This window comes from Agathobacter sp. (assembly GCF_977054825.1).
This window is the reverse complement of the sequence record NZ_CDRTEH010000017.1, coordinates 1-53,501: the sequence shown is the minus strand read 5'-3', so window position 1 is coordinate 53,501 and position 53,501 is coordinate 1. Positions and strand designations below refer to the sequence as shown.

General features: G+C 40.3%; 45 protein-coding genes, 1 pseudogene and 1 riboswitch. Of the genes and pseudogenes, 1 reads left to right on the top strand and 45 read right to left on the bottom strand.

What is annotated here, in order from left to right; all coding sequences use genetic code 11:
* From ACW6PM_RS11390 to ACW6PM_RS11255, 28 genes and pseudogenes are all read right to left on the bottom strand, one after another.
* Positions 1-288, bottom strand: a 288-nt coding sequence (locus ACW6PM_RS11390; protein ID WP_456057232.1) for a multicopper oxidase domain-containing protein, incomplete at its 3' end; no start/stop codon positions are given.
* 85 nt (positions 289-373) lie between these two features.
* Positions 374-1,666: an adenylyltransferase/cytidyltransferase family protein gene (locus tag ACW6PM_RS11385; RefSeq protein WP_448754880.1), complete on the bottom strand. Its 1,293-nt coding sequence runs from the start codon at positions 1,664-1,666 to the stop codon at positions 374-376.
* 27 nt (positions 1,667-1,693) lie between these two features.
* Positions 1,694-2,752, bottom strand: coding sequence for a pyridoxal phosphate-dependent aminotransferase (locus tag ACW6PM_RS11380; protein ID WP_448754881.1), 1,059 nt, complete (start codon positions 2,750-2,752; stop codon positions 1,694-1,696).
* Positions 2,753-2,754: 2 nt separating this feature from the next.
* Positions 2,755-3,852, bottom strand: coding sequence for an NAD/NADP octopine/nopaline dehydrogenase family protein (locus ACW6PM_RS11375; protein ID WP_448754882.1), 1,098 nt, complete (start codon positions 3,850-3,852; stop codon positions 2,755-2,757).
* Between the two features lie 27 nt (positions 3,853-3,879).
* A complete protein-coding gene (locus tag ACW6PM_RS11370) occupies positions 3,880-5,118 on the bottom strand; it encodes a CDP-glycerol glycerophosphotransferase family protein (protein WP_448754883.1) in 1,239 nt (412 codons plus the stop codon).
* Between the two features lie 6 nt (positions 5,119-5,124).
* Complete coding sequence (locus tag ACW6PM_RS11365) at positions 5,125-6,522, bottom strand: oligosaccharide flippase family protein (RefSeq protein WP_456057231.1); 1,398 nt, start codon at positions 6,520-6,522, stop codon at positions 5,125-5,127.
* A gap of 134 nt (positions 6,523-6,656) precedes the next feature.
* The gene (locus ACW6PM_RS11360) at positions 6,657-7,463 is read right to left on the bottom strand and encodes a glycosyltransferase family 32 protein (RefSeq protein WP_448754885.1); all 807 of its coding nucleotides are present in this window, start codon (positions 7,461-7,463) and stop codon (positions 6,657-6,659) included.
* On the bottom strand, positions 7,453-8,601 hold the full coding sequence (locus ACW6PM_RS11355) for a hypothetical protein (protein ID WP_456057230.1): 1,149 nt from the start codon (positions 8,599-8,601) through the stop codon (positions 7,453-7,455). Before ACW6PM_RS11355 ends, ACW6PM_RS11360 begins: the two co-directional genes overlap by 11 nt.
* Positions 8,602-8,628: 27 nt before the next feature.
* Positions 8,629-9,645: a glycosyltransferase family 2 protein gene (locus ACW6PM_RS11350; protein WP_448754887.1), complete on the bottom strand. Its 1,017-nt coding sequence runs from the start codon at positions 9,643-9,645 to the stop codon at positions 8,629-8,631.
* A 26-nt stretch (positions 9,646-9,671) separates the two neighbouring features.
* Entirely contained in the window at positions 9,672-10,643 is a 972-nt protein-coding gene (locus ACW6PM_RS11345; RefSeq protein WP_448754888.1) for a hypothetical protein, read from the bottom strand.
* A 115-nt stretch (positions 10,644-10,758) separates the two neighbouring features.
* Positions 10,759-11,253, bottom strand: a complete 495-nt coding sequence (locus ACW6PM_RS11340) for a glycosyltransferase (RefSeq protein ID WP_456057229.1) — start codon at positions 11,251-11,253, stop codon at positions 10,759-10,761.
* Between the two features lie 11 nt (positions 11,254-11,264).
* Positions 11,265-11,714 carry a PssD/Cps14F family polysaccharide biosynthesis glycosyltransferase gene (gene pssD, locus ACW6PM_RS11335; RefSeq protein WP_117997787.1) on the bottom strand — a complete coding sequence of 150 codons (450 nt, stop codon included), beginning with the start codon at positions 11,712-11,714 and terminating at the stop codon, positions 11,265-11,267.
* Positions 11,715-11,743: 29 nt separating this feature from the next.
* Positions 11,744-13,192, bottom strand: coding sequence for a sugar transferase (locus tag ACW6PM_RS11330; RefSeq protein WP_456057228.1), 1,449 nt, complete (start codon positions 13,190-13,192; stop codon positions 11,744-11,746).
* Positions 13,193-13,225: 33 nt separating this feature from the next.
* Positions 13,226-15,286: a Helicase associated domain protein gene (locus ACW6PM_RS11325; RefSeq protein ID WP_456057227.1), complete on the bottom strand. Its 2,061-nt coding sequence runs from the start codon at positions 15,284-15,286 to the stop codon at positions 13,226-13,228.
* A 132-nt stretch (positions 15,287-15,418) separates the two neighbouring features.
* On the bottom strand, positions 15,419-16,552 hold the full coding sequence (locus ACW6PM_RS11320) for a tyrosine-type recombinase/integrase (protein ID WP_456057226.1): 1,134 nt from the start codon (positions 16,550-16,552) through the stop codon (positions 15,419-15,421).
* Positions 16,553-16,899: 347 nt separating this feature from the next.
* The gene (locus ACW6PM_RS11315) at positions 16,900-17,157 is read right to left on the bottom strand and encodes a hypothetical protein (RefSeq protein ID WP_456057225.1); all 258 of its coding nucleotides are present in this window, start codon (positions 17,155-17,157) and stop codon (positions 16,900-16,902) included.
* Positions 17,158-17,380: 223 nt separating this feature from the next.
* On the bottom strand, positions 17,381-17,812 hold the full coding sequence (locus ACW6PM_RS11310; RefSeq protein WP_308669134.1) for a flavodoxin: 432 nt from the start codon (positions 17,810-17,812) through the stop codon (positions 17,381-17,383).
* A gap of 11 nt (positions 17,813-17,823) precedes the next feature.
* Positions 17,824-18,441 (bottom strand): DUF3793 family protein, encoded by a 618-nt coding sequence (locus ACW6PM_RS11305; protein ID WP_456057224.1) that lies wholly within the window; start codon positions 18,439-18,441, stop codon positions 17,824-17,826.
* 137 nt (positions 18,442-18,578) lie between these two features.
* On the bottom strand, positions 18,579-18,995 hold the full coding sequence (locus ACW6PM_RS11300; protein WP_308500127.1) for a type II toxin-antitoxin system VapC family toxin: 417 nt from the start codon (positions 18,993-18,995) through the stop codon (positions 18,579-18,581).
* The gene (locus ACW6PM_RS11295; protein ID WP_306791468.1) at positions 18,985-19,209 is read right to left on the bottom strand and encodes a UDP-N-acetylenolpyruvoylglucosamine reductase; all 225 of its coding nucleotides are present in this window, start codon (positions 19,207-19,209) and stop codon (positions 18,985-18,987) included. The genes ACW6PM_RS11300 and ACW6PM_RS11295 overlap by 11 nt, the downstream gene beginning before the upstream one ends.
* 174 nt (positions 19,210-19,383) lie before the next feature.
* A pseudogene (locus tag ACW6PM_RS11290) lies at positions 19,384-19,629 on the bottom strand (transcriptional repressor); the annotation flags it as partial.
* Between the two features lie 56 nt (positions 19,630-19,685).
* Positions 19,686-19,823, bottom strand: coding sequence for a FeoB-associated Cys-rich membrane protein (locus ACW6PM_RS11285; protein ID WP_012742427.1), 138 nt, complete (start codon positions 19,821-19,823; stop codon positions 19,686-19,688).
* Positions 19,824-19,995: 172 nt separating this feature from the next.
* Complete coding sequence (feoB, locus tag ACW6PM_RS11280; protein WP_456057223.1) at positions 19,996-22,146, bottom strand: ferrous iron transport protein B; 2,151 nt, start codon at positions 22,144-22,146, stop codon at positions 19,996-19,998.
* 73 nt (positions 22,147-22,219) lie between these two features.
* A complete protein-coding gene (locus ACW6PM_RS11275; RefSeq protein ID WP_012742425.1) occupies positions 22,220-22,441 on the bottom strand; it encodes a FeoA family protein in 222 nt (73 codons plus the stop codon).
* Between the two features lie 185 nt (positions 22,442-22,626).
* Positions 22,627-22,839, bottom strand: coding sequence for a FeoA family protein (locus tag ACW6PM_RS11270; RefSeq protein ID WP_055062597.1), 213 nt, complete (start codon positions 22,837-22,839; stop codon positions 22,627-22,629).
* A 465-nt stretch (positions 22,840-23,304) separates the two neighbouring features.
* Complete coding sequence (epsC, locus tag ACW6PM_RS11265) at positions 23,305-24,261, bottom strand: serine O-acetyltransferase EpsC (protein ID WP_308655716.1); 957 nt, start codon at positions 24,259-24,261, stop codon at positions 23,305-23,307.
* Positions 24,262-24,283: 22 nt separating this feature from the next.
* A complete protein-coding gene (locus ACW6PM_RS11260) occupies positions 24,284-25,291 on the bottom strand; it encodes a YihY/virulence factor BrkB family protein (RefSeq protein WP_456057222.1) in 1,008 nt (335 codons plus the stop codon).
* Positions 25,275-25,661: a thioesterase family protein gene (locus tag ACW6PM_RS11255; protein WP_015516775.1), complete on the bottom strand. Its 387-nt coding sequence runs from the start codon at positions 25,659-25,661 to the stop codon at positions 25,275-25,277. The genes ACW6PM_RS11260 and ACW6PM_RS11255 overlap by 17 nt, the downstream gene beginning before the upstream one ends.
* Before the next feature lie 481 nt (positions 25,662-26,142).
* Between ACW6PM_RS11255 and htpG the strand changes: the two genes are divergently transcribed.
* A complete protein-coding gene (htpG, locus tag ACW6PM_RS11250) occupies positions 26,143-28,248 on the top strand; it encodes a molecular chaperone HtpG (RefSeq protein ID WP_456057221.1) in 2,106 nt (701 codons plus the stop codon).
* 148 nt (positions 28,249-28,396) lie between these two features.
* Here htpG and ACW6PM_RS11245 read toward each other — a convergent pair whose 3' ends face one another.
* From ACW6PM_RS11245 to ACW6PM_RS11165, 17 genes are all read right to left on the bottom strand, one after another.
* The gene (locus tag ACW6PM_RS11245; protein WP_456057220.1) at positions 28,397-28,924 is read right to left on the bottom strand and encodes a phosphatase PAP2 family protein; all 528 of its coding nucleotides are present in this window, start codon (positions 28,922-28,924) and stop codon (positions 28,397-28,399) included.
* A 36-nt stretch (positions 28,925-28,960) separates the two neighbouring features.
* A complete protein-coding gene (locus ACW6PM_RS11240; RefSeq protein WP_456057219.1) occupies positions 28,961-29,950 on the bottom strand; it encodes a peptidyl-prolyl cis-trans isomerase in 990 nt (329 codons plus the stop codon).
* Positions 29,951-29,955: 5 nt separating this feature from the next.
* Positions 29,956-30,234 (bottom strand): glyoxalase, encoded by a 279-nt coding sequence (locus tag ACW6PM_RS11235; RefSeq protein ID WP_448754901.1) that lies wholly within the window; start codon positions 30,232-30,234, stop codon positions 29,956-29,958.
* Between the two features lie 82 nt (positions 30,235-30,316).
* Complete coding sequence (addA, locus tag ACW6PM_RS11230; RefSeq protein WP_456057218.1) at positions 30,317-33,997, bottom strand: helicase-exonuclease AddAB subunit AddA; 3,681 nt, start codon at positions 33,995-33,997, stop codon at positions 30,317-30,319.
* 14 nt (positions 33,998-34,011) lie between these two features.
* Positions 34,012-37,500: a PD-(D/E)XK nuclease family protein gene (locus ACW6PM_RS11225; protein WP_456057217.1), complete on the bottom strand. Its 3,489-nt coding sequence runs from the start codon at positions 37,498-37,500 to the stop codon at positions 34,012-34,014.
* Positions 37,501-37,572: 72 nt separating this feature from the next.
* Positions 37,573-39,246: a methyl-accepting chemotaxis protein gene (locus ACW6PM_RS11220; protein ID WP_456057216.1), complete on the bottom strand. Its 1,674-nt coding sequence runs from the start codon at positions 39,244-39,246 to the stop codon at positions 37,573-37,575.
* Between the two features lie 3 nt (positions 39,247-39,249).
* Positions 39,250-40,593 carry an ABC transporter substrate-binding protein gene (locus tag ACW6PM_RS11215; protein ID WP_456057215.1) on the bottom strand — a complete coding sequence of 448 codons (1,344 nt, stop codon included), beginning with the start codon at positions 40,591-40,593 and terminating at the stop codon, positions 39,250-39,252.
* 233 nt (positions 40,594-40,826) lie between these two features.
* Positions 40,827-42,005, bottom strand: coding sequence for a phosphoribosylaminoimidazolecarboxamide formyltransferase (locus ACW6PM_RS11210; RefSeq protein ID WP_308651271.1), 1,179 nt, complete (start codon positions 42,003-42,005; stop codon positions 40,827-40,829).
* Positions 42,006-42,068: 63 nt separating this feature from the next.
* Complete coding sequence (locus ACW6PM_RS11205) at positions 42,069-42,782, bottom strand: IMP cyclohydrolase (protein ID WP_109257032.1); 714 nt, start codon at positions 42,780-42,782, stop codon at positions 42,069-42,071.
* A gap of 121 nt (positions 42,783-42,903) precedes the next feature.
* A riboswitch (ZMP/ZTP riboswitch) is annotated at positions 42,904-42,980 on the bottom strand.
* A gap of 134 nt (positions 42,981-43,114) precedes the next feature.
* On the bottom strand, positions 43,115-44,479 hold the full coding sequence (locus ACW6PM_RS11200; protein WP_117714270.1) for a PFL family protein: 1,365 nt from the start codon (positions 44,477-44,479) through the stop codon (positions 43,115-43,117).
* Positions 44,480-44,522: 43 nt separating this feature from the next.
* Entirely contained in the window at positions 44,523-44,807 is a 285-nt protein-coding gene (locus ACW6PM_RS11195) for an ACT domain-containing protein (protein ID WP_308651272.1), read from the bottom strand.
* 22 nt (positions 44,808-44,829) lie between these two features.
* The gene (locus ACW6PM_RS11190; protein WP_443596331.1) at positions 44,830-45,633 is read right to left on the bottom strand and encodes an MBL fold metallo-hydrolase; all 804 of its coding nucleotides are present in this window, start codon (positions 45,631-45,633) and stop codon (positions 44,830-44,832) included.
* A 1-nt stretch (position 45,634) separates the two neighbouring features.
* On the bottom strand, positions 45,635-47,878 hold the full coding sequence (locus tag ACW6PM_RS11185) for a cell division protein FtsA (protein WP_456057214.1): 2,244 nt from the start codon (positions 47,876-47,878) through the stop codon (positions 45,635-45,637).
* A 5-nt stretch (positions 47,879-47,883) separates the two neighbouring features.
* Positions 47,884-48,525 (bottom strand): dephospho-CoA kinase, encoded by a 642-nt coding sequence (gene coaE / locus ACW6PM_RS11180; RefSeq protein ID WP_456057237.1) that lies wholly within the window; start codon positions 48,523-48,525, stop codon positions 47,884-47,886.
* On the bottom strand, positions 48,503-51,214 hold the full coding sequence (gene polA, locus ACW6PM_RS11175) for a DNA polymerase I (protein ID WP_456057213.1): 2,712 nt from the start codon (positions 51,212-51,214) through the stop codon (positions 48,503-48,505). Before polA ends, coaE begins: the two co-directional genes overlap by 23 nt.
* 69 nt (positions 51,215-51,283) lie before the next feature.
* Positions 51,284-53,074 carry an aminopeptidase P family protein gene (locus ACW6PM_RS11170; RefSeq protein WP_456057212.1) on the bottom strand — a complete coding sequence of 597 codons (1,791 nt, stop codon included), beginning with the start codon at positions 53,072-53,074 and terminating at the stop codon, positions 51,284-51,286.
* Positions 53,075-53,078: 4 nt separating this feature from the next.
* Positions 53,079-53,501: acyl-CoA thioesterase (locus ACW6PM_RS11165; protein ID WP_456057211.1), on the bottom strand; the 423-nt coding region annotated here is incomplete at its 5' end.

Here is a 53,501-nt window from a genome sequence, read left to right as displayed (position 1 = left end):
TCCAATATCATTTTTTGATACTGTAAAACTATACGTTGCTGTTTTTGCACTCGCTATTCCTGAATTTCTCCAGGTCTTTCCGCCATCATTACTGTACTGCCACTGGTATGTAAGTCCGTTTCCACTCACACTCACATTTGCTGCACATTTATCTCCTACATTAGCTGTTATATTTTGTGGTTGTTTATTAATAACTAAAACATTATCGGCATAAACATTGTTAAATCCCATACATACACAAAAAAGCAAACAAAACGCTATAAAAATTTTTTTACATATTTTCTTCATAATTCTTTCTCCTAAAATTTATTCTTGTCTTATTAATTTAAAATATAAAAGTGTTCTTATCATGGATTTTTACAACATTAAAAAATTAACTAATCTCAATAAAATCTTTTTTTTCATAGAAATCTTCTATTACATTACAAATCGCATCTGAAATATTCTTATCAAATAAACAATTTGCCTTAGCTGTTTCAATTGTCCTCACAAATGCTAGTAACTCATATCTTATACCTTCACCATCTAATTGATAAAAGAACCTTTTATTTTCTTTTGGATTTTCATACCTAACTTCAAAATAATCCATCTTCCACCATGGTGCTGGAACATAAATATAACCTTTAGTTCCAGAAATAATTAGTTCTCCCTCAGATTTAACCCCCTTTCCTACTTTAACATTTGCAACAGCATTATCATATACAAAATAAATACTTGTAAACAAATCAAAACTATCATTCAACATCTTTGAAACCATTATTTTTTTCTTAAAAGCAGTTCCTAAAAGTTGAAACACTGGAAGCATCACGGTTGGCCCCCATGCATTTATGCTGTTCCAAGTATTATTTATATTATTTTTTTTAATTTCTTTAATTTCTAATTGACTAGTTGCAGTAACATCAATTGAAACAATTTCACCAATTATCCCTCCTTTAACCATCAGAAGCATTCTAGAATAGGCTGTAGAATAAGCAGTCTTAATTCCATCCATTAAAACACAGTTTTTTTTAGTTGCTAATCTATGTAAATATTCACTTTCATCACTTGTTAACGAAATTGGAGTCTCACATAAAACATGTTTTCCCATATTTAAAGCAATTTTAATCTGTTCAAAATGATTATTTGGTTTTGTAACCAAATAAACAGCATCTACACCATCCAATTGTTCTGCATAATCGAGGTCAAGATCAAATAGCACTGCTTCTAATCCATTTACATATTTGCTTTCGTTCAAAAACTTATTCGTAACTCTGTGCTCTCCCATTAAACCTAACACAATTTTATCTTTTTCATTTCTAATCTCGGTACTAGAAACTCCATCTGTCCTATCTAAATAAACAACCTCACAATATTCTTTAAGATAATCAAATTTACCTTTCCAATCAGATCCAACGGTAAAAATATTTATATCATATTTGATAATATCATCAATTTTTTGACCTTCGTATTCTTCAATTATAATTTCATCTGCAATACCTGTTGAACGCACTGCCTCAACACGTTCCATCAATGACTGCCTCACATTAATTTTTCCTCGTTTTTTGTCAAAATCATCTGCTGTCACTCCTACAATAAGATAATCGCCTAACGCTTTTGCTCTTTCGAGTAATTTTATGTGACCATAATGAAGCAAATCATATGTTCCATATGTAATTACTTTTACCATTATATCTTTAATCCTCCAAGTAATTTTCTATTTATCCAAGTCCAACAAAGCATCAATAAAAGTTTGCATGTACTGTTTTTCTCCTATAGAAACCCTTAAGCAATCACCAAAATCCCCAACACTCTGATATTTTTTTATTAAAATTTTCTTCTTATTTTTCATCTTGTCAACAATATCTTGTGCATTTGTCTTAGGCTCAATAAAAATGAAATTACCTGCCTCACCCTTATGTCTATATCCATTTTCATCTAACGTAGAAATCAAATATTTTCTTCCTTCATAAAACTTTTCAATTAAAGAATTCAACATTCCTGGAGTTGTAAGGATTCTTTCCGCAAAGAGCATTGCAAAAGCATTTGTATTATGTGGAGTGCAGAATTTCTGAACATATTTTATATCTTCTGGATTTCCGCATACATACCCTAATCTACACCCTGCCATTGAAAACAATTTAGAAAACGTGCGTGTAACTAATACTCTACGATTATTTAATGCATAATTAATAAAAGTTTTTGGATAAAAATAATGATATGCTTCATCAATCAATAAAGTAATCTGTTTATCTTGACATATTTTAAAAAGAAGTTCAAATTCCTCGTCAGAATAAACATTTCCCATAGGGTTATTCGGATTTAATAAAATCAATAATTGTGTTTCATCTGTTAATTCTTTAATTATATTATTGATATCCATCGTTAAATCTTCATTATATGGAACTTGTATAAAATTTCTTCCGTACATTTCAGAATACACCTGAAACATAAAATATGACGGAACAACACCAACAATTCTTCCATTAACAGATGTAAAAGCCTGAATCACATAACGTATTGCTTCAGCCGACCCATTTGTAATACATATGTTTGATATATCTCCTCCTATATGTTCTGCTAAAATCTTTGAAAAATGTAATGTTTCCGGATATTGTGAAATAAATTGAGGAGTAATATTTTTTAGCGTTTCATCTATAAATTTTTTCGGTAAACCACCTGGATTTTCATTTAAATCCAGTCTCAAATATTCTTTTCGCTCATTCTGATCAAAAATTCTCACTAAATCTTTAATATTCTCATCTAAATAATACATTATTATTTTCCTCCATGATAAAATTCAATCAATTGATTCTTGGTTTTTATTCCATATATTCCCGGAACACCAGTCTCACAAATCTCATCTGTATATGAACCATCCTTGTTAAAATAAGTATGTCCTGATATCTTCGCATAAAATTCCAACAACATATCAATAACAGGTGTATTTACTTGGACCATCTGAGCAATATCTTTAATTACGCAGACTCCAAATGGATAGTCTTCTATAAACATACGTGAATTCAAATCTGGTTTATTGCCAATAAGTGGCACTTTAACAACTTTAAAACTCTCAATACTCTTAAGTTTTTTAGTTAACTTTTCTGGCGTATCAGACTCATAGTAAATGGGCAATGGAACTACATCTCTCATATCTAGTGGAAATAAGGATCTACAAATATTTTGAAGCTCATTATCATAAGCAAATAGCAATTTTGACGTTTCGTCATCCCACTGCTCATAAAACTTAACTTTTCCATCATAACCAACATTTTCATCATATTTTTTAAATGCTCCATACAAACCTGAAACATGTATTAACGGATTTGATGGTGATAGCGTAATAGAAAGATATTCTTTTAAAGCAACCGTTTTTATATTTAGTAATCTCTGTATGTCTTTAACAACATCATCTACAGCTCCTAATGGAATTGTTGAAACAAATAAATTTTTCTTTTTAGAAAGAATATTAGCTACATTTCCTTCTGCTCTCGCAACATACGGTACTCTCTGTAACCCAAATATAATTACACCATTTTCTATTAATTTTTTACAGAAAAACTCTGCTCCTCCATAACCAGGCACAAACCCCAATTTTGTACCTGATTTAATAAAGCCACTATATTTCTCTATCATTTGTTTTCTCAAAAATGCTGGATATGTACAAAAAATATAATCAGCATCCTTCAAAACTTCTGCTTTATTAGAAACATAGAAATTTGTAGTTTGACTTCTAATATTTTCTTCAACATCATTCATAACTAAATTATCAAAATTTTTTTCAGTAAACAAAACAACTGAGTTATTCTTTTGTACTGCAATATACGATGCCATTGCAAGTCCTATATTTCCAGCACCTATAATTACAACTTTCATTTTTTCCTCTTTCTTTCATTACAAAATCTATTTTTTTATATCAAACATATCAAGTATTCTCTTACTTGAATTTCCGTCTTTATATGTATGATAATTATTCATAACAAATTTTCTATCATCTGAATATCTATCAATCCCTTTTCTAATTTCAATTATAGAATTATTTAATTCTTCAGCAGTATATACATGATATCCCGGCATATAATCTATAGCATTATGCGGAAATAATCCTCTTGATTTATCATATTGTTCGTAGTCATCTAAGGTATAAATTATCGGTCTATCCAACAACAAATAATCAATTGATATTGATGAATAATCACTTATTAAAGCATCAGCACATTTAATTAATTGATATAATTGTATATTATTACTTCTTAATTCCTCATCATTAATAAAAATAATATTATTAAATTTATTATGAAACACAGGCAATTCAAGTTGTAAATGATGGATTTTGAATACTAACAATACATTAATAGTGCTTAATAGACCATCTAACTTTTTTAACATATCCTTGTTTTCCAGAATAGGTAACCCCGTTTCACTTTTAATATAGTTTTCTGTAAGGGCTTGATTGGTACTTTGTCTAAATGTCGGCATCCAGAAAAATACTTTAGTATATTTATCAAACTTCCATATGTTATTAATATGATTTAATACAGAGCTATCCTCTCCAAAAAAATAATCTAATCTAGGATATCCTGTCACAATTGTATTTTTAATATCAGAATTCCAATATTTCGACAATCCTTCCGCTGAAACAGGTCCCGTTGCAGTCATATAATCAAATTTTGATTTACAATTTTCAAGTGAGCCGCCTTTAGAAGCTTTATATCCCCATCCATGAGATAAGTATATAAATATCTGATTATCTCTTTTTTTATAATTAGACATTATGTTACAATGATCATATATATACCAATGACATGTCCTAAGTCTAAATATTGTCTTAAATGAAACATAATTATATATGTTTTTCTGAACATAATTCACTTTTTTTTCTTCTTGAAAATTTTCCGGGTGTTCCACTAGCCAAGTAATTTTATATTTTTCTAAATAACCATTTTTTTTCATATAATTATATAAAGCATATGCATTATCACAGCAGTCTCCCTCTGATTCCAAAACAATACTATATTCATCTCTTTTAAATAATAAACAAAATGTAAACGCTAAAGTATTAATACACTTAATAAAGCAATACTTTATATAATTTACGCATCCAATAAAACCTTTTTTTCTAATTTTATTAATATAATGCATATAAACTCATCTCCTAATTATTTTTTTTATACAAACCTTTATATCTCTGAAATACAATACTAATAAAAAAATAAATAATCCATTTACTACGACGTACAATCTATAATTATCCAAGAATAACATAGATAAACTCTGCAAAACTAAGATAAAATATGTCAATATATCTCTTATTAAATTCACCTTAATTTTTATATATTTTCTTGACTGATAAAATCTAAACAACCAAACAACGAAATAACATACAGCAGTTGCAACAGCTGCACCTAAAGCACCATAAACTGGAGTAAAAATAAAATTTAATACTAAGTTTGTTACTGCTCCAAGAATTGTTGAAGTCGCAAATATTTTAGAATCTTTAACTGCAGAAAAAAAACCTCCTATATATCCTGACAAAGCTCCAAATAAAATAGCAATAGTAAGCCAAGGAACATACTTCCAAGCTATATAAAAATCCTTAGCATATAAAAAATGTGCTAAAGTTTTATCAAAAACTATTATTAATGAACAAATTATTGTCAGCATACAATTGTATGCTTTATATGTATTAGAAAAAAATCCATTTTTATCTTCTGGGTCAAAATCTTTTACTGCAGATAATGTCCATGCAGAATTAAAAATACTTTGGAAAATATTCAATATACTTGGTATTTTTCCAGCGACAGAGTAAATACCATTTTCTGCAAGCCCACAAAAGAAAATAACAACATATCTGTCTGATACATTATTAACCCACCAAGCAATACTATTAGCTATAAGCGGTCTGCTATACTTCAACATTTCTTTTTCTTGCGAAGAATATTTTTTTATTTTTATATGTCTATAAAAATCTGACCTTATGATTAAATACAAACATTGAATAAATGGACCAATAATATTTGCTAGAAAATATCCAACCAATTTCCACCTAAAAACTACTAAGAATAAAATATTACATGTAATTGTAATAATTGACGCTATTACACTTGAAACAGACAACTCAGCAATTCTATCTATTCCTCTAATATATGTCACAATTATTCCTGATAATGACTGGACAAAAAACATTAGAAAAAATAATACTCCATAATCACTAATTACATTACTTAATCCCCAAATACCATTAATAACAAGTCCAATCAAGACTATAAAATTACTTATTAACAGATATTTAAAACTTATCGTTACAATTGCATTTCTACTTGTTTTTTTATCTATAGCAAAACGTAATACAGCTTCTTGAATATTAAGGGTCAATACAGGAAGTATCACTCCAATTGATGCATTAAATAAATCGTATGTTCCATATTCGGTTGTAGTAAGAATATTTGTATATAAGGGTACAAGAAAAAAAGATAATAACTTAGTCGCAAAACTACTTAATGTAAGTAACCCTATATTTTTCAGTAAATACTTATAGCTATTCATTAAAAATCCTTCAAAAATTTAATTAAACACTTTATTTTTTACAAATAAAAATGTTCTTTTCAGACCCAGCTTTTCAAATTTAGCAACAACTCTAAAAGAAAAATTAAACATTCTCCCATACTTTTTCTCTTTTTCTATTTAAATAATTTTCCTTTACTTTGTAATTTTTGCTTGATAATCGACCATTTTCCTGTAGTAATCCATTCCCAATAATATGATCCTGTCATATAAATCTTACTCAAACGAATACCAATTTTTCCATCAATAGTATTTCTTATTTTTACGTTCCTAGCTCTTCTTCTTTTCATGCGTTCATCAAGCCATGATGCATCATACCAATGTATAGTATAACTATTCTCTGTAACATTCAATTTTCCTGTCTCATATTCCATGGGACAAAAATATTCTGATGGATATATCATAATATCCGCAATTTTTTGAATAGTATTACAATCCTCAAAACCATGTTCCTTCAAAATATTTGTTATACGATCCACAACTGTTTCGTAATTATTACTTCCATCACTATTCAAGAAATGAGACTTATGATAATTCTCCAAAATTTCTTTGTATAAGCCAAGACCAGGCTCTGCCCCAAGTCCTAAACCAGAATTACATTTATCAGCTCTTTCACATCCCATAAATGCACCATTCTTTATAATATCAGACATATCTTTTATCACTTCTACATCAGTATCAAAGTAAATTCCTCCATAAGTATATAAAATCCAAAAACGAGCATAGTCACTAACAAATGCCCATTTTTTTGCTTCATACGCTTCCTTAACATAGGTACAACAATTCAAATCAAAGTTACTTTCGTTCCATTCTTTTATTTTATAGTCGGGTAAATACATCTTCCATGATTCTATGCACTTTTGTGCTAATTCTGGCAAAGGATTCCCCCCAAACCAACAATAATGTATTATCTTAGGAATCATACTTTTTCTCCTTTTTTAAATTCACTACCATACTATTTTTATTAAGTCCCAAGAAAAGAAAAACAAAATTTTTTCCAATAAAGTACATAGTTCCTTCATACATAGACCAAATCATAAATACAATTATTATAATTCCCCAAACTACTTCTTCTTCCTTTTTTACTTCTTTTAATATTGTTTGAATTATATAAAAATAAGTTAAAAAGCCAACAATACCATACTCTAGAAGTATCATAACCTGACCATTATCTAAGGAATAATATTGGTACTGATTCCAAATACTAGTATCTATTGCCTTTCCAAATATCGTAATCGGATAAACCAATAAACTTCTATATGCAAGACCGATTCTGCCATTAAAAAAGCCATCATTAATGAGTCCCGATATAGCTGATGTTCCATTATCCCTAGCATAAATAAACATGCAAAAAATCAGTGCTCCCAAAATTGCCCAATATGCAAAAGGAAGAAATTTCAATATTATTTTCTTGATAATATTCATTTTTGACATTCCAATAAGAATGATTGCAAAAATCCCCAAAAAAAACGATGTTCTTCCTTTTGAAAGAACAAAAAGTAAAATCTCACACATCAACGAAACTATATAATGTCTAGTCTTTAACTTATCTTTATTCAAACATAAATAGAGCAGAATAATTGATGTTCCTTGTGCCGCCAACATATTAGGATGAGTAAAGCCTAGCGAAACTCCATCCGTAATATATGAACCCTTATTAATTTTCACCCCACCCATATCCAATACTCCTAACAAAGAGAAAATCACAATGATTCCAAACAGTATTGTCTCTTCTTTTAGTATCATTTTTAATATTATTTCCAGATAATTATTTGGCATAATAATTATCGCTAACACTGTCATCAATAAACCTGAAAATCCGCTAGATACATAACATAAAATACCTATTAAAACTAAAAAACTGTTTCTTATCAACTCTTTATTCGAATATTTTCTGATAACGATATATATTATTGCCACAAGTAACGCACTATATTGAATTACATCATGAAATAGACTATTATTAACATTCGGAATTGATGTTGCCTCTAACATATACATTGCAATCAATAAAAAAATAAATATTTTATATAATGATTCTATATTAAATTTCACTCTCAAAATATTCCTCCATATTTATTCAGCAATTTATATTATATTTCTTATTTTCAATACCAAAATAATTAAATTGAATAATCTTGCCTTTAAAAGTTTTAATAATATATAATGATCAATTTGCAATTTTTCTTTTACATCTAAAAGATACTTCAAATTATCCTCTAACATAGAATCATCTCGTATTTTTTTTAAATACTGCCTTTGTTCATTAATTGATTTCCATTTATTATACCGTGACTGTGTAATTGCCCTTCCAGATGTTTGCAATACTTTTATTGCAAACAGTTCATCAAAATCATCCAAATCCCATTTGTTCTTTTCTATCTCTATCTGATCAAATATACTTTTGAATGTAAAATAGTAATTGCTATCAAACTTAGCAGTCATTCCAGAACCACATCTATAGTCATATAATGGTTTATTTAAATAAACAAATGTATTCGCATTAGAATAAAATTCCAACGATTGTAATGTATCTTCCCCTGTACTCAATCTACCATATTCACTATAATCTTGCTTTATATCAATACAAATTCGTTTAACTATTTTCCCACACATACTAACCACACTATGTCCCATTAAATATTCACGAAGGACTTTTTCCTTTGATATCAAGCAATCTTTCTTATCCGAAAAAATATTCTCATATGCTATAGTTTTATTCTTTCCATCATAGCTATAATGATTAAAAATAATTACATCTGGATTTTCATATTTATTTATTATTCCTTGTACAGAAGTAAGCATACCTTCCTCTAATAAATCATCTGAGTCACAATTAACAATAAACTCACCTGATGCCCTTTGAAATCCATATCGTCTTGTGGCTAACAGCCCCTGGTTTTCTTTATGAAAAACCTTAACCAATGTTGGAAATTTAATCATATATTCATCGCATATTTTACCGCTATTATCTGTAGAGCCATCATCTATTAATAGTATTTCACAGTCATTATTAATAGAATCTACTTGTTGTAATATAGACTGCATGCATTCATCCAAATATTTTTCTACATTATATACAGGAATCACTATACTGAATAACATATAACTTCACCTAAAATCTTTCTCTTTTAATCATAAAGGCCCAAATTAAAGATATATTCATCTAAATATTTTCCGCCATTCAATGCATAGCTAAATTTAGAACCTTGTGTTATTGAACTTATTAAATACTTACACTTAGAAAGCAAAATCATCTTTACCAAATATCTTTGCCCACGTAATTTTTTGTTATCCTCCAACACATTTGATTTACTAAGGACATCCTTTCCATCATAATTGTATATGAACGAATCATATGAAACCGTCCTTATAGATTTTCCAAATTTACTTACTAATGAATCATAGATTTCTCCATCTTCAGTAACTAAAAAAATCGGTGCATTATATTTATTAACAAACTTAATTATCTGTTCTTCCACCTGCCTAACGTTTGGTTGAATATACTCACCCGAAGGTTTCAGCCTAACATAGTCAGTCCCTCTAACATATACTCCTATACATTTATCAACATCTATGTTTTGTGCCTCAGCTTCAACAGCCTTTAAAACATCATTACTAAATCTAAGATTATTAAATAAAAGATCATAACTCTTTTTTTCAATTTCTTTGTTAAAGAAAATATCTTTTTCAAATAATCCTAATGGATTAATATTATTAAATGTCCATCCTGACAAATAAACATTCTTGCACGAATAAACCTCTTCTTCAGTAATCTCTGATGGTTGCATAAAAAAATATTCCCACACATTATCTGTCCCATTGTAATATTGAGTTATATAATTTTTCCAATCTACATATGGGATATAACCTTTTTGTTTTGCATAATCTATATATATCACCTGTTTATGAATTAAAGAAAGTAAACCCTCCACTCCATCCTGGTAATCAGGTTTTATTAAATATATAATTTTATTCTCATTATATTCTCCAAAACTCTTTTTCTTTTGTAGGACATCCCTTCTAGCTATACAATAATATAAATATTTAAGTTTATATCCCCAAAATCTATGTTTACGTTGAAATTTTAATCCATTCGGCATAATCTAATTTCTTCCATTTTTCTTTTTTATACTTAAACAACATTTTAATTTCTAAATTATTACCAGTTATATGATTAACTACTAAAAAGCAATATTTCTATACTCCTCTCTATAATTAAAGAATATAGTGAATTATGTCCTCTAATTCAGAACAAAACTTCTCATTATTACCACTCATCCCATGTCCCATTCCTGTAGCAATCTGGTCGTAATCCATAATAATCTCTTCTAATTTTCCAATATCTTCCACCGGAATAATTGTTCCCATTCTCTCAGCAACATTTCTCGCAAATTCTACTTGATGATCATTCACATGCTCATCAAACTTATGCTGTCTCGGAACCACAATTGGCACCTTTCCAATCTGAAGTGGCATAATAAAACTAGCCGGTCCACCATGTGTGATTACAATTCTTGCATCCTCAACATTTTTTATCATCTGCTGATAAGGAATGAGCTTACTCCACTCACAATACTTAGGTTCATAAGTACTGAAGCCTGTCTGCATAATTACATCTTCCTGAATTACACCATCTCTTTTTAGTTCATCTACTTTCTTAATCAGCCTGTTAAAAGGCTGCTCATGAGTTCCAACTGTTACAAAAATCATTATTCTTTCCTCTAAAAGATACTTCCCAAGTTAATAGCTTTCGGATAAACTTGTTTTTGTTCTTCCCACTGCACAATAAACTTATCAACTATTGGATATACCATTTTTCCAGTCATTGTTGGTTTATCTATACGGTCAAACACTTCTATATAAACCAGTTTCGCTCCGAATAATTTCCCTAAGTAGAAAAATGGAACAGCCACAGCCGCACCGCTTGAGATAATTACATCCGGTCGTTCTTTTCTTAAGACCTTCCAAGCTATTTTTGTATTTTTGATTAATGCCTTCAAACTTCTATTTGTCGGATAATAGCACGGATACATCTTCTCACCTTCAAGAATGCTACGTGCATCTTCTTTGTCAAAAGTTACCCAAAATCTGTCTTTATCTTTCCAAAATGGCTTGAGCATATATAGATGTGTAAGATGTCCTCCTGATGAACCCACAAGACATATTTTCATTTTTTCCTTATTAGCTTTTCTTTTCATCTTTATACTGCTCCCTCATTCTTCATCACTCTTATAATAGTATGAAAAATAATCTTAATATCCCCCTTCACACTCCACTCCCCAATATACTGGGTATCCAATCTCACAACTTCCTCAAAGTCCGTGATATTGCTCCTGCCACTCACCTGCCACAGCCCGGTCAGTCCCGGTCTGAATGACATTCTGGCTCTGTGGTGTGGTTCATATTTTTCCCACTCATCGAGTGTTGGTGGTCGTGTTCCTACCAGACTCATATCTCCTTTGAGGATGTTCCAAAACTGCGGCAGCTCATCTATTGATGTCTTCCTGATAAACTGTCCTATGCCGGTTTTCTTTGTTCCATCCGGCAGTATCTTGTTGCCTATGATTCTCGGGTCAAAGTCCATCTTGAACATCATTCCGTCGCTCACCTTGTTTTGTGCCATGAGCTCCTTCTTTCGCTCCTCGGCATCCATGTACATGCTTCTGAATTTGTACATCTTGAACTTTCTGCCGTTTCTGCCGATTCGATCCTGTGCGAAGAAAATCGGTCCCGGTGATGCTATATAGATTGCCGGTCCCACAAATATCGTCATTATCAAGGTGATGATGCATCCGACCAGTCCTCCGAGTATGTCCATGCCTCTTTTTGCAAGAAGCTGTGTGGTGCTCGCATAGTTCATACTGGCTGTGATGACTGTGTAGTCACCGATTTTTTCTATCTGATTAAAGCTGCCTGCCATGACCTTGTTTTTGGTGATGCCTCTGTGAACAGCTATTCCCATCTCAAGAAATATGTCTGCCATTTCATAGGGATATTCGCTCTCCGCACATGGTGGGATAAGCACCTCGTCCACCCATTCCTCACAGGCGTAGTCCACTATCCCGTCGTGGTTTGCAACGATTGGTATTTCACATATTGTTTTGCCCTTCAGGTCGGCATTTGTTGCCGCTGCCACTATCTGTGTGTATCCAAAGCTATTATCCTTTAGTCCCTGAAGTGTCTCCTCAAGGATTTTTTCCGGTGCTATAACAAAGAGTGATTTTTTTGATGAAGCAAAGCTTCTTTTTTTGATAATTTTCTTTAACACCACTCTGCCAGAGTACGACACAAGAATATATATTGGAATCATGATGTAGTAAGACATTCGCGAATATATCTCGCCCATCTGTGTGGTAAACAGGAAGAAGGTTGTTATTATTTCTACAAGTGCCACATGCTTACATGCAGCTATGAGCTCATCAAGATAGCCGCGCTTCAATACATTTTTGAAGGCATCGGATACTATTTCCACGAAGAAATCTATGAGCAGAAATGCTGCTGCCAGTATTTTGTAATCTTTGTCCACATATGGATTGCCTACTCCAAAGCGCCATATATATGAGACTATGAATGCTATCTGCATGCACAGGACATCTAAGAGCATAAAATCTATATGCTTTGTCCAGCCTCTTCCTTTCTTTCTGTACATTTTTTCTGTGTCTCCCTGTATTTCTTGATTACCCTATTTCCAGTTCATCCCTATACTGTCAAGCCTTGCTATGCGCTCTGTGTCGAGCACCATGCCGCTGGCCTTCGGGTTTTTTCTTTTGCATCTGATATTTGATATCCAGCGTCCCAGCTTCACTCCGTCTGTGGAGTATGATACCGGTACGTCCAGATTGCCGTTTTTCTCGTAATATGTTTTTGCAAGCTCAAACTTTCTGTTCCACTGTATGGCGGTCTTGCTTTCTGACCTATAGCCTATGCTCTGCAGGCGCTTTAGCTGCTCGTCTGTCATTGAGCGGCTATTGGTCTGGTTGGACAGCCACCGTCCAAGCGGTATGCCGTCCGCTGTGACATACTTTGCAGGTACTTCGAGGTTACCATGCTCCTTGTAGTAGGCCTTGGCTGCGCTGTAGTACTCTTCCCACTTCTGCTTGTTGTGGTCCCATATCATGCCAAGCTTCTCTAAAGCTTTTCTCTGCTCATCGGTGAGCGCCTGCTCTATGCCATACTTTTTTACCTTGAAGCGCATGTTGTTAATCCATGAGCCGAGCCTAAAGCCTGTAGGTGATACGTATTTGGCCTTTATATCCAGATCGCCGTAGGTATTGCGGTAGCTTTTAAGCTCCTCAAGTACCTCCTGCCAGCTTGAGTCAGTGACATCCCATATCATGCCTATGTCGTTTAGCTTTTGTATCTTTTCCCAGGTGAGGTTTCCGGATATGTTGCCTGACTTCACACGCCTCTGGGTGTTTATCCATGCTCCCAGTGTGAGGCCTGCCTCAGTGACATAGCTCTTTGGTATCTTGAGATTTCCATTTTCCTCATACCACTGCTTTGCTGCCTCATAGTATGTGTCCCAGGCACTTCCCAGATTTTCCTGCAGGCGCATGAATATCTCCCTGCTGTCCTTTGTCTCGTCTATGATGCGGAATCTGTCGTCAAAGTGCTCTCTTGGCGAATGAGTGTCCGGATACAGTAAAAATGCTTCCTGCATCTCGTTTTTCAGACAGTCTATGCAGTAGAGGCTGTCGAAGTTGTTGACCAGGTCAAAGATGATTGGCTGGTTTTTGCTTCCTGCTGACAGGGCTCTGCCTATCTGCTGCAGATAGATGATTGGTGACACCGTAGGGCGAAGCAGTATTACTCCGTCCACATCGTCCACATGTATGCCCTCATTTAGCATATCTATGCAGTAGAGGAGCTTTAGGTGGCTTCCTGTGTCCTTTTTGAATTCGGCAAAGGCTTTGCTGGTCGACGCATCGTTGTAGTACGCTGTGTATATGTGTGGCTTTTTGTCCACCTTGCTAAACCAGTCGGCAGCCTGCTCCTTCATCTCATCCATGTGCTCTCTGCCTGAGCAGAATACTATGTATTTGCCATCTGTCTTTGTCATCTGTCTGGCAAAGACCTCTGTGAGACCGTCTGCCTGCTCGAGTGCACGCTTTAGCTGCTCTAGGAGCTTTTCGTTTTCCGATACAAGTCCAGGATTTGATAAGCCTTCGATTCGCTTTTTCAGCTGTTCGAGCTCTTTCTTGTATGAATACATGGCTATGACATATTTGGGCTCCGGAAGTATTTCCCTCACGATTGCTTCTCCGAGCGTCATCTCTGAGGCTATGTTGCCCTCAAAGAGCTCCTCTGCCATATTGCGCTGGTTGTCCAGATAACGTATGTTTGTCGCTGAGAGCCCCAGGCGCTTTGCCTTCGGATATGCTTCCAGAAGCTTTTTTACACTCTTGCCCCACTCTGCGGCTCCACAGCGGTGGAACTCATCGAGTATGATATAGTCAGGGCGCAGGGTGTCTATGCTGTCCTCATGCTTCATGAGCCTGCTGTATGACATGTATTCTATGTTTGAGAACTGTGTGTCTATGTTCTCAAGCTGTGTCTTGTAGATGTACTCACTTGGCGATAGCCATAGAAAGTGATTGTGCGGATGCTGCTCCACGAGCTTGAAGGCAATCATTGACTTGCCTGTGCCGGTCGGATGTATGACGGCTGCCATCTGCTTTTCCTCCAGCATGGTTTCGACTGCTCTGTATGCATCTTCGTTGTGCTTGTAAAGATGTATGCTCATTTGCTGCCTCCGGGTGAAACACTACATTAAAAGGGAGGTTGGATTTCGCAGATTATTACAATCTGCGAATTCCAACCTCCCCTATGTATAAAATAAGCATTTTTATATAAATATGACCATTTTTATGACCACTTATGGGATAACTATAGAATTGATTGCGGAGCGCTTGGTCTCCAGATTTGGATGCACATAGCGGTTCAATGTAATATTCACATTGGAATGTCCTAGAATCTCACTTACACTCTTAGCGTCGGCACCGTTGCTGATACAGTTTGTGGCAAAGGTATGGCGCAGAGCATGAAAGTGAGTATCACCGATACCTGCCTCTCTTAAATAGATATGAAATTTATTCTGATAAGTACGGGGATCCATAGGCTGATTTTTCTTTAGAAAATAAGAGTCACTTCTCATTGAAGTGTTATAATAATCTGACAGCTTGTCATATATAAAGTTCGGGATAGGAATCTCACGAAGTGAATTTGAAGTCTTGGGTGAATCTATATATAAAGAAGTCTTTCTTGTGGCAGTGTGGTTATTTTGCAATGAACCGGATGTGTTTACTGTGTCTACCGGAAGCCTCTGCACTGTGCGATTGACATGCAGAGTGCGACCAATCATGTCGATATCTTCCCATTTCAGGGCACAAATTTCCCCCAAACGAAGCCCCATAAAAAGGCACAATAAAATACCGAGCTTATAGATATCAAGCTCGGTAAGAAGATACTTGGTTAGCTTTTGCTGGTCTGTTGTATTGATTGTATTTATGCTGTTTGAGGATGTGACGGATGAACTCCTTACCCGGTACGACAGATGGATTTCCCCGATGCCATATGTGGCAGCTCCATATGCAAGGATAGAATTGAATATACAAAATATGCTCTTTATAACGCTCTCACCGGCTGTTTCAGGCAGTACCTTGAGTATTTCATTCTGATTTAACTCGTCTATGATACGTTCTCCCCAGTTCGGTTTGATGTATTTATTGTATATAGTAGAATACTTTTGAATGGTGGAGAGTTTCCGGCTGGCTGCTATGCTTTCAAGCCATTTCTCAGCGACTTCTTTTACGGTGATAGTGGACTGCTTTGGGGCTGCCGTTTGATTAAGTGAAGCTGCTTTTGCTGTAAGCAGCCTTTCTGTCACTTCCTTATAGCTGTGGCCGTATACCGATTTGCACTTTTTACTGCCGGCTGTGTCTACTATGTAGTAGCGGCCCTCCCAGCGTCCGTCGGCTCTCTTTCTGATGTTGGTTCCTCTTCTTGACATGTCTGTTTCCTCCTTAAAATATATATGTATATATATAATTTATAGGAAGAAGAATATTAACTCCATATAATATCTTCTGTTTTATTTCTGACCACAATTTTGACCACCTAAAACTAAAAAATATATAAAATACATCCCAATAATCCCTTAAAAATGTAAAAAGATACAAAAAAAGATACAGCAGTTGACATAAATTGACTAAAGTTTTATTATATATCTAGTGTTTTTTAACAGAGGTGAAGTTCGCAGATTGTAATAATCTGCGAATTTTTTATTACATTCTTTCTGATTAGGCAATAGCAAAAAACACCTCCATTGCACTGCAATAGAGGTGTTTTCTTGCATCTTTACTCTTCAATCATCGAAAGACGTTCCTTAGCAATCTTAATGTCTTCATCTGATGAATTAAGCATTTGTTTTGCTGCAGCTACAGTACCATCATTTTTGAAGAAGGTCACCAATGTAGAAATTCGCTCTTCTCTACGTCCTTGTTCGATTCCTTGTTCGATTCCTCGTTCTTTAATTCCTTGACTTAGATTACACATAGATTTCAACAACTCCTTTCTGTCACCTTCCATTTTGATATCAAACTCATTCTCCAGCATATCATTTTTTTCCTCAGCACTTAGTTCTGGCAGAAATAATTATATAATAATAACTCTATCCAATGCAATAGCCCAAATGTCATTAAAAAAGAGAGCGGGCCGGCGAATGGGAAGTTCGCCGGCCCAGATTTACACTAGGAGCAAAGTTTATACTTTGCGGAGATAAAATATATTTTTTTCGTGGCCATTCCTGTTGTCGCGGCCACGCTATAGTCTGATTTGCTTATACCGCTGCAAGCTTCTTTCCAAGCTCCTCGCAGGCTGTCTTTGCATCATCGTCCGGCGCATCCTGGCAGATAACACCCTCACCGCCTACTACTGTGGCTCCGGCTGCTGTCATTCGCTCTACCCAGTCGCGCATCCACTCGCCATCGCCCCATCCGTATGAACCGAACAGACCGATTGTCTTGCCTGCCACACTGCCCTCGAGCTCTGTGACAAATGGCTCCATCTCGCCCTCCTCGAGTACCTCTGCACCCATTGCAGGGCATCCGAGTGCGAATGCTGTCTCTGATTTAAGCTCATCTATTGAAGCACTGCTTACGAATACGATTTCTGCTTCCTTTCCGGCGTCTGTGACACCCTTTGCCACTGCCTCTGCCATTGCTGCTGTATTGCCTGACTGTGACCAATAAACTACACTGATTTTGCTCATTTTGATTCCTCCTATACCGCTATCTGCTGCGGTTCTTCTTTATATATTTCCAGTATCAGCCTCATATCTATATCTTCGGCCAATAGCTGTATGACACTTTCCTTCGCCTTTTCAAAATCCTCAAACATCTTCTTTTTGAGTGGTACGTTGCGGTATACCTTCCAGTACCCTGAATACAGGCAGCTGCATCCATTGTGCTCTATAAAGCCTCTCACATCCTCTATCGGATATCCAAGCAATAGTCCCATCTCATGCGGAAACTGCTTGTGTTCATCATTCAGATACGCTTCATAGCGTTTTTTGAATCTAAGTAATATCTTGCCGAATGAAAAATCCTCATATCCCGCTTTCTTTAGTATGTCCAAAGCGGCTGAATTATTCAGATATGCTTCTAAGCGGCTCCTGCGGAATAAGAGGAAGGCGGTTTTCTCATTCCTTGCTGCGAGTCTGAAATGCGATATACCGGAAGCTCTCAGAATCACTCTCATGGCGCTCTCATCAGCGCTGTCAATCATGAGCATATTTGAGATTCTCGCTCCTGTAATTAGTGGGGCACACTGGAGGGCAAGCTGCATTTCCACGCTCTTTAAATTCATGCTCATAGCAATCTGAAAAACTTCCTGACACATTTGGGCTCCTTTCATGTTAGTTGTCTCTAACCTGAGTTAACTATATCTTACTTGTACCTATATGTCAAGAGTTTTTTTATATTTTGGGGTATAAAAAAACACACTAAGATTTTTTATTTCTTAGTGTGCCTCTATATTTATAATAATTTTAAATATTCGCTTGGTAGCACTGCTTCTATCTCTGATGATGTGAAATCTGCAATATTTCTTGTTACAATATAATCTACTCCGCATCTCTTTGCACATTCCATTTGTAGGCAATCTTCAAAATCACTAAATTTTTCATTTGAAAGAGCTAATATCAGCTTGGATTTATCTATCCCTTCAACTTCAAATATAGTACATAAATTGGACAATATTTCTCTACGCTCTTTTATCGTAAAGTCCTTCCTTAATATAAAAAACATATTCGAAATAGAATGTGCTGCAATATAACCTTTAACACTCCCATCAATACATGAAAAAATAACTCTCATTGCATCATCAAAAAATGGTTCTCTTTCAAGAATATAATCAATTAATACATTTGTATCAATCAAAATTTTATTTACCATACTTTTCTTCCCTATAAGTTGCTAATTCAGCAGCATCATCAACAACGGTTCCTTTTTTTCGCAATTTTTCAAGTCTTGCAAATGCAGCCTTCTTTTCCCTATTTGAATCATCATATAATCCATTTACACCCTGCATAATCTGTATCACAAATGATAATTTATCTTCCGGTATTTTTTCAAGTTCCATTATGGCGCTCTGTCTAAGTGCTGTCATTATATATCCCCTCTTTCCAATTAATTAATCGATTATATCTTTTTTATAGTATAGCGGATTTTTCTAAAAAATGCAATTACTGTAACATAATACTCAAAAACGCCCCACCAGCAATAGGTGGGGCGAAATATTATTCACCATAAACAGTATATAAAACCAGGCTTATGATACCTGCACTCTATACATATTTTTGCGGTCAATCGCTCCAATCTCTTCGAGCGTATTGATCATCCGATACACCGTAGCAGTCCCGATAGAGTGGTCTATCTTCGATGCCCGGTAATAAATCTCTTTACAGCTTCCGCACTCGCCCTCGAGGATTACATCAAGCAAAATAAGTCTCTGCTTTGTAATCCTGCACCCGCTGTCCTTTAGCTTGCCAACGATTACCTCTTTTTGCTCTATTGCTTCTTTCGACATACATCCTCCGATCGTTACCAATGCCGGCAGATGCCGCTTAAACACCCCGCCGGGGATTAATGACAGCCCTTGCAATGGCTGCAGTCCATTCCACACTGCAGGCTCTTGCCTGCTTTCTTTGATTTGATTATTGTCCTGATTACAAGTGCAACTATCACTACGAGAATTGCAATTACAATGATATCAGCCAGCATGTCATCATCTCCTATTCACTACAAATGCTACTAAATATGCTACTGCATTATTTCTTTTCTTTGAAAAATCCTATTATTATCTTTACGGCAAGCCCCAGCAGGCATAGAAGAACTATGACTGCTATGAGGTCTGCTGTGTTAAATTCCAGGTTGATTCTCATTTAAACACCTGCTACACATTTGATGCCGCAAATGAAGCGTTCTTAACTGTTGCCTTATTAGGGTCTTTTCTGAACAATAAGTATAATACACCTGCAAGGAGTACAAATGCAACTACTGTCCAGAAGTTGAAGGCAACCTCCCCTATGCAAAGTCCCACAATCTGGTAGAACATAAGTGTTACACAGTAAGCTGATACGTTCTGGAATATGATTGTAAACCAGAAGAACTTACGGTTGTTAAGCTCTTTTGCTGTTGTTGAGATAGCTGCAAGACATGGTGAGTCAAACAGGTTGAACAACAGGAATGATACTGCTACCATTGTTGTTGGGAAGAATGCTGCAAACTGATCATGCATGCTTACTGCATACTCTTCTACCTCTCCAAGTCCTGAGAGCACACCCATTGTTGAAACGATACCCTCTTTTGCTACAAAGCCTGAGAGTGATGATGCAACTGCCTGCCATGTATCGAATCCGAGTGGTGCAAAGATAACTGCGATTGCAGATCCGATTACTGCAAGTAAACTGTTTTCTTTGTCAACAAGTCCGAATGCGCCATCCTGAATGCCGAAGCTTGAAAGGAACCACATAACTGCACAGCAGAGGAAGAGGATTGTTCCAGCTTTCTTAAGGAATGCCCATACTCTCTCCCATACATGTAACAGCACACCCTTTACTGAAGGGATATGATACTGTGGGAGCTCCATTACGAACGGTGCAGGCTCTCCTGCAAATGCTCTTGTTTTCTTTAAAATGATACAGTAGATGATTGTGAGGCCGATTCCTGCAAAGTACATAAGAGGTGCCATCCACCAGCAGCCGTCACCCATGATAAAGCCTGCGATAAGTGCGATAACCGGAAGCTTTGCTCCACATGGGATATTTGTTACTGTCATCATTGTCATACGACGGTCTTTTTCGTTCTCGATAGTACGTGTTGCCATGATTCCCGGAACACCACATCCTGATCCGATAAGGAATGGGATGAAGGACTTTCCTGAAAGACCGAATCTACGGAAGATTCTGTCCATGATGAAGGCTACTCGTGCCATGTATCCACAGTCCTCAAGGATTGAGAGGAATAAGAATACGATAGCCATCTGTGGTGCAAATCCGATAGGTGCACCAAGACCTCCGATGATACCTTCAACTACAAGTGATACGAGCCAATCAGAGCAGCCTACATTCTCCATAAATGTCTGTACTGCCGGCTGAATCCACTCACCAAAGAGTGTGTCGTTTGTCCAGTCTGTTACAATTCCACCGAGTGATGATACTGCTACATAATATACACCCCACATGATGAGTGCGAAAATAGGCAGTGCCAAAAATCTGTTTGTAACAATCTTATCAATTTTGTCTGATACTGTCTCTTTTCCGGCGCGTGCCTTCTTTACGCATGAGCCGATGATTGAAGATATGTACTGATATCTCTCGTTTGTGATGATACTCTCTGTGTCATCATCGTATTTGTCCTCGAGAGCTTTAATCTCTGCATCTACGTTTGGAGCACTCTTTAATACCTCAGAAATCTTTGAGTCACGCTCTAAAAGCTTGATTGCAAAGAATCTCTTCTGGTTCTCTGCTACTGCAAGACCAAGCTTATCCTCGATGCCTGCGATTGTGCTCTCCACATCATCTGCAAAGTGATGTACCCTCTGAACGGATTTGCCTGACTTTGCTATCTCGATAGCCTTCTCTGCTGTCTCCTTGATTCCTGTCTTCTTTAAAGCTGAAATCTCAACAACCTCACAGCCTAGCTTCTCGCCGAGTGCCTTGATATTGATCTTGTCTCCGTTCTTTCTTACGATGTCCATCATATTTACAGCCATAAGCACCGGAATACCAAGCTCGATAATCTGTGTTGTCAGATATAAATTACGCTCGATATTGGTTCCGTCCACGATATTGATAATCGCATCAGGCTGCTCTCCGATAAGGTAATTTCTTGCAACAACCTCCTCGAGAGTGTATGGAGAAAGTGAGTAGATACCCGGTAAATCCACCAGATCTACATCCTTGTGACCGATAAGCTTTCCCTCTTTTTTCTCAACTGTAACACCAGGCCAGTTACCAACATACTGGTTGGCACCTGTTAAGGCATTGAACAGTGTTGTTTTTCCGCAGTTCGGGTTTCCTGCGAGAGCAATTTTTACTGCCATGTTTTAATCTCCTTATTTTTGTTTGCTCATTCTGCCTATAGTTCGTGTTTGCTAACCTATAGTCAAAAAAAATTTACTCTACTTCTATCATAGAGGCATCGTCCTTACGAAGTGATAGCTCATAGCCTCTCACTGTCACCTCTACCGGATCGCCAAGCGGTGCCACCTTGCGGATAAATATTTCAACACCCTTAGTAATTCCCATGTCCATGATACGTCTCTTGACTGCACCCTGGCCTGTGAGCTTGACAACCTTGACTGTCTCGCCTACTTTGGCTTGCTTTAATGTCTTCATGCTGACTACTCCTTTTTTAATTTTTTATAGTTTAAATAATTTATATAAACGATTCCATAATATCATAACAAAATCGTTTAAATCTAAAGTAATTACAGCCTATACACAGTGCGTTGCTGCATGTGTTATATATGTTATATATGCTATATCTATTATATCAATCTATGTCTGTTACATATGTTGTATCAGACCATGATTTTATTAGCCATGTCCTTGCCGATTGCTACTCTGGCGCCCTTTACATTGACTATCATATTGCCGGCTATCTCTGAGATGACAGTCACCTCTCCTCCTACAACAAAGCCCAGCTTCTCAAGGAAGGATCTCACTTCTTCCTTTCCGCCGATTTTCTTGATTATCTGTGCCTCCCCGGCACCACTCATTGATAATGGCATCATATTTACCTCTTTTCAACACTTTAATGATAAAAAACATCATTTGGTTTCTCTTACGGCTGTTAGTATACTCTAACGTTACTTAGATGTCAATAATATTTTTTAGATTTTTCTTACTTTTTTCAGTTATGGCTAATATGACCTTATAATCATTTCGCCACAACGTAAGGTACGCGCGCCCCGGGCACCGGTGGCGCACATGTACTCTCCTGCAGGCGCATAGCGAAGCAGTTTAGATACTGTTAGAATTATGCCCATAAAATGCAGAAACGCTCCTGCACGGACGCAGGAGCGAGGAGAACCGCGCCACGGACGGCGCGTTTCGACGGTTTCGTCAAGCATAGAAACCCTAAAAATCATAATTCATACAGTATCTTAACTGTAAAGCGTAGCCTGCAGGAAAGTACATGTGCGACACCCAGTGTCCGGGGCGCGCGTACCGACCTCAGAAAAAAGTATATTATAATATTATATTACATAGAACCAGCTCGAATCAGTCTCCATCTCGCTGGCCACAAGCTCCTTTCGCTCTCCAGTTCTGATGGAAAGCTCCTGGTTTTTGATGCTGACACGAGCCCCCGGCTCGATAGATGAAGTAATAAATGCATTACTTCCAATGACAGCACCTCTTCCGATAACAGTCTCACCACCAAGTATAGAAGCTCCGGCATAGATGATGACATTGTCCTCGATAGTCGGATGTCTCTTCACACCCTTAAGCTTCTGTCCACCTCTGGTAGAGAGAGCTCCGATAGTCACACCCTGATATACCTTGACATTGTCACCGATAATAGTGGTCTCACCGACCACGATACCTGTTCCGTGGTCAATAAAGAAATTCTTGCCAATGGTGGCACCAGGATGGATGTCAATTCCTGTCTTGCTGTGTGCGTACTCTGTCATCATACGTGGGATGAGCGGCACTCCAAGCAGATGCAGCTCATGTGCTATACGGTTTGTAGTGATTGCAAGCAGTCCCGGATAGCAAAGGATAATCTCATTGTAATTGTAGGCTGCAGGGTCTCCGTCAAAAAACGCAGCCACATCAGTCTCCACCAAAGCCCTGATTTTTGGAATCCTTTTAAAGAAATCATTGCTGATTTTCTCAGACATATTGACAAGCTCGTGATGAGATAAGCTCCTGTATTTAGGATTCTGCGGCAGGGCAAGCACCACCTGCTTACGCAGATTATACATGATATCCTCTAAAAGCACCGCAATCTGGCTGTCCAGGTTGTAATATCTGAAGCTTGTGCCCTTGAAATAGCCGGGATACATTATCTTAATGAGCTTTGAGAGCAGGTCACACACAGCATCCTTGTCAGGCTGTGAAAAAAGTGCCTGCTGATTTATGATTTTGTCATCATGATAGTCGTCAAGTATCTGTGATACGAGCTCCTCTATCATTTCTTTATTATTATCCATATATTCGAAGCCTCCGAATTTACTATTTATAATATTTTTTTGCATCCATACGCTCCTCCCATGTGCGGTTTATTATACCGCCTATGAAAAGCACATACATGCAACCATATAACCATACCATTATAAGCGCAATTGTGGTCATTGTGCCATAAAATGAAGAATAATTATTGTATTTATCCACGTACACAGAAAAGATTCCCGAAAAAATCATCCATGCAGCCGCCGCAAATACAGCCCCCGGGAGCTGGTACTTTACTCTCTGCTTCTTGTTTGGCAAAAACACATAAATCACCCAGAAAAATAAAATAAGCACCGGCAGGCAGATTACCAGACGATAATCAACCACACTGCCTATTATACTTCCAATTATATGATGAACATTCGAAAAATAAAGCTTCCTAAGCTTATTTCCGAACACCATGACACCCAGTAAAAAAATAAGCGCCAGCGCAAAAACGATACTGTAAAGCACCGAATATAAGCGCCGCAAAATAAAATTTCTGTTTTCCTTCACATGGTACATATCATCAAGCCCAAGCTGAAACGAAATAAACGCCTTTGAGCTTAAGTACACGGCGGTAATCATAGTGATAGAAAGCCTGCCCGTGCCACTGGCATACACCTCACTTGCCAGATCCTTCATAATGTCGCTGAACGATTCCGGAATAAATGAGCTCGCCCACATCAGAAAATCAGCCTCAGTAAGCGGTGTCCAGCTCAGCAGCGAAAAGAAAAACAATAAAAACGGGAAAAACGACAGCATCAAAAAGAATGCCGCCTGCCCTGCATATGCAGAAATAGAGCTCTCTGAAAAATTGGTCACAAAATCAAAGGCTGTCACAATGATATCCCATCTTCTGCTGTATTTCCTCGCACTTTTTTCTTTGATGTCAGATTTTTTACAATCACCACCTACGGCCTTACTTTTCTCCGTTTTGCTTTCCGGTGTTTTACTTTTTTCTGTGTTTATTTTTTCAGCCGCTTTATTATGTGTTTCACTATCTAAATCCGGTCTATTTTGCTTTGTCATCTGCCTTCTTCTGGAATTTCTCCTCAAATACTATAAAACGCTCATGAGTACCCTCACCGATGAGTCCGGCCTCATCAAAAGCCTTCACGCTAAAAGTAAGCGCTCTGCCATCCACCTTCACAAGCTCAGACTCACAGGTCACCTTCATGCCAACCGGTGTAGCCGAAACATGCTTGATATCAAGCGCAGTACCGACAGTACCACTTCCCTCCTCAAGCTCAGATGCAACACTCTCAAAAGCTGTATTTTCCATCAGCGCAATCATAGCCGGAGTAGCAAACACATCCATCGTGCCGCTTCCCATAGCCTTCGCTGTCTTATCCAAAGTCACTGTAATCTCTTTCTTACCTTTAATACCTGCCTGTAACATATCAGTCTCCTTATAATTTATATTATGAAATAAATCCTAGCATTTTTACGCCACAATGTCCAGTAAAAAATAAGTTTATAAACTTTTCACAATTCCAAAAAAGCCCAATTCATGCGGTTCGCCGTCGTTTTGTTAGCACTCACTAATTTTGAGTGCTAATTTTCTATTGACTTTTCCGATATTGCGAACTATTATTTTATTATGCTTATAAAACAAGCTAATTTACTGCAAATATTAAATGACCTACCCTCGCGGAAACAAGCTCAAATTGCGGGTAGCAGACAGTTGTTCCGAAGATAAAATATGAACTGCCACAGGGTTCCATTACCGGACAAGGTGGCACAACCAAAAGCATGCCACAAACTATCCATACAAAATCCTGTGGCTGACTTCATATTTTCTCTGAGGAATTATTGTCTGTCCTACCGCACCTCACAGCCTTTAACCGCGGCGTAAAATAAAAAACAAGGAGTGTGTAAAAATGACAGAAAAACACGGCAATCTTTCAATTGACAGCGACAACCTGTTCCCTATTATAAAGAAATGGTTATATTCAGACCACGATATCTTCTATCGTGAGCTCATCTCAAACGGCTGCGATGCCATCACAAAGCTCAAAAAGCTCGACATGATGGGTGAGTATTCTCTTCCTGCAGACTACAAGGGCAAGATTCAGGTACTTGTAAACCCTGACGAAAAGACAATAAAGATTATCGATAACGGTCTTGGTATGACAGCCGATGAGGTTGAGGAATACATAAGCCGTATCGCATTTTCAGGTGCTACAGACTTCATCGAGAAATATAAGGACAAGTCAAATGATGACCAGATTATCGGTCATTTCGGTCTCGGCTTCTACTCAGCCTTCATGGTAGCCGACGAGGTAACAATCGATACTCTCTCTTATAAAGAGGGCTCTACACCTGTTCACTGGTCATGTGACGGTGGCACAGAGTACAATATGGAGGATGGCGACATGGACGACGTCGGAACAGAGATTACTCTCTACTTAAACGACGACTGTCTCGAGTTCGCAAACGAGTACCGCGCACGTGAGGTTATCGAAAAGTACTGTTCTTTCATGCCTACAGAAATTTACCTTGCAAAGGAGAATGCTCCTGAGGAGTACGAGACAATAGACAAGGCTGACAAGCGCGACACTGACACTGTCATTGAGGAAATCCATGAGGATGCCAAGTACGAGGAAAAAGAAAATGACAAGGGCGAGAAGGAGCAGGTAGAGGTATCTCCTGCAAAGGATCAGCTCAAAATCGTTAAGCGCCCTGTTCCGCTCAATGATACAACTCCACTCTGGACCAAGAGCCCGAATGAGTGTACAGACGAGGAATACAAGGAGTTTTACAGAAAGGTATTCTTAGACTACAAGGAGCCTCTTTTCTGGATTCACCTGAATATGGACTATCCTTTCAACTTAAAGGGTATCCTCTACTTCCCTAAGATCAATACAGAGTACGACTCAATTGAGGGAACTATTAAGCTTTACAACAACCAGGTATTTATTGCAGACAATATCAAGGAGGTCATTCCTGAGTTTTTGATGCTTCTTAAGGGTGTTATCGATTGTCCTGATTTACCGCTTAACGTATCACGTTCTGCTCTCCAGAATGACGGCTTCGTAAAGAAGATTTCTGAGTACATCACCAAGAAGGTGGCTGACAAGCTCATCGGTATGTGCAAGACAGATAAGGAAGCCTATGAGAAATACTGGGATGACATCAGCCCATTCATCAAGTTTGGCTGCTTAAAGGACGAGAAGTTCTGCGACAAGATAAACGACTATATTCTTTTCAAGGATATCAATGACAAGTATCAGACTCTTCCTGAGCTGCTCGCACCTGTTGCGGAGGATGAAAAAACAGATGCAGAAGGTGCTGATGCTTCTGACGATACAAAGAAAGCTGACAATACAGATGCAAATGCAGACAGCTCAGCCGACACTGATGAGAATAAGGAGCCTGAGAAGAATACTGTTTACTATGTCACAGATGTAGTACAGCAGGGTCAGTACATCAAGCTGTTCAAGGAGCAGGGCATGAACGCTGTTATTCTTGACCACAACATCGATACATCATTTATCACACAGCTTGAGCAGAGAAATGACCACTACAAGTTCATGAGAATAGATGCAGACCTCACAGAGTCTCTCAAGGATGAATCCGGTGCAGACCTCACAGAGGCAACCACTACTCTCTCAGAGGTATTCAAGAAGGCTTTGAACAACGACAAGCTCACTGTAAAGGTAGAGAACCTTAAGAACGCAGATGTAGCTTCTGTGCTCACACTCTCAGAGCAGGGCAGACGTATGCAGGATATGATGAAGATGTACGCAGCCGGAGGCATGGGTGGAATGGATCCAAGCATGTTTGCCGCTGACCAGACACTCACATTAAATGCCAACAATGAGCTTGTGAAGTACATCTTAGACAATAAGGATTCTGAGCATGTTCCAATGTTTGCTGAGCAGCTTTACGACCTTGCAATGCTTTCTAACCAGCCGCTTTCAGTGGATCAGATGACTAAATTTGTAAAGAGAAGTAATGATATCATGCTTCTTCTCACAAAGTAAGCCTACTGTTCACATCTCATTATAAACAAAAAGCTGTACACTATGCAGGTTTCATAGACCTGCATGTGTACAGCTTTTTATTAATTATTTGTATTCATTCTATTATACGTTTATTATTCATGCCATTTCATGTGACATTTCTTTAGCTTTATTTGGTCACCTCGCGCTTACCGGCTCTCTTAAACAAATAGTTCACAAACACTGCCGATATCACTCCAAGCACAGCTCCTGCCAGGACATCCGTTGGAAAATGCATAAAGTTGTACATACGTGAAAATGCTATAAGTATAGCAAGTACAAGCGCCGGTATTCCCATTCTTTTATCTATAAACATAAGTGTCACTGCTGCCGTTATGCCGTTTAGCGTGTGTCCCGAAGGAAATGATGAGTCAAACGGTATCATTACAATAAGATTGACTGTCTCATCTATCTGGCACGGTCTCAATCTGTCGACCATATTTTTTATTATCAGATTGCCCACTATAAAGCTCAAAAGCTCTGCCGAAAGCATCTGCAAGCCTCCACGACGGTATTTTTTTGAAATACAAAGCACTACACCTATCACAACCCACAATGCGCCTGCATTTCCGAGGGTGGACAAAAGTGCCATTACCTTATCTAAAATGGGTGTTCTGATACTCTGAATTGCATAGAGGAAGTCAAATTCCCAGTCCATATTATATGCTCCTATCTATTTTAGTGTCCTCTTATTCTAGTTATCTTCTTTAAAGTATTCATCATACACGGTAAAAAAGGAGCTTGTTTTCACATCTTTTTCATCCTTTATACTGATGGAATCCCATAGGTCGCTGTTTAAGCTAAAGCCTGCTTTTTTTACAAAGTGCTCATAGTCGTCATTAAACTGCTCCTGCTGCCGCTTTTGCAGTATCGTAACCTTGTTCTGCTCTGTTTTTTCACGATCCAGCTTGGATATACACTTGATGAAATAGTAGCCGTCATCAGTGCTTATCATATCCGATGTCTCTCCATCGCCAAGCTCAAATGCTATAGCCTCAACCTCCTGTGGCAGAGTGCCCTTTGCCGCATATAGTTCTGTCTGGCTGTCCTCACTGCTGCCTGATGCGACTGCTGCAAAATCTTCCTTCACCGAGAGCTTCTGGCTCACAGCATCTGCGCTCTCCTTGCTCTTTACAAAGATTTTTTGTATATGGATGACTCTTGCATCCTCATCGCTTACCTCTGTATCAACGCCCTTCGACAGGGACTTATACAGCTTTTGCGCAACTGCATAATGCTCGTATGCGCTCTCTATGTCTGATTCGTCAGCCTTTGTGAATTTCTTTTCAGCTTCATTTAATGAGCCATAGTATTCCTTTGCTGCCTTTGACACGCTACTCTTTTCCTTGTCTGTAAGAGTAATCTTCTTCTGCTGTGCAATTGAAACCATGCAGTATATGCGCGTCAGCTCATCAACAGTGACATCCCTTATGTATTTTTCCACATCAGACGCATCATCTGTCTCGAGCAGATTCACATCATACATAGTGCCATACAGATTTTTATAATTGGCCAGATATATGAGTGCCTCCGTCTTATCGCACTTCATATTGTCCACGGAAAAAACTGTATGGCTGTTCGTGGTATTTATATCAAGCACTATCTCCTTGCCTCCAATACTGCAGCCTGTGAGCAGTGTCGCGGATGCAAGCAGCATACACATCGTTTTCCTAAAATATTTCATACCTGCTATCCTTCCACAACAAGGAATCTGCCGTCCGCAATGGCAAAGACCTCACTCTGGTCCATAAGCTCATCATCTGACATGCCCGAAATATCTGAGCCTGCCTCGTCAAAATAATCTCTTACTTCCTTTATATTCTTACATACCACAGCCATGCAGTCCTCTAAAAATTCCTCTGCAGCCTCCGGAGTATCTGCAACCTCCTCGCTAAAAAGCTGTGTCTGTTTCTTTAAAAATGTGTCTAATACCTCGTCATCGTACTCGTACATACTGCATTCCTCCATGTAAATTATGTTCTTTGGTTTTATAATTATATAATAGATTGCTGTGACATGCCACTATTTTTTATATTCATAAACGGCTGTATTAATTATTCGCGTTACCGTTTACTTCACTATGACCTGTAACAATTGTCTGCTGTAATCGGAATGAGTATATGAGCCTCTCATCCGCCTGTATGCTTTTACCATCTGTGGAAAAAATTCTTCCAAGTGCATCAGCATACAATTCAAGCTGTGTGCTGTATCTGTCGATAAGCTCTTTAGCAGCATTTACCCTGTCCGTCTTGTAATCAAGCAGCACTATTTTGTCATTCTCCAACCAGAATACGTCAATAATTCCCTGAACCAATACACCCTCATAGTCCATCACAAAAGGCTTTTCTTTAAACAAATCGCCCCTCTTATCCGCCTGTGCCATACGCGCTGCCACGTCTGATGCTGCAAACTGTTCTATAAGCCTTGGCCTGGTAAGCCTGTACATGTCGTCTGTGATAAGCCCCTTTCTTAGCATTTCATCCATGCTTTCCTTCACGAACGCACTGACTGCCACATGGTCTTTTGTATCTATATCACACAGCCTCTTGAAATCCAGGCACTCCATGACACGGTGTACTGCAGTTCCGCGAAGCGCTCCCTGATTCACACCAGCTGCATTTTTTAGCTCTTTGCCTTCATTAGAAGCACCGCCTGCCTCATCCTCATCCCTTGCAAAGTCGGGCACATAGGTCTCCTTCTCCTCCAAAAGAAACTTAGGACGCTCTGCCTCACTCTCAGTGCTGTCATACCTTTCAACCATGGAGTCATGCTTCAGCTCTGAGACCGAGTATTTGCTTTTTTTGGTTATATCAGAGGCATATGCATACTCAAAATCAAAGCCCTCTGCTAATCTTTTGACTTTTGCTTCATCCGCCTCTCTTATCTGCTTAACAAGCTGCGCTTTCGATATATCGTTTGCCGCCATATCCATCGCAGTTCGTGCAGCAAACTCTGTGGCATCGACTGTGGATACCGTATACTTATCCGGGTACGACAGCATGGCCGGTATAATCCAGTCCAGATAACATCCTGCGCCCTCCCTTTGTCCGAAGCTTATTGGCTGGTTTGCATTTACATTGCCTCTATACTTCTCAAAGGATTTTTGGGCATTTGAAAGGCCACCTGTCAGGATTATCTTTTCCTTTGCCCTGGTGAGTGCTACATACAGCACACGCAGCTCCTCTCCCAGATTTTCCCTTTTAATACGGCTCTCTATCTCATTTCTGATTAGTGATGGCCGCTTTGTCCTTGGGCTTTTTGTTTTTTCCACCAGACCAAGTCCCAGTTTTTCGTGTATCACCAGGTCTGATTTTATGTCCTGCGTATTGAAAAGCTTGCCAAGTCCAGAAACAAACACCACCGGAAACTCAAGACCCTTGCTCTTGTGGATTGTCATGATACGCACCACATCATCGTTCTCGCCTGCTGTATCTGCCTCTCCGTAGTCTATCTCGTATTTTTGCTGTATATCTATGTACCTGACAAAATGAAACAGTCCCTTGTAGCTGGTCTTTTCATAGGCTGTGGCCATCTCTATCAGCATATCTATATTCTGTCTGCGTCGCTTTCCTGCCGGCATGGCCGATGCATACCTGTAAAAGCCGGTCTCATCAAGTATCATGTACAAAAGCTCATGGATTGGCGTATCAGCTACGGCACCTCTTAGTCTCTCAAATACCGCTGCGAAGGCTTCAAGCTTCTCATCCTCATAGCCATCCTCTCCTGCCATGGCGCTAAGTGCAGCCTGTGCAAAGCTTACTCCCTTAAAGGCTGCCCTGATCTGTGCAAGCTCCTCATCATCCATGCCCACAATAGGCGAGGCAAGCACTGCTGCCATCGGGATATCCTGCAGCGGATTGTCGAGTATACGAAGCATTGACAGTATCACCTGTATCTCATACGATGAGAAGTAGCCTGTATTTGACTCTACATGCGCCGGAATATCACAGTCCTTTAGCACCGCTGCCACTGTATTGCCCCAGGTCGCAACACTTCTCGAAAGTATCACAATATCCCTGTACTGCACCGCTCTTAGCTGCCCTGTCTTTTTATCAGTCACCGTGCCGTTTTCCATCAGACTCCTGATACGGTTTGCAATCAAAAGAGCCTCTATCTGCACCTTATCTCCATCCTCATCCTCTATAATTTCAGATAGATCCTCGTCCTTGTAATCAACAAGCAAAAGCTCAGGACTCATCGTCTCCTCCGGATAGCTTGCCCCCGGATACAGTGCCGCATCGTCATCATACTGCACATTGCCCAAATCAGCTGCCATTATTTTGTAGAATATGTCGTTAGTAAAGTCTAACACCTCATTCCTGCTTCTGAAATTCTTATGCAGGTCTATCCTCTGGTGTGCACTGTCATCTGACGTATATGTGTTGTATTTTTCCATAAACAGCTCAGGACGTGCCATACGAAACCTGTATATGCTCTGCTTCACATCCCCCACCATAAACATGTTGCCGACTCCCCGGTGCTCTCTTGAAATGGCTCTTAATATATCCTCCTGCACCTGGTTTGAGTCCTGATACTCGTCAATCATGATTTCCTCAAAATGCTTTGAAAACTCACGCGCTGTCTCTGTTGGCTCAAGTGTCTGTTCATCCACCAGTATGCGAAGCGCAAAGTGCTCAATATCCGAAAAATCAAACACTCTTTTCTTGGTCTTTACAGCCTCCATAGCATCATAAAACTCGAGTGAGAGCCTTATCAGCTCTTTAACAAATGGCCTTTGACGCTCAAGCTGCTCATACATAAGCTCAATTGACATGCCAAAGTATTTCTGCTTTATTCCATCCACCTTCTTCTTGGTGGCATCGCGCATGCTCTTCACACGCTCTTTTTTCTTCTCGTCTCCATCAAATTTTCTGATGACTGCAATTCTTCCAAAGGATATTTTGTTTAAGAACTCCTGCATGCTGCCATAGCCTGTCACATCAGACAGTCCATCAAACAGCGCTATATCCTCTGAAAGCGTAAGCGCATACTTTTCAAGTCCCGGTGTAGCCAAAGCCATATCTTTAGCCAGTATAAGCTCCTGTACGTCCTCCTCCAAAAGCACTCTGCTGTAATCCACTATCTCATTAATAATTTCTGAGTCCTCAAGCTCTTTAGCTGACTTTATATCGTATAGACTTAAGAGGCTGTTCATCCACCTTCTCGGCCATGATGCACTGCCCGCTTTATAGTAGATATCCTCCACCATCAGCCTGACTGCAGAGTCATTTCTCCCCTTGCTGTAGGTATCTACCAGATTAATAAATGCCTCGTTGTCTTCTCTTGCATAATTGTCCTCAAATACCTGTGCAAGAGCATCCTTTAGCATAAGCTTAAGCTCTGCCTGATCACCAATCCTGAAATCGGGATCCAGATCAAGCTGCGCGAAATTGTTCTGCACCACAAACAGACAAAACGAATCTATTGTAGTGATGAGCGCATAGTGAACAAGTGTCGACTGCCTCTGTAGATTTTCATCGTCCGGCTTTTGCTCCTTCAAGCTGTCTATGGCGCGGCTGACACGCTCTCTCATCTCAGCTGCTGCTGCCTTTGTAAACGTCACCACAAGCATCCTGTCGATATCCACAGGCGGATCATCCACACATATTCTGTTTACTATACGCTCAACGAGTACTGCTGTCTTTCCTGAGCCCGCTGCCGCTGAGACAAGTATATCCCTGTCTCTTAAATCTATAACCTTCTGCTGTTCACTGGTCCATTTAACATCCATATTATGTCTCCCGATTATGGCTTTATATTATTATCTCCATAGGCTGCTTTATGCTCTGCCGCTGCAAGCTGAGTACGCATTTTATCAAGCACATCTTCCTTATTGTCACCGTTAAAGCTTCTTTCGCTAAAGCCCGGTATCCTTGAATCATACCTGCATATAGCCTGAAAAGCGCAATATGCGCAGCTGTCTGTTTTCTTGTTCTTGATAGGATTGACTGCAACATTTCCATCGTATATTTCTCTTCCTATCTCGCGAAGCTTCTCTCTCGCAAACCTTGTTATTACATCAAACTCTTCGGCACTTGCCACCCTTGAGCCTGCAGCCGGTGTCTGGTCCTTTTTTAAAGTGACAGGAATTACATCGGAGCTTTTCTCAAAGTCCCTGTCCATGCCCCTGTATGCCTTTTCATCCGAGTTTATGAGTCCGTCAGGCTTGAGCCTCTTTAATATCATCTGATTGATTTCCTCCTCAGACAGCTCCGTGCCCGCAGCCACATCCTTTAAATCAATTACAGGATCGTCAATGTGATAGTACAGCATACCGCCCGGCTCCACACTTACCTGCTTTTGTGCCGCCTTCTTTTGCTCCATGACAGCATCCATATACACTGCAAGCTGAAGCTGCGTTCCATAATACAGCTTCACCAGATCAAAGACAGTATTTCCCGACTTGTAATCCATCACCTTCACAAACAGCCTGCCTTCATCCTGGTATGTGTCAGTTCTGTCCACGCGACCCTTTATATCAACCGTCACATCATTTGCCATATCAAGGCTCTCGTAAAAGGAAAACTCAAACCTCTCCGGCACAAAGCTTCCCCTTCGTATCTGGGTTGTGAGCGCCCATACTGTCTGCTTAAAGACCGCCTTCATATGTGAGACGGTGTGCAGGCTCTCTGCAGTATCAAATATGCCAAAGCCTGCATATTCATCAACCACCTCGTTTATTGCTTCCATTGCAAGCTCATCTCTTTTAGCATCTGTCACGCTAAACCAGTCCGTACTCTCCCTATCAAGCTTTTTACTGTATCTTTCTAATGCTTCATGGTATATGTTACCCATATCAAGGGATGAAAAGCCGCTCTCCTCACGCTCTGTAAGCCGCAGTCCATAATTCAGGAAATGAGCATATGCGCACCTCGCAAACTGCTCAAAGCGCGTGATACTGCCCTCCATGTGTCTGCCGTATATGCTTCTTGCCACGTTACGGCTTATCGGATCCTTGGAATAATGCTCAAACCTTGCCTCGATGAGCCGCTCCACGGCATTTCCATTAACGTATCCTTTATCACATTCTTTATCATTTACTTTATCATCTGCTTTATCATCTGCCTCATTACACGTCTCATCATAAAGCATCACCGCTGCCGCAATCTCGCACCAGCTGTCATCCACCTCGTTTGACAGCAGATAGTCCATGGCGCTTCTTTTGCCTGATAGGTCTGCAAGCAGCTCCACATCCTCTGTCTCTGTCACTACAAGCTTTGGAAACATTCCCCTTAATATGCCTATGAGGTACGAAGGCTGGGCAGCCTTTTTCTCACTGTCAAGCCTCGTGTAGCTGATATAAAGCTCCCTGGATGGCTTTGTCATATTCAGATACAGATAAAATCTCTGTATAAACGCCTGCTCCCTCGCACCCGGCGCAAGCTCTATATCCAGCTCCTTAAGTGCTTCTCTCTCATACTGGGATATGATGCCTCCTCTTCCTGCTGCCTTTGGGACAATCCCATCGTTTACGCCCGCAAAAAACATGATCTTTATGTTGGTCAGACGTGTTCTCTCGATATCTCCGATGGTCACTGTGTCGTATCCAGGCGGTATGACTGCCACATCGGCTGCATCAAGCCCCGCATCCAGTATCTGTGTAAATTCCTCTGCATCCATGCATTCATCACCCAGCACCGCCACATATTTTTCAAAGAGTTGCATGACTATTTTGTATATCTGTCCGTATTCCTTTGATGCGGTCTGGTCTCCTGCCTCAAGCAGTGCCTGCTCCTTTTTTGCAAGCTTATCAGGTATATCTAGCAAAACTGTCAGCCTGTATATCGCCATTACATAGTCCTTTACCTTTGACTTTTTATCGGAAAACACCTGATATACCGGCTTTAAAAGCTCTATTATATACTCCCTGCTTTTATTTAAAAGCTCAAGGTCATAGCATGCCTTTTGCTTTGGCAGCCTGACCCACTTTTTGTCCCATGCGCTTTTACCTCTCACGCCACAGGCGAGTACATAGTTTTCAAGTACGTCTATTTCATTGTCCGATAGCTTACTAAAGCCGCACCGCAAAAATCTAAACACCGCATCTGCCGAGAAATTCTGTGCCGCAATATCAGGAATGGATCTGATAAACTCAATAAACGGATGAAACAGAATCTCCTGTGTGGCATCTATAAAGTAAGGGATATTGTATTTGTCAAATATTTCACGCACATAATTTGCATATGTATTTACATCACCTGTGACTATCGCAATATCACGATAGCGCAGGCTTTCGTTTCTCACGAGCTCATTAATTTTTCTTGCTATCCTTGTCAGCTCCTGCTTCGGGTCTCGCAGACAGTCTATGTGAATGTGCTTTGGTTCTTTTTCAAAGGAGCATCTTCGTTTTCTGAAAAGCTGCTGCTCCATAAAGCTTAGCTCCTCGTTTTCTGAAAGCCTGTAGTTTTTATCAAGGATAATGGGTTCCTCGACCTCTATGCCATAAAACGCTGCCATTTCGGTGAGTGATTTTACAGTCCTTTTTGGCATGTCGAACAGTTCCTGCATACCCCTGCTCTTAAAGATATCCTCACGACAGTCTATGGTCAGTGTGACATATATTTTCTTTGAAATAACAAAGAGCTTTTTGATGAGCTGATTCTGTATAGGTGTAAAGCCTGTAAATTCATCAAATGCAATGACTGAATTTCTAAGAATGGCAGACTCCTCTGCCACATTGCAAAGCACATTAAGTATTTCCTCTGCCGTAATATATTTATCCTGCATGAACTTCTCAAATGCTTCATAGAGCACGAGTACATCCTTGAGCTTGCCGGAAAGCGTATCGGACAGCCTGCCGGAATCAATATATCTTCCCAGTTCCTCAGGTGATATATTGTACTGCACAAGCTCTGAAAGCAGTGACTTTACCTCGCTTATATAGCCAATGCGGTTTAAGTTTCTGCCTATTACGCCAAGCTTATCCGCTTCCTGTGCCGCAAGCTTTCTGAGCACAAGGTTCTTACCTGTCTCCTCAAGCACCGTGAGATTTGTGATTCCCAGCTCATCAAACACTCTGTAGGCTAAGCGCTTAAAGCTTAGCACATCTATATTCATGATGGCTTTGTTCTCAGACAAATCCACAAGCTGTCTCTGCGTCTGCATTGTAAACTGCTCAGGCACTATGACAAGATAATTGTCCCTTGGGTGTGCCTTTGCCTCTTTCACTATCGTGTTAAAGAGATATTTTGTTTTTCCGTTTCCTGAATTACCTGTGATAAACTGTAATGACATAAAAAGACTCCATGATTAACTACTGTGTAAAATGTATACAGTAATTATATCATGAAGTCTCCTATTATTGAATTATTTAATTTTAAATCTTGAGGTAATATTCTGTAATTCCGATGCAGAATCCTTACAATTTGTAGAGCGCTCAAAGCTCTCGCTTGTAAGCTCAACTACCTCTGTTGTCTTGTTGGCAATATCATTGATGCCGATTGAGCATTCATTGATATTCTGGTTGATTGAATCCATAGAATCCGTTATGCGGCTTATCGCATTTCTAAGCTGCTCAACCTCGCTGTTTGCCTGATTCATGAAATCCTCGATGCTTCTTGCCACATCACTGTACTCATCAGATGATGTCATGAAAGCGTCGTAGTCATTCATTACCTTGTTCTCAAGGAAGTCAAGCACATCAACCAGGCATCCTGTGAGTGTCTCTACCGATGAATTAACCTGTGCAACGATTGTCACGATATTGGCACCGGTTGCTGTTGATTCTGCCGCAAGATTTGCTATCTCACTGGCTACAACCGCAAAGCCCCTGCCCTGGTCTCCTGCTCTTGCTGCCTCTATTGAAGCATTTAAGGAAAGCAGTGTGGTCTCATCTGCTATATCCTGGATAGCCTTTGCAAGCTCATTAATCTTTTCTACCTGCTTTGCATCTGTTATTGCCTTTTCAGATGTGCTCTTGATAGAATCATAAACCTTAAGAGTCTCCTCTCTTGCACTGCTTGTTCTGTTATGGATAGCATTTGCCTTCTCCATAGCTCCGGCTGTCAGGCTTGTTCCCTCGCTTATCTTGTTTGCCACCTCGATAGCATTATTGTTCATATTGAGGACGCTGTTTGTAACCTCCTCTGTTGACTGTGAGGTGGACTCCATGCTTGCGGCAAGCTCCTCGTTGGTTGCCGAGTTGTTGGTCGAAGCATCAGTTACATTCTCTGAAATATCATACAGAGTATTTGAGTCGTTTACAAGTTTTCCGGAGATTCCGTTGAGCTCTGATATAATACCGTTTAACTGCTCCTTCATTCTCTTTAGAGCCACTCCCATGACACCGATTTCATCCTTCGTGATCGGGATTTCATGCTCATCAGTCATGTTGAGCTGTGAGATATCATCGATAACTGCTGTAAGCTTTGTAATTGGCTTTGTAATCCTTCTTGTGACAAGGATACCGATTCCAACTGCCAAAATAACCAGTATCACGCCCATTAAAAGAGAGAATGTGGTGATTGTGGTGATGGATGCAAGCACATCTGATTTATCTGCCTCTACATATACCACCCAGTCATTGACCGTACACATAAATGCTATGTACTTTTCCTTGCCGTCCACCTTACATTCCTCAACCTTTGCAGTTTCCATGACTCCTGTAGAGTTGAGCTTGTCGAGCACATTTTGTATTACAGGATTGTCTTCCATCTTTTTGCCTATCATCTTAGGGTCGTCATGATAGACATATTTTCCATCCTTGTCCACCAGATATGCCTTACTTGAATCCATATCCTGAATGCCGACATTGTAAAGTATGTACTGCACCCTGACATCCATATTTACCTGGTCTGTATCTCCGTAAAAGCTCTCATAAAGTGTATTTGACGCAGATACACATGTATCATACAAATAGTTCTCACATAAAGTTACTACGTTCTTCTTCATTACGATAAGCGAAACCGATAGTATTGCCACAATAAGAACAAGTGAAGTCGTGGCAATAAGTGTCGCTACCTTTGCCTTTATAGTTTTCATAAATTATTCCTCCTCACTGCTCTTTTGATTTGTCCAGTCAGCCTTAACCGTATCTACAAGTGTATCCCAGTCCATCTCACCATTAACGTAGAGCGTCAGGTCACTTCCCATATTATCCTTAAACTTCTGGTTTGGGAATGTAACAAAGTTCCATGGCACAGATTTCTTTGAGCTGTCATTCATGTACTCAAGCACCTCAACAGCGAGTGGGTTTGACGGATATTCCGATTCCTTAAAAGTGCTAAACGGAGGAATAAATCCAAACTTTTCTGTCACAAATTTTTTGCCTTCCTTTGAGCTGTAAAGCCACTCCAAGAAGTCAATAGATGCCTGCTTTTCTTCATCTGTGGCCTGTGAGTTGATACAGATATAATTCTCTGTTCCGATGCAAAGTCCCTGTGACTCTTCCCCATCCATACCTGTATATATAGGCATGTATTTGGCATCCTCCTGTTTTACCACATTTCCGTCCGTACTCTCTATCTGTGTCCAGCCCCAGTTACCGTTTTGGATCATTGCAGCCTTGCCCTTAGCAAATTCCTGCATCGAATCCTCTACGCCCTTATCTGTGAGCTCTGATGCCGGCGTGCACGAATTGTTTACATACAGATCAAAAACATTTTTAAATTCATCGCTGTATGTAAAATCAATTGAGTCAAGCTCCGATGCATTTTTATCCTGAAGCTCATAGGTTATAGGGATGTTCATCAGATGTGTGTGCCATCTCCAGCTCTCACCCGGTGAAAGCGATGTTGAGCCAAATACTCCCTCTATTCCAAGCTCGCTCTTATGTGCCTGCATATCCTCCACTACCTCCTTTAAGGCAGCGAAATTGTTTATCTCTCCCATGCTCTTTATCTGGCTTGTCCTATCTGATAATGCAAAGTACTTTTCCATAATTGCATTATTGTAGATAATTCCGTAGCCCTCAACAACATAAGGTATGCCGTATGCACCCTTTCCATTGTCACCTGTCACTGCCATGCTCTTATCCAAAAGCCATGAATACAGCTTTGTATCAGAAAGATCCATACAGTAATTCTTCCACTTACCGTACTCAACAGGACCGTTTATCTGAAACATTGTCGGGTAGTCCTTCTTTGCAAGCTCTGCTTTAAGTGTTCTCTCATGATTACCGTCTGCTGCGGTAAGTACCTTAAGCTTAATACCGGTCTCCTTTTCATAGGCTGCTGAAACCTCCTCCCAGACTGACTTTACCTCAGGCTTACAGCTTAGGAAGTATATCTGTGTGACCTTTTTTGATGATGAACCAAATGAACATCCTGACAGCATTGATACAAGCATTGCCATGGTCATAAGCAATGCCACAAATCTTCTCTTTTTCATTCATTTCCTCCCAATAACTAATTTTTATAATTCCACATAATTATTTTTTAGTTAATTAAGTGCTTTATTAAAATATAACATCTTTATTACATAAATACTAGTACTTTTTGCATATTTAATTAGGAAATTTTCGTTCACTCATAATTTAACGCAAAAACGGCATGTATCCTGTTGGATTCACACCGTTTTCTTAATTTCAGTATATAATTATATAATTCTCTTATGCCTTATGATTAGTGATGGAAAAGTCTGATTCCTGTAAAGCTCATCACCATGCCGTACTTATTACATGTATCAATAACATGGTCATCTCTCACCGATCCACCCGGCTGGGCTACATACTTCACGCCACTCTTGTGCGCACGCTCAATATTGTCACCAAATGGGAAGAATGCATCAGAGCCAAGTGCTACATCTGTATTCCTGTCAAGCCATGCTCTCTTCTCCTCTGCAGTAAATACGTCCGGCTTTACCTTGAAGAATTTCTGCCACTCGCCCTCTGCAAGCACATCCATGTAATCCTCACCGATATAAAGGTCGATAGTGTTGTCGCGGTCTGCACGTCTGATGCCATCCACGAACTGAAGTCCAAGCACCTGTGGAGACTGGCGAAGCCACCAGTTGTCTGCCTTTGAGCCTGCAAGTCTGGTACAGTGGATACGAGACTGCTGGCCTGCTCCGATACCGATTGCCTGGCCGCCCTTTACATAGCATACAGAGTTGGACTGTGTATACTTTAAAGTAATCATTGAGATTGCCAGATCAATCTTAGCCTGCTCTGTAAGCTCCTTGTTCTCTGTCACGATATTTGAGAAGAAATCGTCATCAATATGAAGCTCATTTCTGCCCTGCTCAAATGTGATGCCAAATACATCCTTTCTCTCAATAGGTGCCGGCTCATATGCCGGGTCGATCTCAATAACACAGTAATTGCCGTTTTTCTTAGCCTTTAATATCTCAAGAGCCTCGTCTGTGTAGCCCGGAGCGATAACACCGTCTGATACCTCTCTCTTGATTACAAGTGCAGTGCTCTTGTCACATACATCTGAAAGTGAAATAAAATCACCAAATGATGACATTCTGTCAGCGCCTCTTGCTCTGATGTATGCATTTGCAAGCGGTGTAAACTCGATATCCATATCATCAACCCAGTAAATTCTTTTCTCCACATCTGAAAGCGGCTGTCCGACTGCTGCACCTGCCGGTGAAACATGCTTGAAGGAGGTTGCGGCCGGAAGACCTGTTGCTTTCTTAAGCTCTCTTACAAGCTGCCATCCGTTAAAGGCATCGAGGAAGTTGATATATCCGGCTCTTCCGTTAAGCACCTTTATAGGAAGCTCGCCCTCCTTCATAAATATTCTGGCCGGTTTCTGATTTGGGTTACATCCGTATTTTAATTCATATTCCTGCATTTTTTGTTCTCCTGTTTTTATCTGCTTATCTTGTATATTTGACCGTTTATAAAATATTTCCCGTTATTTGTTTTTGTTTACGATTCGGCTCTCATACTCGCCTGTTGCGATATCAATATATCTGACAAAGAGTGATACCTTATTGTCCTCGTTAAGGTTCTCCCATACCATATTGGTAAACTCGTCGATATCTCCGTCAATGTCTACCCATGTAGGCTCACCCTCAAAGCTTGGCAGTGGATTTCCATCGCCCATATATGTATGGATGAAATGTCCCTCGCCCGCAACCGGTGCTGAGTATGCAAATGTGTATCTGTTGCATGCGTCAGGATTGCCGTTGTTGCTCTTTAAGATTGACATAGCATAGTTGAACTCACCATTGTCAATATGCATGATTCCTGAAATTCTAGGTGTATAGTTAGGAGCGTCAGGCTCGAACTCTCTTGTCCTTAATGCCTGCTCAAATGTCTGCTGCTTGTCCATCAGCTCATAGATAGTATCTGTCTGATCACCGTTTGTGACAATTGTCTTGTTGCCGAGCACTCTTACAGGCGCGTAAATGATAAGACTTGGATCCTCAAGCTTTGAAGGGTCAAATGCCTGTGTTCTGATGCCCTCGCCATCCTCTACAAATACTCTGTTGCGGCTGTTCTCGCTTCTGCCCATGATGAAGTATGCTGTCACAGCCTTCTTACCATCCTTTGTGCGTCCGATTACAATACCTCTGCCAGGGTATGTTGTGCTTGATAATTCCTTTGCTAATGATACTCTTTCCATGTCATCCTCCATGTTTTCTGATAATGTGGTCTGCATTCCCCAAATCATTCGGGTTCTGCCGGAATAAAAAAGACCGTCCGAACACACATATAAATATAAAGCTCTGCATGAAACCTATATAAATGTGCGCCCAGACGGTCGGCAATCAACTGTTATACTCCATGTGGTTATCCACTTCCGTCAGTCATATAACTGTCTTTATTTAAGCATGTATTTTTGTCATTGTCAAGTACCACTTTAAAATAAGCACGCACTTATAAGTTGTACTTATGAGTGCGTGCTTGTAAACAATGCTTATTTATCTATCAATGCTTTATAATGCCATTCTTTTACTAATTCTTAAAGCTGTGAATTGGTGCCGGGATTCTTCCTCCGCGGTTTACAAATGCATCACAAGAGAATCTGTTTACAGGCATTACCGGTGCACTTCCAAGGAGTCCTCCGATTTCTACCACATCACCTACATCCTTTCCGATTGCAGGAAGCAGTCTGCATGCTGTTGTCTTCTGATTTATCATACCGATAGCCATCTCGTCTGCGATAATTCCTGAAATTGTCGTAGCCTTTGTATCGCCAGGAATTGCAATCATGTCAAGTCCCACTGAGCATACACAGGTCATAGCCTCAAGCTTTTCAAGGGTGAGTGCGCCATCGTTTACGGCATCTATCATTCCCTGATCCTCTGATACAGGAATAAAGGCACCGGAGAGTCCGCCGACATATGAGGATGCCATGATACCGCCCTTTTTAACCTGATCGTTTAAGAGTGCAAGTGCTGCTGTTGTTCCAGGAGCTCCGGCTCTCTCTAAACCTATCTCGCAGAGAATATCTGCTACAGAGTCTCCGATAGCCGGTGTAGGTGCAAGTGAAAGATCTATTATTCCAAATGGCACTCCAAGCTTCTTTGAAGCCTCCTTTGCCACGAGCTGTCCAACTCGTGTAACCTTGAAGGCGGTCTTCTTGATTGTCTCACAGAGCACCTCAAAGTTCTCGCCTCTTACCTTTTCAAGAGCAGTCTTTACTACTCCCGGTCCGCTGACACCTACATTGATGATGGCATCAGCCTCTGTAACACCGTGGAAGGCTCCTGCCATAAACGGATTGTCATCAGGAGCGTTACAGAATACAACAAACTTGGCACAGCCTGATACAGGAAGGTGCTTTGTCACCTCTGCTGTCTCCTTTATCATCTCACCGATCAGCTTTACCGCATCCATGTTGATTCCGGTCTTTGTGGAGCCAACATTCACAGAGCTGCATACGAGGTCTGTCTCAAGCATTGCCTGAGGAATTGATTTGATTAAAAGCTCATCCGCCTTTGTCATACCCTTTGACACAAGTGCTGAGTATCCACCGATGAAGTTGACGCCCACCTCTTTTGCTGCCTTATCGAGAGTCTTTGCTATGGTAACAAAATCCTCTGAGCTCTTGCATGCCGCACCGCCGACAAGGGCGATAGGTGTAACTGAAATACGTTTGTTTACGATAGGGATACAGTAGTTGTTCTCTATCTCTTTTCCTGTTGCTACAAGATCCTTTGCAAGTGTTGTAATCTTGTTGTAGATATTCTCATTTACCTTTGCAAGGTCTGAGTCTATACAGTCGAGCAGGCTGATACCGAGTGTGATGGTACGCACATCAAGGTTTTCCTTCTCCACCATGTCATTGGTCTCAATTACTTCACCAATATTAATCATTTTAATGTTCTCCTTTAACTGTGTATGACATTTTTACGCTAAACTAGATTCGATGCATCATCTCAAAGATTTCTTCCTTCTGACACTTTATTGTTACACCAATTTCTTCTCCAAGTGCATCAAGCTGGTCAGAAATCTCTGCAAATGAAGCTGTAGCATTTGCCATATCTACAATCATCATCATGTTGAAATAACCTGAAACAATAGTCTGTGAGATATCAAGTACGTTTACTCTGCCCTCTGACAGATATGTACATACCTTTGCGATGATTCCTACTGTGTCTTTTCCGACAACTGTGATGATTACTTTGTTCTTTGTGTTATCCATAACAACCTATTCTCCTGTTCTCTTATTCTACGGCTATGCGGTCTGATGCCCTGTCCCTCTTAGCCACATACATCGGGAAATCACTTGCCTTATATGGATTGTCTCCCATTGTGACCTCAAGCCTGACTGCTTCATACGCCAGCTTTTCGTAGTTGTTTTCTTTGCTAAGGTGTCCCAGTATTACTGAGCCAAATTTATCATGAAGAAGCTCGCATAACAATTGCCCGCTTCTCTCATTCGACAAATGTCCACTGTCACCCATGATTCTGCGCTTGAGCGGATAAGGATATGCCCCTGTCTGGAGCATATTTATATCATGATTGGCTTCAAGCAGCAGGCCATCCAGGTTCTGAAGCTTTGAAACCAGTGTGTCATCATACGTGCCAAGGTCTGTCACGACCGCCATCGCATGATTTTCATTTTTAAACCTGTATGCGACAGGATCAGCCGCATCGTGTGATATGTGAAGCGGCTCAAATTCTATATCGCCTATTGTAAAATCAACACCTGCCTCAATAGGATGAAACAGCTCATCATCTATATTTCCAACGGATTTGGTACATTTTATGGCACCGATTGTGGCTCTTGTTGCATAAATCGGAATATGATAGCGCCTTGCCATGACACCAAGCCCTGCGATGTGGTCTATATGCTCATGCGTCACAAGAATGCCCTTCATATCTGTGGCCGTCATATCAAACTCGTTCAGGCCGTTTTCTATTTTCTTACCGCTGATGCCCGCGTCTATGAGCACATGGCAATCATCCGTGCCCACACATATACAGTTTCCACTGCTGCCGCTGGCAATGCTGCATAATTCTAACATGTTAATTCTCTTTCCAGTATAATTCTATTTGGTCTCCCTCATGAAGCTCCTCGGAAAACTGTGCATCCCTGCCGTTTATTACAGTGGCTATTGCCCTGCCCTTTCCTGCCTGTAAATCAAATGAGATATGGGTAAATATATCGACAAATATATATGTATCCTTGCCTGACAGCTCTACAGACTCACCGTTTACAATGACTGTAATTGTATTTTTTGATGAGTCTTCTTCCTGTATATCATTTTTTGGCAATTCATTTTCCGGCAGTTTGTTTTCCGGCACAGCAGATGCTTCTGCTTCCTTGGTAAAATCATCATGAAGCTCGTCGAGCACCTGATTCATCATCTGCTCAGATGTTCTGGTCACTGTGTTGTCTGACTCTGTGTTGTCTGACTCTGTGCTGTTTGCATCCGGCTCTGCTAAAGCCGAAGCATCATTTGTATCTGCATCTGTATCAGACTCTTGTGTGTCATTATAAGTGTTATTGTCGATTCTTGCAACACCATATTCATCTGTTTTCCATTCAACAGAGAAATTTTCATATACAAGTGTGTCAAGATCGGCCTCTTCATTGTTTACAAATATCATCTGGTCTGTGTCAATAACGAGGTCCATAAACTGCGCAATCTGCCGCACTGTATAGTAATTTCTTGTCTCAATCACATCGTTTTCCTTGATGCTGTAATCCTCAGGCTCAAGCCTTCCGTTTACCTGGACAAACCTAGGACATGAAACCCTTCTGCCGTTTATTACAAATGTAATGACAGAATGATTGTACTCATCAAGCTGCGATATCTTATACACTGCAGCCTCTCCGGCTGTGGACGGCTCGATGACTATCTCACTGTTTGGCTCGAGCGGTGTATTGATGCTTGCAGGCTTTCCGTTCATGGTCACCACTGCGCCCTCTCCGGCCTCGCCTCTTACAAGCCTAGCCACACCGTTTACCGTAAAATTTATCGGGGTGCCGCGCTTTGGAAACAGCTCATCGTTTGGAAATCCGGCCTGAAGCGCCGCATCGACTATTGTAAGCCTGTTATTGTCATAGAGCTTTATTCTCTCACCGTTGAATCTGACCATGATAAAATTATTTCTCTGGTCATAATAATTCAGACATATACCAATTGGAGTGACAAGAAGCGGATCCTTCTTAATATCCTCCTGCTCAAAGGTCACATCGCCAAGCACTTCCTCACCTCTTAGAGCTACTCTTTCCTCCGGCAGGTCAAGGTCTTCCGCAAGCTTTTCCGTGAAGCCGTGTATCTTGCCTCCGCCTCCGACTACAAAGCAGGCACTCACTGTTTTGTCACCGTTTAGCTCTCTGATTTTAGCCGATACCTCTTGTGCAATATTATCAACAACAGGTGCTGCCACCTCCCAGACATCCTGTGCAGGAATTGTGTGCTCGATACTCATGATATCCTTGTATGTAACTGTATCACTTGTCGTGGACTGAAGCTTGATGCTCTCTGCCATGTTGAAATCCACGAGGAAATGCTGCACAATAACTTCTGTCAGCTCATCTCCTGCATGCGGTATCATGCCATAGGCTATGATACTTCCGTCTCTTGTGATTGAGATATCACTCGTTCCGGCTCCCACATCGACAAGTGCGATATTAAGCATACGATAGTTCTCTGGAATTGCCACATTGATAGCGGCGATAGGCTCCAATGTCATATTGGCTACACTAAGCCCGGCCTGTCCAACTGCCGCATACAGTCCGTCTACCACATCCTCCGGCAGAAATGTAACTATGATATCCTCGCCTATTTTGTTTGCCTTATGCCCCTCAAGGCTGATAAACACCTCATCATTCAAAAAGAATTTGACTGTAGAATATCCCACACAGTAAAACTTATAGCTTGTATCGTTAACCTCCTTGAGTGCCTCCTGTGCTTTTTCTATACCAAGCAGGTTAAGCGTATGGACATCCTCGCCGGTCACCACAGACTCCTGCGCATACTCATACTCCACATGCGTCGTGACAGTCTTTAATACTCGTCCTGCGGCTGCTATACACACCTCTTCAAGTGGCTGTCCTGTCTGTTTTTCAAGCTCGTCCTTTACTTCCTTAATGGTTTTTGCCACCCTGCCTATATCATGTATCTGACCGTCGAGCATCGCTCTGGTCTCATGCTCCTTCACATACTGTGCTGTAACCACAAATTCCTTGTCATCAGTCTGATAGCCGACAGTTCCTACAACATTTCTTGTACCAATATCCAAACCGAATACATTGTTCATTTCCACTACTCCTTGTATTTGCTAAGCGCTTTATTTATTGAAGCTATCGTGTTTTCGATATCTCCATCATTATCGATAACCTCCCTGCAGTGCCTTCTGTACTCAGCTTCTTTAAGCTGGCTTGCAAAGATGCTGTCTATCTTATCATCTGAATAGCCTCTTGATGACTTAAGTCTTTTTCTTCTGACTTCTTCACTTGCATAAATATACCACAGCTCGTCGCAGATTTCACCATATCCCTCCTCTATAAGGAGTGCTGCTTCAAGCACAAGCATGAAAAGACCTTCTTTTTTTGCCTCTTTAACTGCATTAAGCACATATTCCTTTACTGCAGGATGCACTACTTCATTTAAAAGCTCTCTTTTTTTATCATCCGAAAAAATCACTTCGGCAAGTGCCGGTCTGTCAAAATGCCCGTCCTCAAGCCATATCGGTTCGCCCGCAAACAATTCCTTTAATCTGTTGTAGCAGTCGCTTCCCGGCTCCATCAGCTCATGTGCTATCTCATCGGAGAGCATGACCCTTACGCCATCAAGTTCCTTAAGATAGCTAAGCACTGCCGATTTTCCGGCACCTACACCACCTGTTATTCCTATAAAAATCATACTATTTCCTTTTCTGTCATCAATGCGCATCATACCAGTCATAGCCACACTCGGTGCCCACCTCCATGGATACCTTCATGTCCACCGCACCACGCATCTCTTTCTCCAGAAGCTTAATCACTTTATCCTTCTCAGCTTCCTTTGTCTCAATTAAAAGCTCATCATGCACCTGAAGGATAAGTCTTGACTTTAAGCCCTCGTCAAGAAGCCTGTCATGCACACGTATCATGGCAATCTTTATGATATCGGCTGCTGTACCCTGAATAGGTGAGTTCATCGCAACTCTCTCTCCAAACTGTCTCTGCATGAAATTGCTCGAGTTCAGCTCGGGAATCGGTCTGATACGTCCAAACATGGTCTTTGTATAGCCATTTTTCTTAGCATCCAAAACCGTCTGATCCAAAAACTCCTTAATCTTTGGATATTTGACAAAATAGCTGTCTATATAGCCCTGTGCCTCTTTCCTTGAAATCCCCAGGTCGTTAGACAGACCAAACGCGCTAATACCATATACGATACCAAAATTTACCGCCTTGGCATTTCGTCTTTGAAGGTCTGTGACCTCATCAAACGGTGTGTCAAACACAAGGGATGCTGTACTTCTGTGGATATCCTGACCATTCTTAAATGCCTCTATCATCCTTTCATCCCCTGAAAGCGCTGCCAGCACCCGAAGCTCGATCTGCGAGTAGTCTGAGTCAACAAACAGATCTCCATCCTCAGGCAAAAATACCTTCCTGATAAGCTTGCCCAGCTCAATCCTTATCGGGATATTCTGCAGATTAGGCTCTGTGCTTGAAAGACGGCCTGTCGCAGTGATTGTCTGATTTAAGGTAGTATGGATTTTGCCATCGGATGCGATATATCCCGAAAGTCCGTCAGCATATGTGCTCTTTAGCTTTGTGAGCTGTCTGTATTCCAGAATATCCGCAACAATCGGATACTCCGGTGCCAGCTTTTCAAGCACATCTGCCGCAGTAGAATAACCGGTCTTTGTCTTCTTTTCATTTGGCAGTCCAAGCTTTTCAAAGAGAATGACTCCAAGCTGCTTTGGCGAATTTATATTAAACTCTTCACCTGCTGCCTCATATATTTTCTTTTCAAGCTCAGTTATCGAAACAGCAAGCTTGTCTCCATACTCCTTAAGCTTTATTCCATCAGCCCTTATACCCTCATTTTCCATATCATACAGTACGAAAACGAGTGGAAGCTCGATATCTTTATAAAGCGTGAGCATATCCATTTCCTTTAGCTTCTGCAAAAGAACCGGCTTTGATTTCCAGGCAGTATACACCTCGTAGCAGGCACAGTCCACTGCCTTTTTCTCATCCTCCTTCATCATCTGAGTAAAATCAAGCTTCCCCAGATAATCCTTTTTAGATGAGAGCATAAGCCCCAGATAGTCCTTTGCAACCGCATCATATGGATACTCCCCGACAAGCGGATTGATAAGGTATGCAGCCACCATCATGTCAAAATATCTGTCTCTGTCCTCTGCCTTTATCTCTTTGCTCTTAAATCTGTGCAGATTGGTCTTTAAATCCGGTGATATCCATGACTTTACTTCCAGGGTATTTAGTTTTTCATCCAGGAAGCTACTTGAAATCTCATCACCTGTACAGATAAAATAAATGTCCTCCTCTGAAAAACAAATCGAAACAGCAAGATAATCGTTAGAAACCGGCTCCGAAAACAGACTTAGCTGTCCATCACTTTCGCTGTTTTCCAAAGACTCTCCCGGTACTACCGCAAAAGCGACCTCCTTGTTCTTTGCCTTCTCAAACACACTCTCTGCAGTCTTTAAGTCCCTTACTACCACAAAATGCTCCTCGGCATTGTTTTTAGGAGCCTCCACGTTAAACCGTGACAGCATGTTTTTGAATTCGTATCTTTTGCACAGTAAAAAGGCTTCCTCTGTGTAGAGTGACTCTACTCCGTCACTAAGCTTTGCATCAGAAAATTCATAGTCAACCGGTGCATCAAGTATGATTGTAGCAAGCTCTTTGCTCATAAGCGCCTGCTCCCAGTACTCCACTATATTCTTTGAAGCCCTTGGCGGCTTTACATTCTCAGCGTCCTCATGTACTGCCTCTATACAGTGATATTTTGCTATAAGTGCGCCTGCCGTCTTTTCGCCGATACCGGGTACCCCGGGAATATTATCAGACGTATCTCCCTGCAGAGCCTTTACATCGATAAACTCCTTTGGAGTGACGCCGTACTTTTCGATAACATCTGCTGTATTGTAGTTTTCTATCTCGGTTCCTGTTTTCTTTGTCTTTGGAATCCTTACCATGACATGGTCAGTCGCAAGTTGCAAGAGGTCTCTGTCTCCGGAAATGATGGCGACATCCATACCGGCCTTTTCTGCCCTGACAGATAAGGTTCCAAGTATATCGTCGGCCTCATAGCCTTCCTTTTCCACGATTTTAATGCCCATAGCTGTAAGCATTTCCTTTATCATAGGCACCTGCTGCCTGAGCTCCTCGTCCATAGGCTTTCTCGTGCCCTTGTATGCATCAAACATCCTGTGGCGAAACGTCGGCGCATGCACATCAAATGCCACCGTCAGATAGTCAGGCTTTTCCTCGTCAAGAATCTTGAACATGATATTCAAGAATCCATAGACTGCATTTGTGTGAAGCCCCTCTGAATTGGTCAGATCAGGAAGTCCGTGATATGCCCTGTTTAAAATACTGTGTCCGTCTATAAGTACAAGCTTTTCACTCATTTTATACTTTCCTTATTACTTAATATTGTTGTAATCGCTGCCGGTCACACTGCAGTGCAGGCAGTAATGTTAAATAGCTCTTGTATATTTCTTAAGCCACTGAGCCTCCTCATCATTCAAAAATGGTGAAACAAGCTCATAAACTCTCGCATGATAAGCATTCAGGTATCCCTTTTCCCTGTCTGTCATCTGATTTGGATCAATCGCATCTAAATCTATAGGCACATAGGTCAGATTCTCAAAATACATGAACTGGCCATACTCATTTTTCTCGCCCTTTCGGCAGATAAGCTCATTCTCTGTACGAATACCGAATTTGCCCTCTAAATAGATGCCCGGCTCATCTGTAGTGACCATGCCCTCTTCTATCACACGCTCTGCAGTTCTGCCCGGGTACTGCTTCCAGTGAAAGCTGTTTGGTCCCTCATGCACATTGAGCACATAGCCCACACCGTGTCCGGTGCCGTGATTGTAGTCCATGCCAATCTCCCAGAAAGGCTCTCTTGCCAGAATATCAAAGTTTAGTCCCGAGCAGCCCTCCTTAAACCTTGCATTTGCCAGGTTCATATTTGAGCGGCACACTCTCGTAAACATATCCTTCATCTCGTCAGTCACCGGTCCTAACGCAAAGGTCCTCGTGATATCTGTGGTTCCCTCCAGATAATGTCCTCCTGAATCAACCAAAAGAAGACTCTCAGGCTTAAGCTGCCTGTCGGACTCCTCTGTTGCAGAATAATGCACAATAGCACCATGGTCAGCATATCCGCATATTGTGGCAAAGCTCAAATCAAGAAAGCCCTCCTGCTGCGCTCTAAGCGATGCAAGATAATCTGAAGCCGAAATCTCTGTCATAGGTATCTTACCTATATTTGTCTTAAGCCAGTACATGAACCTGCACATCGCAACTGCATCCTTTAAATGCGCCTTGCGCAGATTTTCAAGCTGCACTTCATTCTTTACAGCCTTCATGACAACTGTAGGATCCTCCGCATCAATCACCTTAACACCATCCGGCAGGCTGTCGCAGATGCGGTAATTTACAATCGATGTATTTAAAAGCACTGTCTCTTTTTCATCAATATGCTTCACATATTCATAAAAATCATCGTAAGGTCTTGTCTGTATACCATTCTTATCAAGGTATGCCTTAAGAGTCTCTGTCACAACCTCTTCCTGCAAAAACCATATGCAGCTGTCCTGTGACAGTGCCAGGTATGAAAGCACTACAGGCACATAGCTTATGTCGCCTCCCCTGACATTTAAAAGCCAGGCGATATCGTAAAGTGATGACATCAGATGAAGTGTTGCACCCTTTTGTGCCATCTGCTCTCTAACTCTTTTAAGCTTTGAGCTTATATCCTCACCGGTGTATTTATTGTCAAAAATCATGACAGCTTCCTTTGACATAGGTGGTCTGTCAGTCCATATAAGGTCAATCAGATCCTCATTTACATACATGCTGCCATGCTTTTCTTTTGCGATTTCAGAAAGCCTTTTGCCCCATGCGGCATTTACCACTCTGCCGTCAAAGCCTATTATACCGCCATCCGAAAGAGTATCCTTTATATACTCATCAACTGTCGGTACGCCCTCCTCGCCAATCTTAAACAGCTTTACAGTGGTATCCTTAAGCTGCGCAGCCGCCTGCACAAAATACCTGCCGTCTGTCCATAGTCCGGCCTCATCCATAGTGATGACTGCGGTTCCTGCTGAGCCTGTGAAGCCGGTAATATATTTGCGTGCCTTAAAATGCTCTCCTACATACTCTGACTCATGAAAATCAGCAGTAGGTACCACATACAGCGAGATGCCCCTCTTTGCCATCTCGCTTCTCAATGCTTTTAATCTATCCTGTATCATTTTATTATGCCTCTTTAAATTCAAAAAATTTTGTATCTAATTCCGGATACATTCTCTTTAATGAGATTGGTTTGCCGGATTTGTTCAAAAAGCAATGGCTGCTTTTTGCAGTGGTGCGAAGCTCGCCTGTCTCTTTGTCCTTCATGACATACTCAAGCTCCATCTTGATTCCGTTATACTTAAGCAGCTTTGTGTAGATGACGACCGTGTCATCGAAATGTACCATACTGTGATACTCTACCGATATCGACAGCACCGGACTTATGATTTCCATATCCTCCATCTGCCTGTAGTTGAGTCCTATCTGATCCATCAAATCAAGTCTTGCTTCTTCCATCCACTTGACATAGTTTGAATGGTGGATTATACCCATCTGATCTGTTTCATAATACTTTGCGTGGTGCTCGTAAGGACGGATTCTAAGTTC

Excerpts from the sequence above, each read along its gene's own strand:
- polA (WP_456057213.1), bottom strand. The coding sequence starts at position 51,214 with ATGAGTGAAAAGCTTGTACTTATAGACGGACACAGTATTTTAAACAGG.
- ACW6PM_RS11340 (WP_456057229.1), bottom strand. The coding sequence starts at position 11,253 with ATGATTTTTGTAACAGTTGGAACTCATGAGCAGCCTTTTAACAGGCTG.
- ACW6PM_RS11365 (WP_456057231.1), bottom strand. The coding sequence starts at position 6,522 with ATGAATAGCTATAAGTATTTACTGAAAAATATAGGGTTACTTACATTA.
- ACW6PM_RS11270 (WP_055062597.1), bottom strand. The coding sequence starts at position 22,839 with ATGATGCCATTATCAATGAGTGGTGCCGGGGAGGCACAGATAATCAAG.
- ACW6PM_RS11200 (WP_117714270.1), bottom strand. The coding sequence starts at position 44,479 with ATGATTAATATTGGTGAAGTAATTGAGACCAATGACATGGTGGAGAAG.
- pssD (WP_117997787.1), bottom strand. The coding sequence starts at position 11,714 with ATGAAAATATGTCTTGTGGGTTCATCAGGAGGACATCTTACACATCTA.
- ACW6PM_RS11330 (WP_456057228.1), bottom strand. The coding sequence starts at position 13,192 with ATGTACAGAAAGAAAGGAAGAGGCTGGACAAAGCATATAGATTTTATG.
- ACW6PM_RS11350 (WP_448754887.1), bottom strand. The coding sequence starts at position 9,645 with ATGTTATTCAGTATAGTGATTCCTGTATATAATGTAGAAAAATATTTG.
- ACW6PM_RS11240 (WP_456057219.1), bottom strand. The coding sequence starts at position 29,950 with ATGAAATATTTTAGGAAAACGATGTGTATGCTGCTTGCATCCGCGACA.
- ACW6PM_RS11285 (WP_012742427.1), bottom strand. The coding sequence starts at position 19,823 with ATGCTGGCTGATATCATTGTAATTGCAATTCTCGTAGTGATAGTTGCA.
- ACW6PM_RS11245 (WP_456057220.1), bottom strand. The coding sequence starts at position 28,924 with ATGGACTGGGAATTTGACTTCCTCTATGCAATTCAGAGTATCAGAACA.
- ACW6PM_RS11205 (WP_109257032.1), bottom strand. The coding sequence starts at position 42,782 with ATGGAAAGAGTATCATTAGCAAAGGAATTATCAAGCACAACATACCCT.
- addA (WP_456057218.1), bottom strand. The coding sequence starts at position 33,997 with ATGGATGTTAAATGGACCAGTGAACAGCAGAAGGTTATAGATTTAAGA.
- ACW6PM_RS11320 (WP_456057226.1), bottom strand. The coding sequence starts at position 16,552 with ATGTCAAGAAGAGGAACCAACATCAGAAAGAGAGCCGACGGACGCTGG.
- ACW6PM_RS11345 (WP_448754888.1), bottom strand. The coding sequence starts at position 10,643 with ATGCCGAATGGATTAAAATTTCAACGTAAACATAGATTTTGGGGATAT.
- ACW6PM_RS11225 (WP_456057217.1), bottom strand. The coding sequence starts at position 37,500 with ATGTCATTACAGTTTATCACAGGTAATTCAGGAAACGGAAAAACAAAA.
- ACW6PM_RS11220 (WP_456057216.1), bottom strand. The coding sequence starts at position 39,246 with ATGAAAACTATAAAGGCAAAGGTAGCGACACTTATTGCCACGACTTCA.
- ACW6PM_RS11300 (WP_308500127.1), bottom strand. The coding sequence starts at position 18,995 with ATGGTAAATAAAATTTTGATTGATACAAATGTATTAATTGATTATATT.
- ACW6PM_RS11310 (WP_308669134.1), bottom strand. The coding sequence starts at position 17,812 with ATGAGCAAAATCAGTGTAGTTTATTGGTCACAGTCAGGCAATACAGCA.
- coaE (WP_456057237.1), bottom strand. The coding sequence starts at position 48,525 with ATGACTGGTATGATGCGCATTGATGACAGAAAAGGAAATAGTATGATT.
- epsC (WP_308655716.1), bottom strand. The coding sequence starts at position 24,261 with ATGGATAATAATAAAGAAATGATAGAGGAGCTCGTATCACAGATACTT.
- ACW6PM_RS11260 (WP_456057222.1), bottom strand. The coding sequence starts at position 25,291 with ATGACAAAGCAAAATAGACCGGATTTAGATAGTGAAACACATAATAAA.
- ACW6PM_RS11370 (WP_448754883.1), bottom strand. The coding sequence starts at position 5,118 with ATGCATTATATTAATAAAATTAGAAAAAAAGGTTTTATTGGATGCGTA.
- feoB (WP_456057223.1), bottom strand. The coding sequence starts at position 22,146 with ATGGCAGTAAAAATTGCTCTCGCAGGAAACCCGAACTGCGGAAAAACA.
- htpG (WP_456057221.1), top strand. The coding sequence starts at position 26,143 with ATGACAGAAAAACACGGCAATCTTTCAATTGACAGCGACAACCTGTTC.
- ACW6PM_RS11210 (WP_308651271.1), bottom strand. The coding sequence starts at position 42,005 with ATGCAGGAATATGAATTAAAATACGGATGTAACCCAAATCAGAAACCG.
- ACW6PM_RS11255 (WP_015516775.1), bottom strand. The coding sequence starts at position 25,661 with ATGTTACAGGCAGGTATTAAAGGTAAGAAAGAGATTACAGTGACTTTG.
- ACW6PM_RS11325 (WP_456057227.1), bottom strand. The coding sequence starts at position 15,286 with ATGAGCATACATCTTTACAAGCACAACGAAGATGCATACAGAGCAGTC.
- ACW6PM_RS11315 (WP_456057225.1), bottom strand. The coding sequence starts at position 17,157 with ATGCTGGAGAATGAGTTTGATATCAAAATGGAAGGTGACAGAAAGGAG.
- ACW6PM_RS11170 (WP_456057212.1), bottom strand. The coding sequence starts at position 53,074 with ATGATACAGGATAGATTAAAAGCATTGAGAAGCGAGATGGCAAAGAGG.
- ACW6PM_RS11235 (WP_448754901.1), bottom strand. The coding sequence starts at position 30,234 with ATGGAGGAATGCAGTATGTACGAGTACGATGACGAGGTATTAGACACA.
- ACW6PM_RS11385 (WP_448754880.1), bottom strand. The coding sequence starts at position 1,666 with ATGGTAAAAGTAATTACATATGGAACATATGATTTGCTTCATTATGGT.
- ACW6PM_RS11275 (WP_012742425.1), bottom strand. The coding sequence starts at position 22,441 with ATGAAGACATTAAAGCAAGCCAAAGTAGGCGAGACAGTCAAGGTTGTC.
- ACW6PM_RS11375 (WP_448754882.1), bottom strand. The coding sequence starts at position 3,852 with ATGAAAGTTGTAATTATAGGTGCTGGAAATATAGGACTTGCAATGGCA.
- ACW6PM_RS11295 (WP_306791468.1), bottom strand. The coding sequence starts at position 19,209 with ATGACAGCACTTAGACAGAGCGCCATAATGGAACTTGAAAAAATACCG.
- ACW6PM_RS11185 (WP_456057214.1), bottom strand. The coding sequence starts at position 47,878 with ATGAACAATGTATTCGGTTTGGATATTGGTACAAGAAATGTTGTAGGA.
- ACW6PM_RS11195 (WP_308651272.1), bottom strand. The coding sequence starts at position 44,807 with ATGGATAACACAAAGAACAAAGTAATCATCACAGTTGTCGGAAAAGAC.
- ACW6PM_RS11305 (WP_456057224.1), bottom strand. The coding sequence starts at position 18,441 with ATGTGTCAGGAAGTTTTTCAGATTGCTATGAGCATGAATTTAAAGAGC.
- ACW6PM_RS11215 (WP_456057215.1), bottom strand. The coding sequence starts at position 40,593 with ATGAAAAAGAGAAGATTTGTGGCATTGCTTATGACCATGGCAATGCTT.
- ACW6PM_RS11190 (WP_443596331.1), bottom strand. The coding sequence starts at position 45,633 with ATGTTAGAATTATGCAGCATTGCCAGCGGCAGCAGTGGAAACTGTATA.
- ACW6PM_RS11380 (WP_448754881.1), bottom strand. The coding sequence starts at position 2,752 with ATGTATTATTTAGATGAGAATATTAAAGATTTAGTGAGAATTTTTGAT.
- ACW6PM_RS11360 (WP_448754885.1), bottom strand. The coding sequence starts at position 7,463 with ATGATTCCTAAGATAATACATTATTGTTGGTTTGGGGGGAATCCTTTG.